At 70.8% G+C, this 41,032-nt stretch carries 35 protein-coding genes and 2 pseudogenes; 20 read left to right on the forward strand and 17 right to left on the reverse strand.

All coding sequences use genetic code 11. The features are described 5' to 3' along the window. From VK501_RS21770 to fgd, 4 genes are all read right to left on the reverse strand, one after another. On the reverse strand, window positions 1-2,340 hold a 2,340-nt coding region (locus tag VK501_RS21770; RefSeq protein WP_324341156.1), incomplete at its 3' end, for an arylsulfatase. 144 nt (window positions 2,341-2,484) lie between these two features. Beyond that, window positions 2,485-3,648 carry a calcium/proton exchanger gene (gene cax / locus VK501_RS21775; RefSeq protein WP_324341158.1) on the reverse strand — a complete coding sequence of 388 codons (1,164 nt, stop codon included), beginning with the start codon at window positions 3,646-3,648 and terminating at the stop codon, window positions 2,485-2,487. Further along, window positions 3,645-5,036 (reverse strand): aspartate ammonia-lyase, encoded by a 1,392-nt coding sequence (locus tag VK501_RS21780; RefSeq protein ID WP_324341160.1) that lies wholly within the window; start codon window positions 5,034-5,036, stop codon window positions 3,645-3,647. The genes cax and VK501_RS21780 overlap by 4 nt, the downstream gene beginning before the upstream one ends. Before the next feature lie 2 nt (window positions 5,037-5,038). Beyond that, window positions 5,039-6,037 (reverse strand): glucose-6-phosphate dehydrogenase (coenzyme-F420), encoded by a 999-nt coding sequence (gene fgd / locus VK501_RS21785; protein ID WP_324341162.1) that lies wholly within the window; start codon window positions 6,035-6,037, stop codon window positions 5,039-5,041. A 178-nt stretch (window positions 6,038-6,215) separates the two neighbouring features. On the opposite strand from fgd, the gene VK501_RS21790 reads away from it, so the two are divergent. The 15 genes from VK501_RS21790 (at window position 6,216) to VK501_RS21860 (ending at window position 22,421) form a co-directional block, all read left to right on the forward strand. Beyond that, complete coding sequence (locus tag VK501_RS21790) at window positions 6,216-7,088, forward strand: alpha/beta hydrolase (RefSeq protein WP_324341164.1); 873 nt, start codon at window positions 6,216-6,218, stop codon at window positions 7,086-7,088. After that, window positions 7,088-8,479 (forward strand): dihydroorotase family protein, encoded by a 1,392-nt coding sequence (locus tag VK501_RS21795; protein ID WP_324341166.1) that lies wholly within the window; start codon window positions 7,088-7,090, stop codon window positions 8,477-8,479. The genes VK501_RS21790 and VK501_RS21795 overlap by 1 nt, the downstream gene beginning before the upstream one ends. A 23-nt stretch (window positions 8,480-8,502) precedes the next feature. After that, window positions 8,503-9,510 (forward strand): LLM class flavin-dependent oxidoreductase, encoded by a 1,008-nt coding sequence (locus tag VK501_RS21800; protein ID WP_324341169.1) that lies wholly within the window; start codon window positions 8,503-8,505, stop codon window positions 9,508-9,510. Continuing rightward, on the forward strand, window positions 9,510-11,006 hold the full coding sequence (locus tag VK501_RS21805; protein WP_324341170.1) for an aldehyde dehydrogenase family protein: 1,497 nt from the start codon (window positions 9,510-9,512) through the stop codon (window positions 11,004-11,006). The genes VK501_RS21800 and VK501_RS21805 overlap by 1 nt, the downstream gene beginning before the upstream one ends. After that, window positions 11,006-12,724, forward strand: coding sequence for a thiamine pyrophosphate-binding protein (locus tag VK501_RS21810; RefSeq protein WP_324341172.1), 1,719 nt, complete (start codon window positions 11,006-11,008; stop codon window positions 12,722-12,724). The genes VK501_RS21805 and VK501_RS21810 overlap by 1 nt, the downstream gene beginning before the upstream one ends. 71 nt (window positions 12,725-12,795) lie before the next feature. After that, complete coding sequence (locus VK501_RS21815; RefSeq protein ID WP_324341174.1) at window positions 12,796-13,869, forward strand: hypothetical protein; 1,074 nt, start codon at window positions 12,796-12,798, stop codon at window positions 13,867-13,869. A gap of 6 nt (window positions 13,870-13,875) precedes the next feature. Beyond that, entirely contained in the window at window positions 13,876-14,676 is an 801-nt protein-coding gene (locus VK501_RS21820) for an ABC transporter ATP-binding protein (protein WP_324341176.1), read from the forward strand. Beyond that, a complete protein-coding gene (locus VK501_RS21825; RefSeq protein WP_324341178.1) occupies window positions 14,673-15,524 on the forward strand; it encodes an ABC transporter permease in 852 nt (283 codons plus the stop codon). The genes VK501_RS21820 and VK501_RS21825 overlap by 4 nt, the downstream gene beginning before the upstream one ends. 31 nt (window positions 15,525-15,555) lie before the next feature. Beyond that, window positions 15,556-16,281: an ABC transporter permease gene (locus VK501_RS21830; protein ID WP_324341180.1), complete on the forward strand. Its 726-nt coding sequence runs from the start codon at window positions 15,556-15,558 to the stop codon at window positions 16,279-16,281. Between the two features lie 2 nt (window positions 16,282-16,283). Further along, window positions 16,284-17,144 (forward strand): FAD binding domain-containing protein, encoded by an 861-nt coding sequence (locus VK501_RS21835; protein WP_324341182.1) that lies wholly within the window; start codon window positions 16,284-16,286, stop codon window positions 17,142-17,144. After that, a complete protein-coding gene (locus tag VK501_RS21840) occupies window positions 17,141-17,623 on the forward strand; it encodes a (2Fe-2S)-binding protein (protein ID WP_324341184.1) in 483 nt (160 codons plus the stop codon). Before VK501_RS21835 ends, VK501_RS21840 begins: the two co-directional genes overlap by 4 nt. After that, the gene (locus tag VK501_RS21845) at window positions 17,616-19,889 is read left to right on the forward strand and encodes a xanthine dehydrogenase family protein molybdopterin-binding subunit (protein ID WP_324341187.1); all 2,274 of its coding nucleotides are present in this window, start codon (window positions 17,616-17,618) and stop codon (window positions 19,887-19,889) included. Before VK501_RS21840 ends, VK501_RS21845 begins: the two co-directional genes overlap by 8 nt. Window positions 19,890-19,943: 54 nt before the next feature. Continuing rightward, on the forward strand, window positions 19,944-21,164 hold the full coding sequence (locus VK501_RS21850; protein WP_324341189.1) for an MFS transporter: 1,221 nt from the start codon (window positions 19,944-19,946) through the stop codon (window positions 21,162-21,164). Continuing rightward, window positions 21,145-21,618 (forward strand): CoxG family protein, encoded by a 474-nt coding sequence (locus tag VK501_RS21855; RefSeq protein ID WP_324341191.1) that lies wholly within the window; start codon window positions 21,145-21,147, stop codon window positions 21,616-21,618. Before VK501_RS21850 ends, VK501_RS21855 begins: the two co-directional genes overlap by 20 nt. 26 nt (window positions 21,619-21,644) lie before the next feature. Continuing rightward, window positions 21,645-22,421, forward strand: a complete 777-nt coding sequence (locus VK501_RS21860) for a GntR family transcriptional regulator (RefSeq protein ID WP_324341193.1) — start codon at window positions 21,645-21,647, stop codon at window positions 22,419-22,421. Window positions 22,422-22,489: 68 nt separating this feature from the next. Here VK501_RS21860 and VK501_RS21865 read toward each other — a convergent pair whose 3' ends face one another. Then, a complete protein-coding gene (locus VK501_RS21865) occupies window positions 22,490-23,155 on the reverse strand; it encodes an SDR family NAD(P)-dependent oxidoreductase (protein WP_414641197.1) in 666 nt (221 codons plus the stop codon). 233 nt (window positions 23,156-23,388) lie between these two features. Here VK501_RS21865 and VK501_RS21870 point away from each other — a divergent pair, with 233 nt between their 5' ends. Then, window positions 23,389-26,217, forward strand: coding sequence for a helix-turn-helix transcriptional regulator (locus VK501_RS21870; protein ID WP_324341197.1), 2,829 nt, complete (start codon window positions 23,389-23,391; stop codon window positions 26,215-26,217). A 17-nt stretch (window positions 26,218-26,234) separates the two neighbouring features. Here the strand turns inward: VK501_RS21870 and VK501_RS21875 are convergent, their stop codons facing one another. From VK501_RS21875 to VK501_RS21890, 5 genes and pseudogenes are all read right to left on the reverse strand, one after another. Then, on the reverse strand, window positions 26,235-26,669 hold the full coding sequence (locus VK501_RS21875; RefSeq protein ID WP_349261050.1) for a MarR family winged helix-turn-helix transcriptional regulator: 435 nt from the start codon (window positions 26,667-26,669) through the stop codon (window positions 26,235-26,237). A gap of 48 nt (window positions 26,670-26,717) precedes the next feature. Then, a pseudogene (locus VK501_RS28830) lies at window positions 26,718-26,900 on the reverse strand (ferredoxin); the annotation flags it as partial. A 12-nt stretch (window positions 26,901-26,912) separates the two neighbouring features. Next, on the reverse strand, window positions 26,913-28,124 hold the full coding sequence (locus tag VK501_RS21880) for a cytochrome P450 (protein ID WP_324341201.1): 1,212 nt from the start codon (window positions 28,122-28,124) through the stop codon (window positions 26,913-26,915). 118 nt (window positions 28,125-28,242) lie between these two features. Next, on the reverse strand, window positions 28,243-28,842 hold the full coding sequence (locus VK501_RS21885; RefSeq protein WP_324341203.1) for a hypothetical protein: 600 nt from the start codon (window positions 28,840-28,842) through the stop codon (window positions 28,243-28,245). A gap of 137 nt (window positions 28,843-28,979) precedes the next feature. Then, complete coding sequence (locus VK501_RS21890; RefSeq protein ID WP_324341205.1) at window positions 28,980-29,111, reverse strand: hypothetical protein; 132 nt, start codon at window positions 29,109-29,111, stop codon at window positions 28,980-28,982. Between the two features lie 7 nt (window positions 29,112-29,118). On the opposite strand from VK501_RS21890, the gene VK501_RS21895 reads away from it, so the two are divergent. Further along, complete coding sequence (locus VK501_RS21895) at window positions 29,119-30,879, forward strand: hypothetical protein (RefSeq protein ID WP_324341207.1); 1,761 nt, start codon at window positions 29,119-29,121, stop codon at window positions 30,877-30,879. Between the two features lie 335 nt (window positions 30,880-31,214). Here the strand turns inward: VK501_RS21895 and VK501_RS21900 are convergent, their stop codons facing one another. From VK501_RS21900 to VK501_RS21915, 4 genes are all read right to left on the reverse strand, one after another. After that, a complete protein-coding gene (locus VK501_RS21900) occupies window positions 31,215-31,493 on the reverse strand; it encodes a hypothetical protein (RefSeq protein ID WP_324341209.1) in 279 nt (92 codons plus the stop codon). A 372-nt stretch (window positions 31,494-31,865) separates the two neighbouring features. Then, a complete protein-coding gene (locus VK501_RS21905; RefSeq protein ID WP_324341211.1) occupies window positions 31,866-32,318 on the reverse strand; it encodes a MarR family winged helix-turn-helix transcriptional regulator in 453 nt (150 codons plus the stop codon). Between the two features lie 12 nt (window positions 32,319-32,330). After that, the gene (locus VK501_RS21910) at window positions 32,331-33,770 is read right to left on the reverse strand and encodes an MFS transporter (protein WP_324341213.1); all 1,440 of its coding nucleotides are present in this window, start codon (window positions 33,768-33,770) and stop codon (window positions 32,331-32,333) included. A 247-nt stretch (window positions 33,771-34,017) separates the two neighbouring features. After that, window positions 34,018-35,295: an NADH:flavin oxidoreductase/NADH oxidase family protein gene (locus tag VK501_RS21915; protein ID WP_324341215.1), complete on the reverse strand. Its 1,278-nt coding sequence runs from the start codon at window positions 35,293-35,295 to the stop codon at window positions 34,018-34,020. Window positions 35,296-35,380: 85 nt separating this feature from the next. Here VK501_RS21915 and VK501_RS21920 point away from each other — a divergent pair, with 85 nt between their 5' ends. Beyond that, window positions 35,381-35,977, forward strand: coding sequence for a TetR/AcrR family transcriptional regulator (locus tag VK501_RS21920; RefSeq protein ID WP_324341217.1), 597 nt, complete (start codon window positions 35,381-35,383; stop codon window positions 35,975-35,977). A 206-nt stretch (window positions 35,978-36,183) separates the two neighbouring features. After that, complete coding sequence (locus VK501_RS21925) at window positions 36,184-36,828, forward strand: DNA alkylation repair protein (RefSeq protein ID WP_349261051.1); 645 nt, start codon at window positions 36,184-36,186, stop codon at window positions 36,826-36,828. Window positions 36,829-37,324: 496 nt separating this feature from the next. Here VK501_RS21925 and VK501_RS21930 read toward each other — a convergent pair whose 3' ends face one another. The 3 genes and pseudogenes from VK501_RS21930 to VK501_RS21940 form a co-directional block, all read right to left on the reverse strand. Next, window positions 37,325-38,851: a hypothetical protein gene (locus VK501_RS21930; RefSeq protein ID WP_324341221.1), complete on the reverse strand. Its 1,527-nt coding sequence runs from the start codon at window positions 38,849-38,851 to the stop codon at window positions 37,325-37,327. A gap of 379 nt (window positions 38,852-39,230) precedes the next feature. Then, entirely contained in the window at window positions 39,231-39,614 is a 384-nt protein-coding gene (locus VK501_RS21935; RefSeq protein WP_324341223.1) for a hypothetical protein, read from the reverse strand. Window positions 39,615-39,734: 120 nt separating this feature from the next. Next, a pseudogene (locus VK501_RS21940) lies at window positions 39,735-39,920 on the reverse strand (IS256 family transposase); the annotation flags it as partial. A gap of 78 nt (window positions 39,921-39,998) precedes the next feature. Between VK501_RS21940 and VK501_RS21945 the strand changes: the two are divergent. Beyond that, window positions 39,999-40,562, forward strand: a complete 564-nt coding sequence (locus VK501_RS21945; RefSeq protein ID WP_324341225.1) for a dihydrofolate reductase family protein — start codon at window positions 39,999-40,001, stop codon at window positions 40,560-40,562. Window positions 40,563-41,032: the final 470 nt, after the last annotated feature.

Below are 41,032 nucleotides of genomic sequence, written 5' to 3' on the forward strand. Positions count from 1 at the left end.
GGCGACGGCCTCGCGCTCCAGGTCGACGTACGGATCGCCGCTGACGTCGATGGCCACGCGGTTGATCGTTCCGCCCGTGAACGCCCACGGCGCCTCGCCCGGGTAGTCGCCGGTGACGGGATCGCTGCTGTCGCGGCCGACGCACAGACCCTCGCCGCCGAGCGTGAACTTGCCTGGCTGGGTCTTGATGCGACCCTCGCCGACCTTCTCGTCGCCGTGGAACAGCGAGAGCGTGCCGACGGCGACGCCGGGCGGATCCTCGCCCTCCTTCTCGAAGGCGGCGGACAGGATCAGGCCTTCGCCGGTCGGCAGCTCCGCATCCGCGACGATCTTCTGCTCGAGGCTGCCGACGAAGCTGTAGACGTAGTGCAGGCGGTTGTCCTTGACGTAGAGGGCGTGGCCGCCGAACCGCGCGCCGTGGGCGAAGAGCACGCCTGCGGCTCCGGGCTCCGGGATGTCGACCACTGCCGCGACCGCGTAGGAGCGATTGAGGATGTTGACCGATTGGGACTCCGGCACGTCGGCGAGACCGGGGTAGTAGACATAGCGGTCGCGCGACTGCGACAGCATCGGTCGCGGCGTCGTCAGGAGCTCCAGGGGGGAGCGGTCATCGAGCGGGAACGCGTCGTTGGCGCCCGCCTCGGCGTACCAGAGGTTGATCATCTCCTGCAGGCGCTCGGGCTCCTCGGCGGCGAGGTCGTGCAGCTCGGAGCGATCGACGTCGACGTGGTAGAGCTCCCACGTGTCCTTGTTGAAGGCGTCCCAGCCGCTGAGCGTCGGGTGGGTGGTGACCGCCTTCCAGCCGTCGTGCCAGATGCCGCGCGAGCCGAGCATCGAGAAGAACTGCGTGTCGCGGGCGCTGGGCAGCGGCGCGCTGTCGAAGCTGTAGCGCATGCTCACGCCGTCGAAGCGGCTCTGCTGATGGCCGGCGATCGTCTCGGGCGGTTCGACGCCGAGCGCGTCGAGGATCGTGGGGACGATGTCGACCGCGTGGTGGTACTGCTCGCGGATCTCACCGTGTGCGCTGATGCCCTTCGGCCACGAGATGATGCACGGGTCCGAGCTGCCGCCGTTGAACTCGTAGCGCTTCCACATCTTGAACGGCGCGCTGAACGCCATCGCCCAGCCGTTGGGGTAGTGGTTGTAGGTCTTGGGGCTGCCGAGATCGTCGAGCATCGCGAGGTTCTCGGCGATGTCGTCGGGGATCCCGTTGGCGATCTTGTTCTCGTTGACCGACCCGTTCGGGCCGCCCTCGCCGCTGGCGCCGTTGTCGGACACCAGGATCACCATCGTGTTCTCGCGCTGGCCCGTCTCCTCCAGATAGTCCAGCAGCCGCCCGATCTGCGCATCGGTGTGTGCCAGGAAGCCGGCGTAGACCTCCGCCATCCGGCTGAACAGCCGCTGCTCCTCGGCCGACAGCGAGTCCCACGGACGCGTGTAGTCCACTTCCGGGAACGGCTTGCCGCCGGGGCCGGTGCGGGTCTCGGGCGTGCCGATCGGGTTCAGTGGCGGCAGCTCGGTGCCGGGCGGGACGATGCCCAGCTCCTTCTGGCGCGCGAGCGTCTGCTCGCGCAGTGCCTCGTAGCCCATGTCGAAGCGGCCCTTGAACCGGTCGCTCCACTCCTTCGGCGCATGGTGGGGCGCGTGGCAGGCCCCCGGCGCGTAGTAGAGGAAGAAGGGCTTGTCGGGCGCCAGCACCTTGGCGTCCTTGACGAACTCCAGCGCCTTGTCGGTGAGGTCCACGGTCAGGTGGTAGCCCTCCTCCGGCGAGCGCGGCGGGTCGACGGGGTGGCTGTCGTAGACCAGCTCGGGATACCACTGGTTGGTCTCGGCGCCCAGGAAGCCGTACCAGCGCTCGAAGCCGCGCCCGTTCGGCCAGTTGCGCCGCGTGGAGGCGAGGTTCATCTCGGCCTCGGGGCACAGATGCCACTTGCCGACCATGTACGTGTTCCACCCCTGGGCCTCGAGGATCTCCTGGATCTGGCCGTTCTCGGCCGGGATCACCCCGTTGGCGTTCGGGAACCCGCTGGCGCACTCGGTGATGCAGGCCATGCCGTTGCGCGTGTGGTTGCGCCCCGTCAGCAGGCACGACCGCGTCGGCGAGCACAGCGCCGTCGTGTGGAACTGCGTGTACCGCACGCCCTGGTCGACGACCCGGTCGATGTTCGGCGTCTCGATCGGACCGCCGTAGCAGCTCATGGCGGAGAACCCGACGTCGTCGAGCACGATGTACACGAGGCTCGATGCGCCGTCCGGCGCCTTGGGCGGCTCGAACGGCGACCAGTCCGGCACCGAGTCGCGGATGTCGGTGCTGATCTTGCCCTTGAACGGCTTGCTCATGACGTCACTCCTTGGGGTCCGCCGCGGTTCCCGGGGCGCACCGGGCGCACCGTGGGCGGTCGGACGCACGCTCCTCGATACCGCCGCACCGCGCATCACCCCGATCGGATGACCCTCCTCACACGCGCGCGGCCGAGTCCAGTCCTAGGCGAAGCCGAACGTCAGCGCCAGCACCACGTAGACCGCCAGCAGCTGCACGCCCTCGAACCAGGTCGACTCGCCGTTGGCGGTCACGTGCGCGGCGACCAGGACGGCGATGGCGGTCGCCCCGAGCTCGAAGCCGTTGAGCACGAAGGGCATCGGCGCCGGGCCGATCACGAACGACGCCAGCACCACGACGGGGACCGCGAACAGCGCGATCTGCGTGCTCGAGCCGATCGCGATGCCCACCGCGAGGTCCATCTTGCCCTTGCGCGCGACGGTCACCGCGACCCAGTGCTCGGCGGCGTTGCCGACGATCGCGACCACGATCATGGCGATGAAGAACTCGCTGAGCCCGATCGACTTGGCGGCGTCCGAGATCGAGCTCACCAGGATCTCGGAGAGCCCGGCCACCGTCAGCCCGGCGCCGGCCAGCACCAGCACCGCCGTCCGGACGCTCCACGAGCCGTCGTCGTCCTCGTCGTCCGTGGCGCCGGCGGCCGGCGGGTTGAAGAGGTCGCGGTGCGTCTTCAGGGAGAAGACGAGCCCGAGCCCGTAGGTGACCATGAGCACGAGGGCCACCGCGACGGACAGGTGCTGGACCGACGCGTCGAGGTGCACGCGCTCGGCGTGCACGCCCGGCAGGTGCGCCCCGCGGACGAGCTCGAAGATCGCGGGCATGACAAGGGCCGCGACGGCGAGGAGCAGCATCAGCGACTGCGCGGAGGTGGCGGTGCGGTCGAAGCGCTGCCGTTCGCGCCCGAGCCCGCCGACGAGCATCGCGCTGCCCAGAACGAGCAGGACGTTGCTCAGGATCGAGCCGATCAGCGAGGCCTTGACGACCTCCTGCAGGCCCGAGTTCAGCGCGAAGAGCGAGATGATGATCTCGGGTGCGTTGCCGAACGTGACGTTGATGAGGCCGCCGATCCCGGGCCCGGCCCGGTCGGCCAGCTCCTCGGTCGCGCGGCCGATCACCGCCGCGGTCGGCACCACGCCGGCGGCCGCGACGAAGAAGAGCAGCGCCGGCCCCGCGCCCAGCACGTCGAGGAGGACGGCGAGGGGGATCGCGGGCAGCAGGACCGACGACCACCCGACCGCGTCGACGACGGCGCGGGTGGGCCGCCGCCCGCTCGAGGTCGACGGGCCGCCGGCCGCCGTCGCGCTCACGCCACCGGCGGCGCGGCTGCGACGCCGAGGATCGACGCGAGCCCCGCGGCGTCCATGAGGCCGGAGGCGACGACGAGCGCGCCGACGTCCTCACCGGTGGACAGCGCGGTGCTGGCGAACTCCGTCGCGGCGTCGTAGCCGATGACCGGGGAGAGCGCGGTGACGACCGCGACGGTGCTGTTGACCCGGTGGCGGAGCGTCTCCTCGTTGGCCTCGATCCCGCGGACGCACCGCTCGGCGAGGGTGTCGCAACCCGCGGCCAGGTGGTCGAGGCTCTCGGCGATCGCCAGGTACAGGATCGGCTCGAAGGCGTTGAGCTGCAGCTGCCCCGCCTCGGCGGCCATCGTGACCGTGACGTCGTGGCCGATCACCTCGAAGGCGATCTGGTTGACGACCTCCGGGATCACCGGGTTGACCTTGCCCGGCATGATCGACGAGCCGGCCTGCACGGGCGGCAGGCGCAGGTCGCCGAACCCGGTGAACGGCCCGGACGACAGCAGCCGCAGGTCGTTGCAGGTCTTCGACAGCTTCACGGCGATCCGCTTGGCGACGCTGGAGAGCTGGACGAAGGCGCCCGCGTCCTGCGTGGCCTCGACGAGGTCGGGCGCCGCGACCAGCGCTCGTCCCGTGAGCGCGGCGAGCCGCTGCACGACGAGCGGCGGGTAGCCGGCGGGCGCCGTGATCGAGGTGCCGATCGCCGTCGCGCCCAGGTTGATCTCGAGCAGCAGGGCGCGGGCCTCCGCCAGCCGCACGATGTCCTCGCCGAGCATCACGCCGTACGCGCCGAGCTCCTGGCCGAGCGTCATCGGCACGGCGTCCTGCAGCTGCGTGCGGCCCAGCTTGACGACGCCGGCGAACTCGTGCGCCTTGTCGGCGAACGCGCCGCGGAGCCGCTGCATCGCGTCGGCCAGCCGCTCGGTGCGCGCGATCAGCGCCAGCCGGATCGCGGTGGGGTAGACGTCGTTGGTCGACTGCGACCGGTTGACGTGCTCGTTGGGGTGCAGCGTCGCGTAGTCGCCGCGGGGGCGCCCCAGCAGCTCCAGGGCACGGTTCGCGATGACCTCGTTGGCGTTCATGTTGGTCGACGTGCCGGCGCCGCCCTGGATCACGTCGACCATGAACTGGTCGTGCAGCGCACCCGCGCGGATCTCCTCGCACGCGGCGACGATCGCCTCGGCGAGCCCGGCGTCGAGCAGCCCGAGCTCGCGGTTGGCCTCCGCCGCGGCCTGCTTCACGCAGGCCAGCGACGTGACCAGATCGGCGTCGCCGCCGATCGTGCGGCGCGAGATCGGGAAGTTCTCGATCGCGCGGGCGGTGTGGATCCCCCAGTACGCCGGGTCGGGGACGTCGCGCTCGCCGAGGAGATCGTGCTCCGTGCGCGTGACCACCCTCAGCCGAACCTTGCGCGCAGCCTCGGGAGCACGTCCTTGGTGAAGAGACTGAGGAAGCGCTCCTGGTCCTCGCCGGGGCCATGGAACACCAGCTCCTCGAAGCCGAGCCCGACGTAGGGAGCGATGCGCTCGACGACCTCGTCGGGGTCGGTCGACACGATGAAGCGCGAGCTCGCGCGCTCGGGGTGCGCGTCGGCGAGCCGCTCGAGCTCGAGGGGATCCTCGGTGCTCATCTTCTCCTCGGCGGTGAGGGCGAGCGCGCCCCACCAGTGGCAGGCCTGCTCGGCGCGCTCGGCGTCGGTGTCGTAGGACACCTTGATCTCGATCATGTTCCTGATCTCCGAGACGTCGCGGCCGGCCGTCTCCGCTCCGGCGGCCACGTTCTCGAGCAGGCTCGTGTAGAGCTCCATCGGCTTGCCGCTGGTGCAGATGAAGCCGTCGGCGACCCGCCCGACGAGCTTGGCCGCCAGCGGCCCGCCCGCCGCGACGTAGATCGGGACCGGCGTCTCGGGCCGCTCGTAGATGGTCGCTCGCACCGTCCGGTAGTACTCGCCCTCGAAGTCGACGCGCTCCTCGGTCCACAGCCGGCGCATGAGCTCGATGGACTCGGCGAGGCGGAGGCGACGCTCCTTCGCCCCGGGCCATGCCGCGCCGGTGGCCGGCGTCTCGTTCATCGCCTCGCCGGTGCCGATGCCCAGGAACACCGAGCCGGCGCTCAGGTCCGCCACGGTGGCGAAGGCCTGAGCGACGATCGACGGGTGGTAGCGCATCGTCGGCGTCAGCACGCTCGTGCCGAGCAGGCTGCCGGGTCCCAGGCCCTGGGCCACCGCGCCGAGCCAGGTCAGCGCTCCGGGGGCATGCCCGCCGTTGTGGCGCCAGGGCTGGAAGTGGTCAGACACCGCGATGGTGTCGAGGCCGAGGCGCTCGCAATCCAGTGCCAGGTCCGCCAGTCGCCGGGCTCCGAACTGCTCCGCTGACGCCTTGTAGCCATACCTCACGTGACGAGCTCCCTCTGCGGTTTTACGCTTGACTTGGACATCGTATCCGATATTCTGAAGCCAAGAGGGCCGCGGATTTCTCCGGGCCGACCATCTCGGAGGAGTTCAGTTGCAGACGACGACCGTCCGTTTCTTCAGTGACGGCCATCAACTGGCAGGGCTGTGGCGTACGCCGGACGTGGTCGATCGGCCGCTTCGCGCGATCGTCCAGGGACCAGGATGGCTGGGCCTCAAGGACGCCAAGTTGTACGTGCGTTACCACGAGGCCCTCACCGAGGCCGGCTTCGGCGTCCTGGTGTTCGACTACCGCGGCTTCGGCGACTCCGAGGGTCCGCGCGAGCTCTCGCCGGCCGCGCAGCTGGCCGACCTGCGCAACGCCGTGACCTACCTGACCACGCGCGAGGACGTCGACGCCGACGCCATCGGCGTCTTCGGCACCGGCGGGACGGGCGGCGGCAACGCCGTGCTCCTCGCGCACGTCGACCCCCGCGTCCGCGTCGCCGTGAGCCAGGTGCCGGTGGCCGACGGGCGCGACTGGCTGCACCGCATGCGCTCCGAATCGGACTGGCTCGCCTTCCTCGGCGACCTCGATACGGACAGGCGCGCACGCGTAACTTCTGGTGAGGGCCGTCGCGTGCACCCGCGCGAGGAGATCATGGTGCCGACCGCCGAGCGGCGCACCACGACGATCAAGGCCGACGTGGACGACCGCATCCCCACGTCGGTCTCGCTGGCTGCCGCCGACGAGATCCTCGACTACCGCCCGCTCGACGCCGCCAAGCAGCTCGAGACGGCGCTCATGGTGATCGGCGTGGAGGGCGACGCGACGACGCCCACCGATCACGCCGTCGCGCTGTACGAGGCCGCCCTCGGCCCCAAGCGCCTGGTGATGCAGCGGCACACCACGCACTACGCGGCGTACGACGCGTACTGGACCTCGGTCACGCCGCTGATCGTCGAATGGTTTGAGCAGTTCGCTCGTGGCGCCGACGTCGTCGTGCGCTCCGCGAGCACCCAGAACGAAGTCATCGAATTGAGAGAGGAAGACTGATGTCCATCGACCTCAGGATCGCCGGCGGCGACGTCGTGACGCCCCAGGGGCGGCGCCCGGCGGACGTGCTGATCGACGACGGCAGGATCGCGGGAATCGTGGCACGTGGCCTCGAGATCTCCGACGTCGGCGAGACCATCGACGCGGCGGACCGCCTGGTCCTGCCCGGCATGGTCGACCCGCACGTGCACACGCGCGAGCCCGGGTTCGTCCACAAGGAGGACATCACCACCGCCACGCAGGCGGCCGCCGCGGGTGGCGTCACGACGATCTTCGGCATGCCGAACCTCGAGCCGCCGACGGCGAGCGCCCAGCTGCTCGACGAGGTGCTCGAGATGTACGCCGCCAAGTCGGTCGTGGACTACAACCACAACCCGGCCGCGACGGTGCCCAGCGAGATCGCCGCGATGGCCGAGCGCGGCATCCGCGCCTACAAGGTCTTCATGGTCGTCGACACGGGGCGCACCTACCCGCATCCCGCCGGCACGGGCATGCACGACCACGGCGACCTGCTGCGGATGATGGACACGATCCGCCCGACGGGCCTGCCGTTCATGATCCACCCGCACGACCAGGCGCTGATGGACTACATCGAGGGCGAGATCCTCGCCGGCGGCGACAACACCCCGGAGGGCTACGCCAAGGCGTACGCCGCGCGTGAGGGCGTCATCTGGGACACCGCCTGCGACGTCCTGCTGCGGCTCGCCGAGGCCGCCGACTGCCACGTGCACCTGATGCACATGCAGACGCGCCGGTCGATCGAGGCCGTCCGCCGCGCCAAGGCGCGCGGGGTCAAGGTCACCTGCGAGGTCAACCACTGGGCGCTGTTCCTCGGCACCTGGGAGCAGATCCAGGAGCGCGGCCCGTACGTTCTGTCCTACTGGGTTCCCGACGACGCTCGCGCAGCCGTCTGGGAGGGCCTCGCCGACGGCACCATCGACATGCTCTCCTCCGATCACGGGCCGCACACCCGTGAGGAGAAGGAGATCGGGTGGACCGAGATGTGGAAGGCCCACACCGGGACCCCGGGCATCCAGTACCAGCTGCCGCTGCTGCTAGACGCGGTCAAGCAGGGCAAGCTCTCGCTGGAGCGCGCCGTCGAGGTCACCGCGCAGGCCCCGGCCACCATCTTCGGGCTCGGCGAGTCGAAGGGCTCGCTGACCGTCGGCCACGACGCCGACGTCGTCGTGATCGATCCCGACAAGCGCTGGACGATCACCGACGACGCCGACCTCTCCCGCTGCGGCTGGACGCCGTACGACGGCCATGAGGCGAGCACCGCCGTCGAGACCACGCTCCTGCGCGGCTCGGTCATCTACGCCGACGGCAAGGTCCTCGGCAAGCCCGGCCAGGGGCAGATGGCGACCGGTCGGATTCCGGCCACCGTCTGAACAACAAAGGAGAACAAGAAACCATGGCCACCAAGTACGGGCTGCTGCTGCCCCATTTCGGCGAGTTCGCCGACCGCGACCTGCTGCTGGACGGATCGAAGCTGGCGGAGTCGCTGGGCTTCGACTCGGTCTGGGTCCGCGATCACCTCCTCTTCGAGCCGCACGGCGAGATGGAGAAGCCCAACCGCTCCTTCTACGAAGCGCTCACGACGCTCACCGCGATCGGCGCGGTGACCGACCGCATCGAGCTCGGCACCGGCTCGCTGATCCCGTTCCGGCATCCGCTCGAGGTCGCGCTGACCGTCGCCACGATGACCCAGCTCGTCGGCCCGCGCATCATCCTCGGGTTCGGCGCGGGCACGTTCGACCACGAGTTCGAGGCCGTCGGCATCGACACCAACATCAAGCGCTGGGACCTCGTCGAGTCGACCGCCCACATCCTCCGCAAGGTGTGGACCGAGAACAACGTCGACTACCAGGACGACTTCTTCTCGTTCAACGACGTCACGATCGAGCCCAAGCCCGTCGGCGGCTCGGTTCCCTACTGGTACTGCGGCGGCACGCCGGCCTCGGCGCGCCGCGCCGTGGAGTACTGCGACGGCTGGATGCCGGGACGGCTCTCGCTGCCCACCTTCCGAGCCCGCGTGAACAAGATGCGCGAGATGTCGCAGGAGAAGGGCCGCCCGATGCCGACCGTGGCCATCATCCCGCCGACGTCCGTCGAGGAGACCCGCGAGGCGGCGCTGCGTGAGGTCAACGTCGAGGGCCTGCTGACCTGGGCCAACAACGCCAAGTACTGGGTCAAGCCGCCGTCGGGTCGCTTCGAGACCTGGGAGGACCTGGAGGGCACGCTGATCGCCGGCGATCCCGACGACGTCGTCGCCGAGTGCCGCAAGTTCGAGGAGGCCGGGTGCGAGCACCTCGTCTTCGACTTCCGCTTCAAGTTCGATCGCTTCTTCGAGCAGATCGAGCTGCTGGGCAAGCACGTGCTGCCGCAGCTGCGCGGCGTGACCGCGGAGATCGGCGCCTGATGGAGACGGCGGGCCCCCGCATCCTCGAGATCGCGGCGGGCGCGAGCCCTGCGGACCCCCTGCCGCTGTTCGTCGGCGGCAGGTGGGAGGCGGCCGCGTCGGGCGCGACGCTCGACACCCGCGAGCCCGCGACGGGCAAGGTCCTCGCACGCGTCGCCGACGGCGGCGCCGAGGACCTGGCCCGCGCCGTGGCGCGCGGTCGGGAGGCCGCCGCTGCATGGGCGAGCATCCCTCCGGCTGAGCGCGGCGAGGCGATCGCCGCGCTGGGCGCGCGGCTGCGCGACGCCGCGGCCGAGTTCGGCGCGCTCGACGCCCGCGACACCGGGAGCCCGGTCGCGGCGATGACGGCCGACGCGATCAAGGGCGCGAAGGCGATGGCGCGGGCGGCCGGCCTGGCGACCGAGCTCAAGGGCGAGACCGTGCCCGCGACGGCCGGTCGGCTGCACTACTCGACGCTCGAGCCGTGGGGCGTGGTGGGACGCATCACCGCGTTCAACCACCCGATCCTGTTCAGCGCGGCGCGGCTCGCGCCGGCGCTGGTCGCCGGCAACGCCGTGATCCTCAAGCCGTCAGAGCTCGCGCCGCTCGCGCCGCTGGCGCTCGCCGAGCTCGCCGCCGACCTGCTCCCCGAAGGCCTGCTCAGCGTGCTGGTCGGCGGCCCCGCGCTCGGCCAGGCGATGGCGCGCGATCCGGAGCTCCGGCGGCTGTCGTTCACCGGCAGCCCCGGCACCGCGCTGGCCATCCAGGGCGGGGCCGCCGAGAGCGGCGTCATCAAGACCATGACCTTCGAGCTGGGCGGCAAGAACCCGATCGTCGTCTTCGGTGACGCCGACCTGGACGCCGCCGCGGGCGCCGTCGTCCGCGGCATGAACTTCACGCGCGTCCAGGGCCAGAGCTGCGGCTCGACGTCCCGCGCGTTCCTGCACAGCGACGTGCGGGAGGCCGTCATGGAGCGCGTCCTCGACGCCGTCGGCCGCATCCGCCTCGGCGATCCGCTGGACCCCGAGACCGAGATGGGCGCCCTGATCGACGATCGTGCGGTCCAGCGCTGCCGGCGCTTCGTGGACGACGCGGTCGCCGGCGGGGGGCGGGTCCTGGCCGGCGGCGCTGCGCCCACGGACCCGGACCTCCAGGACGGGAGCTTCTTCCTGCCCACCGTCCTCGACCGCGTCGACCACGACAGCCCGCTGGCGCAGCAGGAGGTCTTCGGGCCGGTCCTGAGCGTGTTCGAGTGGACGGACCCCGCCGAGGCGCTGCGCCTCGCCAACGACGTCCGCTTCGGGCTGACGGCGTCGGTGTGGACTTGCGACCTCGACGCCGCGTTCTCCATGGCCTCCCAGCTCGAGGCCGGCTTCATCTGGGTCAACGACGTGGAGCTGCGGTACGGCGGCGTGCCGTTCGGCGGCTGGAAGGACTCCGGCACGGGCCTGGAGGACGGCCTCGAGGAGCTCCTCTCGTTCACCCGTGCGCGCTTCGTGAACGTGAGGTTCGGCTGATGGCGCGGTACGGATCTGACCTCGTCGTCGACCTGCTGAAGGCGGGCGGGATCGAGTACGTGGCGCTGAACCCCGGCGCGACGTTCCGGGCGCTGCACGACTCGCTGGCGGCCCCGGGCGCGCCCGAGACGATCGTGGTGCTGCACGAGGAGATCGCCGTCGGCATCGCGCACGGCTACGCGAAGTCGTGCGGCCGGCCGATGGCCGTCTTCCTCCACGACCAGGTCGGGTTGCAGCACGCGTCGATGGCGCTGTTCAACGCGTGGGTCGACGCCGTGCCGATGGTCGTCGTCGGCGGCAGCGGTCCGCGCGACACGGCGCAGCGACGGCCGTGGATCGACTGGATCCACAGCGCCAACCCGGAGGCCGGGGTGGTGCGCGACATCGTCAAGTGGGACGCCGAGCCCGCGTCGGTCGAGGCGCTGCCCGACGTCATCGCGCGTGCCCTGCGCATCGCGATGACCCCGCCCATGGGCCCGGTCTACGTGGCCGTCGACATCATGATCCAGGAGGCCGATGCCACGTCGGTGGCCGTCCCCGGATCGTTCACGCCGCCGCCGGCGCCGGTGACCGCGCCGCGCCACGTCGTCGCCTCGGTGGCCGATGAGCTCGTCGCCGCGCAGTCGCCGGTGATCCTCGTCGATCGCGGGAGCGACGGGTGCGCCCCGGCGCTGCTGCGCCTCGCCGAGCAGCTCGCCGTGCCGGTGGTCGACCTCGGGGGACGGTCGTTTCCGGCCGAGCACTGGGCGGACCGCAGCTCGGCGGTCGCCGACGTCCTCGGCGAGGCCGACCTCGTCCTCGGCGTGGAGCTGCGGGACCTCACCTGGGGGCTGGGCGACGTCGATCTGCGCACGCGCGCACTGCACCGCCGGGTCGCCGCCGACGCGAAGGTCTTCTCGATCGGGCTCAACGAGCTGCGCCATCACGGCACCATGGAGCTCGAGGCCTTCGACCAGACCGCGACCCCGATCGTCGCCGACTCGGCGACGTTCCTGCAGGAGCTCGCCGAGGAGGTCGCCGGGCGCGACGCCGACGCCGGGCTCGTGCAGCGGCGTCGCGCGGCGCTCACGACGGCCCACGACGCCGAGCGCGCCGCGCATCGAGCGCGCGCGGCCGGCATGGCGGACGAGGCGCCGATCGCGCCGATCCACCTGGCCGCCGTCCTCGGGTCCGTGCTCGGCCACGACGGCTGGCAGCTGGCCAACGGGCTGCTCGGCCACTGGCCCCGGCGCCTGTGGCCGATGGTCGACGAGCGCTCCTTCCTGGGACGGTCGGGCGGCGAGGGCCTGGGCTACGGGATGCCGGCGTCGGTCGGCGCCGCGCTCGCTCAGCGCGACTCCGACGTCCTCGTGGTCAACGTCCAGGCCGACGGCGACCTGATGTACACGCCGCAGGCGTTGTGGACCGCCGCGCACCACAACTTGCCGCTGCTGACCGTGGTGCACAACAACCGCACCTACGGGCGCGACGAGGTCCACCAGCTCGAGATCGCGCATGCCCGCGGCCGCGCGACCGACGTCCCGCCACGCGGCATCAGACTGGAGGCGCCGAACATCGACTTCGCGCAGTTGGCGGAGTCGCAAGGCGTGCAGGGTATAGGTCCGGTCGAGGATCCAGGAGCGCTGTTCGAGGTCCTGGAGTCCGCCGCCGCGACCGTCCGTCGCGAGCGCCGACCGGTGCTCGTGGACGTCATCACCAATCGGGATCTCGCGCGATGAGCGCACTGGTGCGCCGTATGGGTCTACGGACGCGACACCCACTCACAGACCCTTCCTTGGAGGAGGAGATCATGGACAACATCAATCGACGTAGCTTCATTCGCAAGTCCGGAGCGGCGGTGGGAGCGCTGTCATTGCCGGCGCTGCTCGCGGCCTGCGGAAGCGATGCCAGCAGCAGCCCCAGCTCGACGACGAGCACCGGCTCGCCCAAGGTCACGACGCCCAAGATCGGCCTCTCGTCGACGCCCCTGGCGTCGTACGTGACCGTGATGTCGGGCCCGGTGATCGGAGGCGCGAAGTTCGGGCTGAACGCCACCAAGAAGGACTTCACCGTCTTCGACTCGTCGACCACCGTCACCCAGTCGGCGTTGTCGGGCAAGCTCGGGATGATCGGTCAGTCGACGATGGCCCAGCTGCTGCTCATCGACAAGGGACTGCCGTTCAAGATCTTCTGCCCGTACATCCTGGTCGACGACTTCGTGATCGCGGCGCGGGGGCTGACGGACATCTCGCAGCTCAAGGACGCCACGTTCGCCACCGACTCGCCGGGCGGCGCCGGCACGACGATCGCCGACGCGATCCTCGTGGCCACCAACGCGGGCTTCCTCGTGTCCGACATCAAGAAGAAGATCGTCGTCGAGTCCTCGGGTGAGCGCCAGAGCGCGCTGGCCAACGGCGACTGCCAGGCGACGATCATCCACCTGCCGCAGGCCAACCAGATCCCGACGTCGAAGGGCAAGATCAACCTGATCGGCAAGTTGTACGGCCAGGTGCCGGACTTCTTGAAGGAGTGCTACTCCGCCAAGACCGACTGGCTCGACGGCAACCTCGACACGGCCGCGGCCGTGTGCGCGGGGCTGATCTCCAACAGCCAGGCCATGTCCAAGGACGAAGCCGCTTGGACGAGCACGGTGAAGCAGTTCGTGGATTCGCCGCCGCCGGCCGCCGACCTCAAGCAGATCTTCCCGCTGATCGGCCAGTACGGGTTCTGGCCGGTGGATCCGGACGGTGGCCTGACCGACGCCCGGGTGCAGTTCATGCTCGACCTCGGGCACAAGGAAGGCTTGTTGAAGAAGAACCTGACGGTCGACGACGTCGTGGACCGCCGCCCGTTGCAGCGGGCGGCCAAGCTGCTGGCCGGGTAGCTCGCGATGTTCCTCGAGATCGACCGCGTCACGAAGATCTTCCGGCTGCAGCGCCGGCGGGCAGTCCAGGAGCTCCGCGCCCTGAGCGAGATCTCGGTGTCGGTTCAAGAAGGCAGCTTCGTCGCCATCTGCGGCCCGAGCGGGTGCGGCAAGTCGACGTTGCTGCGGCTGATCCACGGCCTCCAGCGGCCCGACGGCGGCGAGGTGCGCGTCGCGGGCAAGCGGGTGTCGGAGCCGACGCTCGACCGGGCGATGGTCTTCCAGCACCACAACCTGATGCCGTGGCGGACGGTCGTCCGCAACGTGGAGCTGGGTCTCGAGCGGAGTGGCCTCTCGCGCAATGCGCGGGAGGCCAAGGCCCTCGAGTGGCTGGCGAAGGTCGGTCTCGAGGAGTTCGCGGGGTACTACCCCGCGCAGCTCTCGGGCGGCATGCAGCAGCGCGTGGGCCTGGCCCGGGCGCTGACGGTCGACCCGGAGATGCTGTTGATGGACGAGCCGTTCGGCGCGCTCGACGCGCAGACGCGCGTCGTGCTGCAGGGCGAGCTCGAGCGCATCTGGGAGGCCGACTCCAAGACCGTCGTGTTCATCACGCACGACATCGAGGAGGCGATCTTCCTCGCCGACCGCGTCATCGTCATGTCCGCGCGGCCGGGCCGGATCATCGCCGACATCCCGGTGGGCGCCGCCCGGCCGCGTGGCGACGCGTGGCGGGCGGCTCCCGAGTTCGCGGCGCTCAAGGGCCAGATCTGGGCGCTGCTGCAGGGGACGGCCGAGATGCGGGAGCCCACTCAGGGGGCGGCGGCTTGACCGATCTCTCCGACATGACGAACCCGGTGCCCGCCGTCACGCCCGGGCCGCCCGCCGCGGCGACCGCGCCGGAGCGCAGCCTTCTGTCGGTGGCCGCAGACAACAAGTGGGTGCAGCGGCTGGTCGTGTGGGGCGCGCTGCTGGTGGTCTACGAGATCGCGGCGGTCGCGGCCGGACCGTTCTACCTGCCGACCATCGAGAAGATCCTCGGGGGGTTCGTCGACATCGCCCAGCAGGGCCGGATCCCGACCCTCCTCAGCTCGCTCGAGCACCTCGCGGCGGGCTTCGGCCTCGCCGTCGTGGTCGGCGTCCCCGTCGGCCTCGCCATGGGGCGGTCGCCGGTCGTGGACGCCGTCGTGGGGATGTACGTGCGTGGCCTGTTCGTGACGTCGCTGGCGGCGGTGCTCCCGCTGCTCATCATGCTGTTCGACGTCGGGTTCAGGTTCCGGCTCGTCGTCGTCTTCCTGTTCTCGGTGTTCTTCATCATCGTGAACACGGCGGCGGGTGCCCGAGCGGTCCCCGAGCAGCTGATCACGACCGCCCGCTCGTTCGGGGTCTCGCCGCTGCGGCGGTTCACGACGGTCGTGCTGCCCTCGTCGCTGCCCTACGTGATCGTCGGGCTGCGCCTGGGCATCGCCAACGCGTTCACCGGCATGGTCCTGGCCGAGCTGTGGGTGTCCACCGGCACCGGTGCGGTGTTGAAGGGGCTGGGCCAGAACCGCCAGCTGCCCGAGTTCTTCGCCTTCGTGCTGCTGATCACCGCGCTCGCCGCGCTGGCGACGTTCGGCCTCCGCGTGGCGGAGCGCCGGCTGATGCCCTGGGCCGAGGAGGTTCGCAATGTGGACTAGGTCGCGGCTGATGGGAATCGGTCTTCGCATCGTGTCGATCGCTGTGGTGCTCGCCGCCTGGCAGTGGTACGGCGACGACCCCAACAACTTCGCCACGCCACCGCCGTCCAAGGTGTTCCCGGCGCTCTGGGACGGGCTCACGTCCGGCAACACGCTGTCCGCGACGGGGACGACGCTGCTGGCCGTGGCCGTGGGCGTCGTGATCTCGGTCGTCTTCGGGGTCGCCATCGGCTTCGCCGTCGCCCTGTTCCCGTGGGCCAAGAACACGCTCGACCCGCTGATCGACGCCGCCTACGCGATGCCGGTCACGATGCTGATCCCGGTGATCGGCGTGTACACGGGCCTCGGCTTCCGCGGCCGCGTGTTCATCGTCATCAGCTACGTCCTGCTCGTCATCGTGATCTCGACGTCGACCGGCGTCCGGGACGTCCCGAGGGACCTGCTGGAGACCGGCAAGTCGTTCGGCCTGAAGGGCTGGGCGCTCTGGCGCGCCGTCATCCTGCCGTCGGCCAGCTCGCACATCGCCTCGGGTGTGGCCTCCGGCGTCGCGCGCGGCATGCGCGGCGCGGTCACCGCGGAGCTGCTGCTCATCGCCGCGGGGCTCGGGGGCGAGATCCTCAGATACCAGGCGCTGCTGGACACGCCGAACATGCTGGCGACGATCCTCTGGACCCTGATCCTGGGCTACATCCTCTACGCGGGCGCCCTGGCACTGGAACGGCGTGCGCTGCGCTGGCGAGCGGCGGAGCAGGGCTGACGATGATCGGCAGCGATTTCGTCCTGCACCGCCCGGACGCCCTGGAGGACGCCGTGCGCCTCCGGGCGGAGCTGGGGGAGGACGCCGTCCTCTATGCCGGCGGCACCGAGCTGCTGCTCGTGCTCAAGCTCGGCGTCATCGACGTCGAGCACCTCATCGACCTCAAGCGCTGCGGCCTCGGCGGGATCGAGCGTACGGCCGACGCCGTGCGGATCGGCTCCACCACCACGCACCGCGAGATCGAGCGCGACCCTGTGGTCGCCGCCCACGTGCCGGCGCTCTCGGCGCTCGCTCGCAACGTGGCCAACGTCCGCGTGCGCTCGGCCGGCACGCTTGGCGGCAACCTGGCGTTCGCCGAGCCGCACGCGGACCCTCCGGCGCTGCTGGCCGCCCTCGACGCCCGCGTCGAGCTGGCGGGACCGGCAGGCCGGCGGTCGCTGACGATCGAGGAGTTCCTCCTCGACGCCTTCGAGACCGCGCTGGAGCCCGACGAGATCATGACGGCGGTCACGATCCCGCTCGCCGAGGACGGCGTGCGGGCGACGTACCGCAAGATCGCCATCCTCGAGCGTCCCACCGTGGGCGTCGCCGTCGCCGGGCGGCTCGAGGGAGGCCGCTTCGCCGCGGCACCGGCCGTGGTCGTCGGCGCGGTCGACGAGCGGCCCATCCGCGTGGAGGCCGGGATGCTGGCGGGCGCCTCCCCCGACGACGAGGACGCGGTCGCCGCCCTCGCGGCCGCCGCGCGCGACGCCGTCGACCCCGTCGACGACCTCTCCGGCTCTGCGGACTACAAACGCCACCTCACCGAGGTCTTGACGCGACGGACCGTGCGGGAGCTCGCACGGTCGGAAGGAGCAGCGTGAGCACCGAGACGTCCACCACGATCACCACGCGCATCAACGGGCGCGAGCAGTCGTTGCGGGTCGACAACGCCGACCTCCTGCTCGACGTCCTGCGCGACATGGGGCTGCGCGGCGCCAAGGCGAGCTGCGAGATGGAGGTGTGCGGCGCGTGCACCGTCCAGCTGGACGGCCTGCCCGTGAGCGCGTGCACGACGCTCGCGGTCGAGCTCGACGGCCGCAGCGTCGAGACGATCGAGCACCTCGACGCCGGCGGCGAGATGCATCCGGTGCAGGAGGCCTTCCTCCGCCACTCGGCGCTGCAGTGCGGGTTCTGCACGCCCGGCATGGTGATGAGCGTCAAGGCGCTGCTCGAGGTCGATCCCGACCCCTCGCGCGAGGACGTCGTCCACTGGCTCGAGGGGTCGATCTGCCGGTGCACCGGCTACGCCACGATCATCGACGCGGCGCTCGACGCCGCGGAGGCGATGCGCGGTGTCTGAGCCCCTGAAGGTCGTCAACCACTCGGTGCCCCGCGTCGACGGGCCCGCCAAGGTCACCGGGCGGGCGCGCTTCACGGTCGACCTCTCGGTGCCCGGGATGGCGCACGGCGTGGCGGTGCGCTCAGACCACGCGCACGCGCGCATCGTGGCGATCGACGCCGAGGAGGCCCAGGAGATGCCGGGCGTGCTGGCGGTCGTGACGGCGGCGTCGGCGGCGCCGATCGACGTCCGCTTCGGCCACGTCGCGCGCGATCATCCGGCGCTGGCCGACGGCCGGGTCCTGTACCTGGGCGAGCCGGTCGCGCTCGTCGTGGCCCAGACGCGGCGCCAGGCCTTCAAGGCCGCCCGCGCGGTCCGCGTGTCCTACGAGGCGCTGCCGGCCGTCATGGACGCGCAGGAGGCACTGGCGTCCGATGCGCCGTTGCTGCATCCCGACCGCGTGGCGCCGCTCGGTGACGCCGGCCTGGACGCCGGGGCGGACTCGCTCAGCGGCAACCTGTGCGCCGAGTCCGCGGTCGGCTGGGGCGACGTCGACGGCGCCATGGCCGAGGCGGCGCTCGTGCTCGAGGACGAGTTCCGCTATCCGATGTTGTACGGGTACGCGATGGAGCCCTACAACGCGATCGCCTCCTTCGAGGAGGGGTCGCTCGTCGTGCACTCCACCGCTCAGCATCCGTACATGGTGCGCGACGACCTCGCCCGGATGTTCGACCTGCCGCTGGCACGCGTGCGGGTGATCGTGCCCTACGTCGGCGGCGGGTACGGCACCAAGTCCTACACCAAGGTCGAGCCTCTGGCCGCGCTGGGCGCCTGGGTCACCGGCGTGCCGGTGCGCGTCGCCCTCAACGTCGAGGAGGCGATGCTCACCACGCGGTCCGACGGTGTGCTCGTACGGATGCGCTCCGCGTTCGCCGCCGACGGCCGGGTGCTCGCCCGCGACGTCGAGGTGGTCATGGACTCCGGGGCCTACACCGACAACAGCCCGGTGGTCTGCGCCAAGCTGGCCAACCGCTGCTTCGGCCCCTACCGGCTCGACGCCGTGCGCGTGCGCGTGCGGTCCGTGTTCACCAACACCGTGCCGGCCAGCTCGCTGCGGGGCTTCGGCGCTCCGCAGGGCGCGTTCGCCGGCGAGCTGCAGATGGACGAGGCGGCCGACCGGCTCGGCCTCGACCCGGTGCAGCTGCGCCTGCGCAGCCTCGCGCGCCCCGGCGAGGAGATCCTGCCCGGCAAGCGCGGCATCGACGCCGACCTGCCGCAGGACCTGGAGATGCTCGCCGCGTCCCTGGGCTGGGGCGAGGCGCCGCAGCGCGGACGCGGCATCGGGTTCGGCATCACCGCGTCGGACGCGGGCGCCCACCCGACCTCGGTGGCGATGGTGCGCCTCCACGCAGACGGCTCCGCCTCGGCCGCGGTCGGTGCGACGGAGCTCGGTCAGGGCAGCCGCACCGTGCTCGCGCAGATCGTCGCCGAGTTCCTCGGCCTCCCGTTCGACCGCGTGGCGATCGTGGCGTCCGACACCGGCGCCACGCCCTACGAGCGGACGACGGGCGCCAGCCGCACGACCGCGCTGGTCGGGCGCTCCCTGCAGGACGCGTGCGAGGACGCCCGGCGGCGTGCGCGCCAGATGGCCGCGGAGCTCGCCGCGGTCGACGCGTCGGCCGTGGCCGACGTGCCCGGCGGCGTCACGGTCGACGGTGAGCCCTGGGACTTCGCCCGCGTGATCAAGGGCTGGTTCGGCGCCGGGGGCGAGATCGTCGGCCTGGGCGAGGTCCGCCGCGCCGGCGAGTTCCAGGCGATGCCGCCGTTCTGGGAGGTGGGCTGCAGCGGCGTGGTGCTCGACGTCGACGAGGAGACCGGGATCGTCGCGCTGCGCCAGCTCACGACCGTGGGCGACGTCGGGATCGCGATCAACCCTGCCCTGGTGCACGGGCAGGATCTCGGCGCCGCGACGATGGGGCTGGGCGCCGCCCTGAGCGAGGGCCTGGTGTACGAGGGCGAGGCGCTGTCGAACCCCAACGTCGTCGACTACCGCGTGCCGCGCACCACGGACGTGCCCGAGCGCATCGAGCTGCTGCTCGCCGAGCGCCGTGACGGCATCGGGCCGTTCGGCGCCAAGGGCTCGGGGGAGGGCGCGGGCAACCCGATCGGCAGCGCGGTCGCCGCGGCGGTCGCCCGGGCGGTCGGCGTCTTCCCACGCGAGCTCCCGTTGACCCCCGAGCGTGTGTGGCGGTTGGTCAACGAGGCCGCCTCCCGTGCGGCGCGCTGATGGCGCGCTGCTGAGGCGGCGCAGCACGCACCGCGGCATGGCGGCCGCCGGCTCGTGAAGGCGCGCCTGCGCATCGCGACGCTGGTCGCCGTGGGCACGATCTACGGCGTGCAGGGCATCGCGCCGGCGATCCCGGGCATCCAGGACCATCTGGGCCTGGGCGACAGCGCGCCGGGGCTCCTGACGGCGGCGTACATGCTCCCCGCCGTCCTCTTCGCACTGCCGTTCGGGTACCTCGCCGACGTGGTGGGTCGGCGCTGGGTCTTCGTCGTCAACGTCGTGATCTGGAGCATCGCCGGCGCGGCGCAGGCCTACGCCCAGTCGTTCGTCCTCCTGCTGATCCTGCGCTGCGTGCAGGGCATCGGGTTCGCCGCGCTGATGCCGCTGAGCGTGACCATCATCGGCGACGCGCTGCACGGTGTCGCGCAGATGCGCGCCCAGGCCTCCCGGCAGGTGATGATGACCGCCGGCGAGTTCGGGCTGCCGCTGGTCGGCGCGGCGCTGGCCGGCCTGTCGTGGAACGCCCCGCTGCTCGCGCAGGCGGCGCTGCTCCCGCTCGCGGTGGTCGGGGTCTTCGTGCTCGACGACCACCGCCACGTCGAGACGGGCCTGCGGGGCTACGGCGCCGCGCTGCGCGACGCGGTGTCGCTGGTGGGCATGCCCGCCCTGCTGACCGCCGGCTTCCTGCGGTTCTGGTGCAAGTTCGCGACCGTCAGCTACGTGCCGTACCTGCTGGTCCGCCACCATGGCGCCAGTCCGGTGCAGGCGGCGCTGGTCATCGGCGCCAGCTCGCTCGTCGCGGCGGTCGTCGCCACGCAGGTGGTCGGGCTGCTGCGCCGCTTCCGCGCATCGACGCTGCTGTCGGGCTCGGTCGTCGTCGTCGGCGTGACGATGATCGGCATGGCGCTGGCGCCGGGCTGGCAGCTCGCGCTGGCGATCGCCGTGGCCTTCGGCGCCGGCGACGGCGTGCTGATGGTCGCCCAGAACGCGGTCGTGACCGAGATCGCGCCGCCGGCGGTCCGCGCCGGGTTGATCGCCGCCAACGGCATGGTGCGCAACGCCGGCAAGCTGCTCGGACCCCTGGCGGTCGGCGCGCTGATCGTCTTCATCTCGCCCGCGCTCGCCGTCGCGTTCGTCGGCGTCGCCGCGCTCGCCACGCTGCCGCTCCTGCGACCGCTGGCGAGCCTGGACTCGTCGATGGCAGACATCGTCGTCGTGGGTTCCGGGGTACTGCCCACAAACGAAAGGAACGCTGATGCGTCAAGAGTTCGCTGAGGTCGTCGTCGTCGGAGCGCCCGTCGAGGAGGCGTGGCGGGTCGTCTCCGACATCACCACGGTGCTGAGCTGGATCTCGATCGTCGAGGACGTCGCGGTCCAGGAGCCGGGCGCGCGCTACTCCGCGGTGCTGAAGGACCGCCTGGGCCCGTTCAAGCTGCGCGCGGACCTCGGGATCTCCGTCTCCGCCGACGAGGCTGCGCGCCGGATCGAGGCCCGCGCGGACGGTGAGGACCGCCAGATCGGCTCGCGGCTGGCCGTCGACGTCCGCCTGGTGGTGCGCGAGGAGGAGGGCGGAGCGGTCATCGACGTGAGCGGCGCCTACGAGGTGACCGGGCGCCCGGCGTCGCTCGGCGCGGCCTCGATCCGCAAGAAGGCTCAGCGCATCCTTTCGGAGTTCTTCACGTCGGTCGGTTCGGGCCTGGACTCGCCCGCTGAATGGGCTCATCGTTAGAGCGGAATCGGATACAATCCAAGCCAATGGTCCAAGTCGATTCCGAGTCCGGTCGGCCCAGCAGCGATCTCTTCGGCGGGATCATCGATCGCCATGAGCGGCGCTTCCGCACCGTCGGCGACATGGTGTACCACGTGCTCCGGGAGGGGATCGTCCAGGGAGTCTTCCCGACGGGGGAGTACCTCCGTCAGGATTACCTGGCCGAGGCGATCGGCGTGTCCCGGATCCCGGTGCGCTCTGCGCTGATGCAGCTCGAGGTGGAAGGTCTGATCACCTTCCACCCGTACCGCGGCGCGATGGTCAACCAGATCACCGGCGACGAGATGGCCGAGATCTACGAGATGCGCGCGCTGCTGGAGGCCACGGCGATCCGCAAGGCCTTCGCGGCCATGACGCCGGAGCGGCTCGCCGAGCTCGAGCAGGCCGCGCGCAAGCTCAACGACGTCGAGGACGCTGCCGAGTTCCTGCGGGGACGCAACGACTTCTTCGCGTCCCTCTACGACGCCGAGCACCATCCGCGGCTCGTCGCGGTCATCGAGAAGCTGCGCGAGGACGCGGGCCGCTACTGGCTGCAGCGCCACCCCCGCGACGGCTACGTGCGCCCTCCCGGTCAGCGCGACCACCAGGAGGTCCTGCGGTTCCTGCGCGCGGGCGACGTCGAAGGCGCCGTCAGCTGGCTGGAGTCGCATCTCGCGCAGGTCGCCAGCGAGCTGGTGACGATCATGCAGGAGGAGGCGTCGGCCAGCTCGGCCGAGAAGGCCCAGAAGGCTCAGAAGGCCGAGAAGGCCCAGAAGGCTCAGTAGGCCGAGAAGGCCTAGCGGTCGGTTCGTTCGCCGGGAGGGTTGGTGGCGTACTCGATGAATGGTCCGGGCTAGATCGCTCTGCGGCCGCCGTCGGCAGCGACGGTGGTGCCGGTGATGTAGCTCGCTCGTGGGGAGGCGAGGAAGGCGACGACCTCGGCGATCTCCTCGGGTTGTGACGCGCGGTGCATCGGGGTGGTCTCTCCGAGCGCCGTGATGAACTCCGGGCCTGAAGGCGACGGGGTGTAGACGGGACCTGGGGCGATCGCGTTGACGCGCACCCCGCTGGCGCTGTACTCCGCGGCCCATGCGCGCGTCATCGCCTCGAGCGACGCCTTCGTCGCGCCGTAGGCCGCGCCGCCCACGAGCCCGACGCCGCCGGACATGCTGCTGACGCTGACGATGCTGCCGTGGCCACGGGCGGCCATTGCGGGAGCGATCGCGGCGACGAGGAAGAACGGCGCTCTGACGTTGCTGGCGAACATCTTGTCGAACGCCGCGACGTCGAACTCGGCGGTCGGGCCGAAGAGCGCGATCCCGGCGTTGTTGATCAGGATGTCGACGTCAGCGACCTCGTTCGCCAGCCACTGCACGTCGGCGACGTCGCCGAGGTCGGCAGCCACGAAGCTGGCCTCGCCGCCGGCGGCACTGATCTCCTCGACCGTCTGGGCGCCGCGGGCGGCGTCGCGGCCGTGAACAAGGACCTCGGCCCCGTCCCGGGCCAGCTGCAGCGCCACCGCGCGACCGATACCCGACGTCGCGCCGGTCACCAGCGCCCGTTGCCCCGTGAGACCGTTTTGGCTTGTCGTTGACATTGCTGCTCCTTGCCGTGGCCAGCGGACATTTCGCATGTCCGTCATTTCCGTGAAGGGTGGGCCGAGTCACTGGCCGGCGCATCGCACGCACGAGTGATGTCTTGCCGGGCGCCCGGGGGAGGCTGAGTCTGGTGGCGACTACGATGGAACGCGCTGTGGCGGTGCCGCCGGCGTTGAGTCCGAGGATCCGCGGCCGGGACGCGGAACTGGCCCTGTTGGGCGAGTCGCTCGATCGTGTGCGCTCGGGTTCGGGTGCGGTTCTGCTCGTCGAGGGAGCGGCGGGTATGGGGAAGAGCCGCCTGATCGGCGAGGGCGTGAGGATGGCGCGCCGCCTGTCCTTCCCGGTTGGCATCGGCGCGGCCGAGCCTTCGGAATCCGTGGCCGAGCTTGCGCCACTGCTCAGGGCGCTCTTCGACGGCCCACAACCGTTGCTGGACCGCGCCGGGCTGAGCCGCCTCCACGCAGCACCCGAGCAGCGCTACTGGCGGCTCCAGGATCTGGAGACTCTGCTGGAGCGCGCCGCGATGGATGGCCCGCTACTCATCTTCCTGGACGACCTGCAGTGGTCCGACAGCGGCACCGTCGCCGCGTTGCGCGCGCTGCCCCCGCGCCTGGGCTCACTTCCGATCGGATGGGTCCTGGCGACACGCCCGGATCAGGGCCCGGGCCAGCTTCGGAGCGCCGTCGAACATCTCGCCGACGAGGGTGCGCAAAGGCTCGTGCTCGAGCCGCTCAGCCAAGCTGCCGTGGCGCAGGTCGCGAGCGACGTGATGCAGGCGGAGCCCGATGAGACGCTCCTCCTCATGGCCCGCGAGGCCGGCGGCAACCCATTCCTCCTGGTCGAGTTGCTCGAGGGCCTGCGGCAGGAAGGGCTTGTCCGAGTCGACTCAGGACGTGCGACCCTGACCGCCCACAGGCTCCCCGACCGGGTCCGCGCGAGCATGCGTGAGCGCCTGGCCCGGATGTCGGATTCAGCGCGTCAGGTCGCCACGGTGGCCGGATCGCTGGGGCGGACGTTCTCCTTCTCCGAGCTGGCGACGATGCTCGGTGTTCCCCCGGCCTCGCTGCTGACGTCGGTCGAGCAGCTGATCGAGTCCGGGATCATGCGCGAGCGCGGAGAGCAGCTCTCGTTCCAGCACGATCTCATCCGTGAAGCGGTGCGCGATTCGTCTGCGCCCTCCGCCCGCCGGGCGATCGATCGACACGCCGCAGATGTGATGCTCGCTGCCGGGGCGCTGCCCGTCGACGTCGCGATGCAGCTGGGCAGCAGCGCCGCGCCCGGGGACGACGTCGCGATCGCGACGCTGCTCAAGGCCGCACAGGCGTTGGCGACGACCGATCCGGGAGCCAGCGCAGATCTCAGCCGGCGCGCTCTGGAGTTAGCCCCCAACAGGCATTCGCTGCGCGGTCCGCTCGTTGTCCAGGCCGCGATGTCCCTCCACGCGGCGGGACGGATCGATGAGGCCAGGAGCTTTGCCGACAACGCGCTCCGGGACGTTCTTCCGGTCGCGGAAGAGGCGGGGGTGCGCCTCGGGATCGCCGGCATGTGGCTGGTCTCCCCGGATGTGAGAGTGCACGCCGGCCGCGAGGCGTTGAGGCTGCCGCTGCTGTCCGCGGACCTGCGCGTCGCGCACATGGCGAAGTTGGCCTACAACCTCCTGGCTGGGGGACGGACCGACGAGGCGCGGGCCGCGTTGTCGGAGGCCGTGGCTGCCGGCGGGCGCCTGGACCCGGTTGCCCGGTTCCCGCTCGCGCTGAGCGAAGGGGGGCTCGACTACGTCAGCGGACGCCTCACGCGCGCACTCGAGCGGTTCGAGACGATTCTTCGCGACGGCATCGCGGATGCACATGGACTCGACGAGCTCCTGACCCGGTTGTGGCGCGCGAACGCCCTCGTCGCCCTGGATCGGGCAGACGACGCCCTCGACGCCGCCGACGGCATCATCGCCGACGCGCTGGAGCGAGGGTTCGCCTACTTCCTCCACGTCGCCGAGATCACGCGTGGGCAGCTGCTCCTGCAGATGGGCCGGCTCGACGACGCCGCCCTCATGCTGGACGGTCGGTTCGAACCGCACCAAGCCCCGGTCGCGACCCCGATGGACGCCGCCGGGGTCGTGGCGTTCGGGCGGCTGGCGCTCCACACCGGCGACGGCCGGCACGTTCGCCAGACGAACGAGATCGCTCAGACGATGCTGAACGAGAGCACTCCGGGCGTCCGCCGTCACGCCGCGTGGCTGTTGAGCCTCCAAGCCACGGCCGACGGCGACCCTCGACGCGCCCACCAGTGGTTGGTTGCGATGGGTGAGCAGGAGCGCAAGCACCTGCTCTCGAGGCTGTGGCCGGACGTAGCCGACGAGGCGCAGATGGTACGGATGGCCGTCGCCGTCGGGGATCGCGAGCTCGCCGAGAGCGGGGCCGCCGACGCGAGCCGGCGCGCGGAGCTTTCCCCCGACGTCCCCTCCCTCGCTGCGACCGCGGCGCACGCCGGCGGGCTGCTCAACCTCGACGTGGAGGAGCTGTCGCACGCCGTGAGCCTGTTCCAGCGCAGCCCGCGGTCGATGGCGCTGGCCTCGGCATGGGAGGACCTCGGCCTCGCCCACCAGCGGAAGGGGACCGCAGACGATGGGATCGACGCGCTCACCGAGGCGCTCGTCCTCTTTGCGCGGGCCGGGGCGACGCGCGATGCGGCGAGGCTCCGCGGCCGCCTGCGAGCGCTCGGGATTCGGCGCCGGGTGGCGACAGCTGAGAAGCCGTCTACGGGATGGGCGGCGATGACAACGTCAGAGCTGGCCGTCGCTGAACTCGTAACCAGCGGCCTCACCAATCGCGAGGTCGCCGACCGGCTCTTCGTCTCGCCGCACACTGTGAACACGCATCTGCGCCGCGTGTTCGCAAAGCTCGCGGTCAACTCCCGGGTTGACCTCACGAGGCTAGCCACAGAGCGCAACACCGAGCGCGCCCCCGACATCGCTCGGGGCAGCTGACTTCTCAGAAGACGCGCTCACTTGCTCGTCCCGCGCTGAAGGACGGTGACGAGGTGCGCCAGCGTCTCGGTCGCGGCGGCGAGCGCCTCGACCTGTTCGTCGGGCATCTCGGCCAGGTAGGCGCTGAGCGCCGCGCGTGCCTGCGCGCGGTAGTCCTCGAGCGCGACGCTCCCGGCCGGGGTCAGCGTCACCAGGACCACGCGCCCGTCGCCGGCATGGCGCTCGCGGCTGACCAGACCCTGCTGCTCGAGGCGCTGGACCAGCAGCGTCATCGTGGGCTGCTTGAGCCGCTCGAGCTCCGCCAGCTCGGTGACCCGCCGCGGGCCGCCGCTGAGGGTGTTCAGCAGACCCACTTCCGTGCGCGACAGCTCGCCGCCGAGCTGGCCGGCGAGCAGCCGCGTGAGCAAGGACACGCGCGTCAGCAGCTGGCTCGAGACGTGGGCGATCCGCACCGAGCGCTCTGATCGACCACTACGTGTCGAGGCACGAGCGCTTGTCCTGATGCTGATGGCCTGCGCCGGGCAGAGCGTCGCGGCGCGGCGGACGGCGTCGTTCAGCTCGGGCGGCGGGCTGGCGTCCAGCAGCAGGACGGTCCCGTCCTCGTCCTGGTCGAACACGGCGCCGGCAGCGCGCACGCACTGGCCCGAGGCCACGCACTTGGTCTGGTCGACGATCACGCGCATGAGGTTCTCCCCTCAGAAGGTGACGGGGAGCTCGTACACCCCGTAGACGTTGGAGTCGTGCTTCAACGGGATCCGGTCGAGCGGTGCGGCCAGGCGCAGGCCGGGGATGCGCCGGTAGAGCGTCCCGTAGACGACCTGGAGCTCCACGCGCGCCAGCGGCTGGCCCAGGCACGCGTGCACGCCGAAGCCGAAGGCGAGGTGACCGTGCGCGTCGCGGTGGACGTCGAGCCGGTCGGCGCCGGGGAACGCGTCCGGGTCGCGGTTGGCCGCGTCGCCGGCCAGGACGATCCCGTCGCCGGCGTGGATCGTCTGGCCGTCGATCTCGATGTCCTGCAGGGCGACGCGGCGGCGTCCCGAGTGCGTGATCGTGAGGTAGCGCAGCAGCTCCTCGACCGCGCCGGCGATCAGCGCGGGGTCGTCGGTGTCGCGCAGGGCAGCGAGCTGGTCGGGGTGCTCGAGGAGCGCGAGCGTGCCGAGCGCGATCATGTTGGCGGTCGTCTCATGGCCGGCGACCACCAGCAACATGGCCATCAGCGCCGCGTCGTGCCGCGACAACTCGCCGGTGGCGACGTGCTCGGCGGCCAGCTTGGACAGGAGGTCGTCGGCGGGCTCGGCGAGCTTGTCGGCGATGATCCCGTCGAGGTACTCGGTCAGCTCGTCCTGGGCCGCGATCGCGCGCTCGACCGTCTGGTCGCGACTGACGAGGACCCGGGCGCGGCGCTGGAAGAAGTCGTGATCGGCGTAGGGGACGCCGAGCAGGTGGCAGATGACCAGCGACGGCACCGGCAGCGCGAACGCCGCGACCAGGTCGACCGGCCGCGGGCCGGCCAGCAGCGCGTCGATGCGCTCGTCCACGATCCGCTGGATCGCCGGGCGCAGCGCGTCGACCCGCCGGATCGTGAACGTCCCCGTCACCATCCGCCGGAGCCGGGCGTGGTCGGGATCGTCCATGTTGATGAAGCTGGACCCCCGCGTCCGGCGGGCCTGTGCGGCCGCGCTGGCGTGCGGATACCCCGCACGCCGGGCGTCGGCGCTGACCCGCGGATCGGCGAGGAGCGCGCGCACATCCGCATGCCGCGTGATCAGCCACGGGGTGCTGCCGTCCCAGAGCCGGATCCGCGAGGCCGGGGCGAGCGCGCGCAGTGCCGGCGGCGGGTCGAACGGGCATCCGGACGCCCTCTCCATCGGGTACTCCGGAACCGCTGCTGCTGGGGTGGTGGCCATGGTTCGTCTCCTGTCTGTCTTGCATCACGAACCTATATACGTGGCCAATGGAAATCGGCTGGACGACGGGACAGCTGATGCGCGACGTTGGCCGCGTCCAGTCGCCTGATGACGAGCGTCAGGCCAGCGTCCGCACCACTCGCACCGAGGTGCGCCCGGTCGCCTGCACGAGCAGGATCGATGGCTCCTCGGAGAGCACCCGGACCTTGCAGACGAAGTCGGCGAAGAGCATGGCGTTCTCGGTGTCGCGGTAGGACCCGACGCCATAGCAGAGGACGCCGAAGAGCTGCTTGCCGCGGGCCCAGGCCGATTGCCCCACCAGGGTGGTGAGATCGATGCTGCGCAGACGCGGGCGTCCGGCCGGGATCGCGCCGATGGGCACGTCACCCGACAGCTGCCCGCTCTCCACCTTTGCCACGCGCACCGACTCGGGGCCCGTGGTGTTGACGAGCACGACGCCGCGGGACTCGCCGCCGTTGCTGCTCTTGACCGTGCAGCGATAGGACGCGTAGAGCTTGCGCTTGATGATGTCACGCCGGGATGGGCCAACGCCCGTGCACGCTCCCTCCACGGCGTTCCTCTTCGCCCACGGCGAGACGTTGAGGCTGACGTCCGCGACGCCGCGGGCGATGTAGTGGCGCTGGGCGGCGGAGGCCGCAGCAGGCGTGCCGACGGCCGCAAGCGCGACCGTGAGCCCCGCGGCGTTTGAGAGCTTCATGGTCGGCACCGTAGTCCCATCGGGAACGTCGAGCGGCTCGACTCGGTGCGCTGGAGCGGGACCAACGGGGCGTTGGGCGCGAACCTGGTGTCCAACGGAGGCGTTGGCGGATGCGGCCCGCCGGGCGATCCTCCGGATCAGTGGGGCGCGGCCGCGTCGGTGGGCGCGCCCTCACCGGTCGGCGACGGGTCGGCGGGAACCTGGACGCCGCGGGGGCGTCGCTCGGTCGAGATCGCCTCGACGCGCCCCGACATCTGCACCAGCGACACGGGCCCGGTGCCCGTGCGGACGCGCTACACGTTCTTCGACGTCGGGGCTAGCGCCAGCAGGGTCCGGGTGGAGCGGCGCTTCGGCTTCTCTGCCGCCTCCATGGACTACACGTCGACCAACCTGCGCGCGTACGTGCCCCATCTGCCGGCGTCGTTCAGCCAGATCCTGCACCCGAGCGCGGCGGGCACGGCGCCGCCCATGACCCGCCAGCCGTGCTCGGGGTGCTCGACGATCGACTGGGACGGGACGTGGTTCGCGGTCAACGACCCCGTCGGGAACTCCGGCGTGGTCGTGCTGCGCGACCCGGCCTCGTCGCTGCCGGCGCGCCTGAGCCTTGACGAAGACTCCCACGGCGGGGTCGCCGCGGCGGCCGACCTGGCCAAGCCGGCAGGCGGCTGGAAGGCGCCCGTGACCGAGACGGAGTGGCTGTGCTTCTACGACGCCGGCACGTGGCCGCTCGGCCAGCGTGCGTCCGGCACGCTGCCTGCGGGCTGCACGATCCAGGCCGTGCCGATCAGCACCGTCGCGCCCACCATCGGCGGCACGGCGAGGGTCGGCGGCGAGCTCGTCGCCACCGGCGGCTCGTTCGACTACGCCACCGACGCGCGCTCGTTCCAGTGGCTGCGGTGCTCCGGTGCGGCCTGCGCGACGATCGCCGGGGCGACGGCGGACCGCTACACGGCGAGGGCGGGTGACGAGGGGGCGACGCTGCGGGTCGACGTGACCGCCACCGCACCGGGCGGAGAGACAGACACCGCGTCGGCGACCAGCGGCGTCGTGGCCCCGGGTCCGCCCACGATCACGGCGGTGCCGACGATCAGCGGCGAGGTCCGCCAGGACGAGGTCGTCACCGCCTCCACCGGGACGTGGTCAGGCGCGCCGACCTCGTTCGCGTACCAGTGGTTGGACTGCTCGGTGACCGACGCGACGAACTGCTCGCCCGTCGCGGGCGCGACCGCTCCGACCTACCGCCTGGCGCGCGACGACGCCGGGTCGGCGATGCGCGTGCGGGTGACGGCGACCAACGGTGTGGGTTCGTCGGTGCCCGCGGACTCGGCGCCGACGGGGGCCGTGCTGCCCATGGTGATCCGTGCCGCCCTGCAGCCGAGTCCGGCCACTTCGTGCACGGGACTGCGCGTCGCGCTCGACGCCGGCGGCTCCAAGACGCCCGACGGGCCGATCGTCCGCTACCGGTTCGAGTCCCAGGAGCTTCCCATCGGGGTCATCTTTGGCGCCCTGCTCGGCGGGTCGACGTACGTCGAGGACTACTTCAAGACCGCTCCGAGGACGGTCCTCTACGACGGCTCCAATCCCGCGCCGGCCATCACGTTCAACTGGAACCGGCAGCTGGCGGCGGCCGAGGTCAAGCTCCTCGCGTCCTCCAAGCTGAAGGTCGGCGACTACGTGCGCGACGGGGTGCGCATCACGGTCACGGTGACCGACAAGGCCGGCAGGAGCGCGACCAAGCTCGGCTTCGTGACGTTCGCCCAGACGTACTCGTCCCAATCCCGCGCGGGCTGCCCCAGGTCGTTGATCGAGCGGGTTCGGTCGTTCGCGGGCATCGCGCTGCACCCCACGGCGACCACGACCACGGTCACCACGGAGATCCCGTGCAAGGGCCTGGTCAACTGCGCGCTGTCGTACAAGATCTCCGCGCTCGTCCCCCGGACGGCCATCGGGCGGCGAAGGCGAAGCAGACCACGATCGCCACGAGCGGGCTCGTCGCGATTCCCGCCGGTCAGAAGAAGAAGGTCAAGACGAAACTGACCAGCGCCGGTCGCAGGCTCCTGCGCAAGCGCACCAAGGCCACCCTCGCGATCACCAGCGTGACGCCGAGCGGCAAGCGCGTGACCCAGAAGCTCAAGGTGACGCTGGGCGGCAAGAAGCGGTAGCGCGTCGTCGGGCGGGACCGCGAGCACGGCGCCGCACCTCGCCTTCGGTCCCCGGGGGTTGGGTCACGTGGTCCACCAATCGGCGACCGCCGGGCGGCCTTCGCCTCGGCGGCGCTACGTCCGCGATCAGGACGAGGGGGCGACCAGGCGCTGGGAGACGATCGCGGCAGGCGTTCGAGTGCACATCACATCTCTCCGTGGCCGCGCCGCTTACGGCGAGCCGATGACGTTGCCGCTGCCGACCGGGGGGTCGCTGGACACCACGACTGCAGTCCCGCCGTTGAAGACGTCTCCGACGACGGTCGGTCCGATGGCCACCTGTGGTGTCAACCCGCCGAAGCCAGCGGCCGGCCACGAGAAGGCCGGAAGGCTCGGAACGGGCACCAGGGCGGGGGCGCCGCTCGCGCCGGCCGCCGGGATGAGAACGCCGGCCGCGGCCACCACCGTCACCACCGTCACCGGCGCAAGGCGCTTCAGACTCAACCTCATCGACTTGGTCCTCCCTTTTCCGGACGGGCCGGTCAGGGCTCGCCCGCAGTGTGGCGCGGCGCCGGTGCGGCACGCAGCGCAGGCTGAACAGCGCCCAAGTGTGGGAGCCGCACCCGGCTCGTTGACCTGTCCCCGGGACCTGTTGCCGCTGGCCGCAGTGCCCGCGAGCGGGGTGCGAGCGTGCCCAGGGCCGGCGCTTACCGGGTCGAGCCGGTGAGCAAGATCCAGTCGCGCATCGCGGGCTGGGCCTCGGTCGTCGGCGTGCACGCGGTAGGCGGCAAGCTGATCGAGATCAAGACCGGCCCGTCGGCCTCCGGGATCAGCGTGTTCGTTGCTGGCTCGCGGTTGCCGGCGCTGGTCCCCTGTCGCGGTCTATTTCTGCGGCGCGATCCTCGTAAGCACGCGCCGGAGAGCGTTGAGATCGTCTGCGCCGAGCGCGCTGAGGGCCTCGGGTGGTGTGCCGAGAATCTCGTTGGCGCGCTTGGCGAGGTTCTTGCCCTTGCGTGTGGCCTCGACCATCTTGGCTCGCCGGTCCGTCGGATGAGGCTGCCGGCGAACGAGCCCCTGCCGCTCGAGGTCATCAACCAGCACCGTGGCGTTGGGACGGTCGATTTCGAGGGCCGCGGCCAGCTCGCCCATCGACATCGGCTGGTCGGCAACGCGCCGCACCGCTCGTGTGCGCGAGAAGCTCAGCCCGACAGCTTCAGCAACCTGCCGCCGCCGCTGGTGGTCGAGGACCAGATCAGACATCAGCGTCCAGACCTCGCGTGAGAGGTCTGACGCCGTGTCTTGGCGCGAGCCGTTGTCCTTGCGGTCCTCGGTCATGTCGCCTCCAGCCTAAGCGGCGAGGGCCTCGGGATTGAGCTCGACCGCAGTGCGCCGTGCCGACTTGGTGGCCCGGCTGCCCGTCGCCAGCAGCCCGAGTACGAGCACGATCGCGCCCGAGGTCGTAAGGGTCCACCACGCGGGATGGGTGGCCGACGAGAGTCCGGCGCCGTTGGAACCCGCGGCGCTGGAGGCCACGATCGCGCCGACGATCGCCACGCCGATGGCCTGGCCGAACTGTCGTGATGTGGTGGCGATGGCCGCAGCGACGCCGGCCTGCTCGCGGGGCATGCCGGATACGGCAGCGTTGGTGATGGGCGCGTTGACGAAGCCGAAGCCGATTCCGAAGAGCACGTAGGCGGCGATGAGCCAGGCGAACGGGGTGTCTGGTCCGATGTCGACGAGCATGGAACAGGACACCAACAAGGCGATGCCGGCGATGACGAGCGGCTTGCGCGGCCCGCTGCGGCCGACCATGCGACCCGAGATCGGCGACAGGATGACCGTCATCAGGGCGATGGGCACGATGGTGATGCCGGCCTCGACCGGGGACAGTCCGCGTGCGTCCTGCAGGTAGAGCGTGTTGAGGAAGAGGAAGCCGCCGAAGGAGGCGAAGGCGGCCACCGAGAGCGCGATCGAGGACGAGAACGGGATCGAGCGGAAGAAGCGGAGGTCGATGAGCGGCTCCTTCCGGCGCGGCTCGTAGCGCAGCAGGCCCAGCAGTGCGATGGCGGCGGCGCCGAGGGCCACCAGGATCATCGACGAGGTCCAGCCGGCGTTTGGCGCCTCGATGATCCCGTAGGTGACCGAGGCGAGAAGGACGATGACCAGAACCTGGCCGACCGGGTCGAACCGACGCGGCTTCGGTGCCTTGGACTCAGGAACGAAGCGGAGGGTCAGCATGATGGCGGCCAGGCCGAGTGGGATGTTCATCAGGAAGATCCACTGCCAGCCGACCGAGGAGACGAGCGCGCCGCCGAGGACGGGCCCGAGCGCCATCGAAGCCCCGAAGACGGCCCCCCAGACTCCGACTGCTTGAGCTCGCTCGCGCGAGTCGGTGAAGGTGTTGGTGATGATCGACATGGCGACTGGATTGAGCATCGAGGCGCCGACGCCCTGAAGGACTCGGAAGACGACAAGGAGCTCGACGGTTGGCGCAAGGCTGCACAGCAGCGATGCCACCGAGAACACGCTGAGGCCGAGGACGAGCGTCCGCCTGCGCCCCAGCCGGTCGGCCATCGAGCCGGAGAACAGCAACAGGCTGGCCATGACGACGGTGTAGGCGCTGACGGTCCACTGCAACCAGGAGAGGCTTGCGTCCATCTGCTCGCCGATCGACGGCAGGGCGACGTTCACGGCGGTGATGTCAAGCCCGACCATGAAGAGGGTCATCGAGCAGATCCGCAGGACGTTGATGCGGCTCTTGCGACTGAGCTGGGAGCTGGCAGCCATCGGTGGCTCCTCGCGATTCGATCCTTGCGCATTCATAATAGTTATGAATCTATCACGACCTGATGGAACCGCAAGCCAGGATCGAACGAGCCGATCGGGACTCCCTGTGCGGGACGGCGCCGCACAAGGAGGCGTTCATGATCGCCCTCCTGGTCCGTGGGGCTTGGCCGGGCGGAAGGGCTGAGGCCGCCTGGTCAGCGCTCGCTTGCCGATGATGGCGACGCGGACGTGCGGACAGATCTGGGATTCATCGCCGTGTCTCCGAGGTCGGGAGCCTGTGATCGAGGTGCGGGCGCTTCTGCAGCCACTCGCGGTAGCGGCGCAGCGCACGCCGTTGCGCGCGCTGGTCGCACACCAGGGCGTGGACCGGGTGGGTTCTGCCGGTGGGGTTCTTGCCCCGCGTGATGCGGCGCATCTGGTGGCGGACGAGCGCCATGGATGCCGCTGAGGCCAGCGTCTTGTCCGACCAGGTGACCGGCTTCAGCCGCACGGCTGCCTCGAGCCCGTTCCGCCAGCGGTTCGCAAGATCCGGCGTCGCCGCGATCGCGGTGCCCATGCCGACAAGCGCGACGCCGCTCGCGAGCACCGCCTCGGCGGTCTCGCGGCGGACGATCCCGCCGGTCAGCATCAGCGGCAACGGGCTCGTCCTGGCCAGGTCGCCGGCGAGCTCCAGGAAGTACGCCTCGCGCGCCGCGCTGCGACCGTCCGTGGGGCGGCCGGCCATCGCCGGGCTCTCGTAGCTGCCGCCGGAGAGCTCGACGAGGTCGACGTCGAGCGGGTCGAGCATCGCGATCACGCGCGCCGCGTCGTCGACGTCGAACCCGCCGCGCTGGAAGTCGGCGGAGTTGAGCTTGACCGCGACGGCGAACGATGACGAGACGACCGTGCGGATCGCGCGGACGACGTCGAGCAGGAGCCGTGCGCGATTCTCCAACGATCCGCCCCACTCATCGCTGCGGTTGTTCACCAGCGGCGAGAGGAACTGCGAGAGCAGGTAGCCGTGCGCGGCGTGGACCTCGACACCGTCGAACCCCGCCTGCTCGGCCAGCTGCGCGGTCGTTGCGAACCGCTCCACGGTCGCGCGGATCTGCTCCTCAGTCATCGCCACCGGCCGGCCGAACCGCTTGCTGTGCCTTCCCAGGTCGACCGCTACCGCCGATGGCCCCCACACCACCCCCGGCATCGCGGCCTGCACCTGCCGGCCGGGGTGGCTGATCTGCATCCAAATCGCGGCGCCGTCCGCCTTCCCGGCCTGCGCCCAGCGGGAGAACTGTTCGAGCGGCGCGTGCTCGTCGAGCACGACCCCGCGCGGCCCGGTCAACGCCTCGGCGTGCACCATGACGTTGCCGGTGATCAGCAGGCCCGCGCCGCCGGCGCCCCAGCGGCGGTAGAGCGAGATCAGTCGCTCGGCGGGGAGTTGAGAGCTCCCGGCCATGCCTTCCTCCATCGCCGCCTTGGCGATCCGGTTGTGCAGGGCGCCCCCCGATGGCAGCACCAATGGGGAGAACAGCTCGGTCGACGTCAAGAGCACCCGCCTCACACTCGCTTACGAAGTTAACGGTGCTCACATTAGACGCACGGAGTGAACGCTGTCAACATCTATGTGAGCGATGTCCACGGCGAAGGCGACCTACCACCACGGAGATCTCCGGGCGGCATTGCTCCGCGCGGCCAAGGAGCTGCTCGAAGAGGGCGGCGAGACGGCGCTGTCGCTGCGCGCGGTGGCGCGCCGTGCCGGCGTGTCGCCGGCCGCGCCCTATCGCCACTACGCGGACCGCGAGGCGCTCGTCTCAGCGGTCGCGGCGGTCGGTTACCAGGAGCTGGCTGGACGCCTGGCGGCGGTGCACCCTGCGCCCGCGACGGCCGAGCAGCTCGCGGGGGTCGCCGTCGCCTACGTGCGGTTCGCCCTCGAGCGGCCCGCCCTGTTCCGGATCATGTTCGGCGAGCCGTGCGACCGCGACAACGACGAGCGCGTCGTCGCCACCGCCGCGGTCTCGCTCTACGTGCGGGGGATCGTCGAGCGAGCGTTCCCCCAGGCCGACGCCGACGCACTGGCCACAGCCGTCTGGGCGCTGGTCCACGGGCTGGCGTTCCTGCACCTCGACGGCAAGCTCGATGCCAGCAGCCCGGAGGTGGTCGCCGACCGGGTCGCCTCGGCCATCCAAGCGGTCCTGGCGGCGACCGATCCCGGCGTTCGAGGTCGTTGACGTAGGAGGAGTCGTCGGAGCCGAGGTGCGGCGCGTCGTTTCGGGCAAGGCAGGGGATTCGCCGTTCTCGGCACCGGAGCTCCTGACGACGGAAGGCCCCCTACGAGGAAAGCACGGTCAAGCAGGTGATCAGCAAGCGCATAGGCTGAATCCCACACGCTATGGACAGGAGGCTGAAGGTGGCCGAGACGACGTTGGTCGAGGTGATGACCGAGCTGGCCGCGCTCGAGGACCCGAAGACACGCGCGGTGAACGAGAAACACGGTGACGATCACGGTGTGAACCTCAGCAAGCTGCGCGCGCTCGCGAAGCGGCTGAAGACGCAGCAGGAACTCGCGCGCCAGCTCTGGGAGACGGATGACACCGCGGCGAGACTGCTGGCGATCCTGATCTGCCGCCCGAAGGCGTTCGAGCGTGACGAGTTGGACGTCATGTTGCGCGAGGCGCGCACCCCCAAGGTGCACGACTGGCTGGTGAACTACGTGGTGAAGAAGGACCCGCACTCCGAAGAGCTGCGCATGGCCTGGTCCGCCGATCCGGATCCAGTGGTCGCGAGTGCCGGCTGGGCGCTGACCACCGAACGCGTGGCGAAGAAGCCCGAGGGCCTCGACCTTGCAGGACTGCTCGACGTCATCGAGGCGGCGATGAGAGACGCCCCGGATCGCCTGCAGTGGGCGATGAATCACTGCCTGGCTCAGATCGGGATCGAGCACGCCGAGCATCGCGCCCGTGCAATCGACATCGGTGAGCGCCTGGAGGTGCTCAAGGACTACCCGACTCCCCCGAACTGCACGTCTCCGTTCGCACCCATCTGGATCACCGAGATGGTGCGCCGACAGCACGATACGTAGGAAGGTTCGCGCTCACGCTCGTGCCGCTACTTTCTCAGAAGCGCGGCACCCGATACGAACCGGCCGTGAGGGGCCTGGAGTCCAGTGACTTCCGTCGGAGACGAGGGCAGGCGACAAGAAGCGCCAGGCCGTGGAGTGCGGCATCAACCGGCTCGCGCCAAGACGCTCGGCCTCCGCCATCCTCGACGTCGCGGTCGACCACGAGATCCTGAGGGCGAACCCGGCCCGAGGTCGTCGCCGGCGGCTCAAGGCGGTCCGGCCTCGACGGCCGTTCCTCGAAGCCGACGAGGTGCAGTCGCTCCTCGCGGCGGCCGAGCAGCTCGACCGCGACAGAGTGCGACCGAGCGCGAAGGCGATGTGGGTCAAGCGACAACCAGCAGGAGATGCCTCCATGGACGCTGCGGCCGCTATCCGTCCGACGATGACGACGTGGTCATCGCAGCCTCGCGTCGGCCCTAGCCGCTGCGGGCCGACGCGGAGTCGCGGATCGGCGAGTTCATGGGAGGTGCTGCCCGTCCAGCCGGCAGAGCCAGCCTCGAACGGCGAGCACCCAGGCCCGGACGGTCTGGGCGGGTGTCTGCGCCGAGCGCGGAAGCAGCGCGACTCGGCGGTAGGTGCCGAAGAAGTCGGTAAAGACGAGAGCCTCGTCGACGCCGCCGGAGCCGTCGGCCTTGATCTGGCGCAGTGGCGCCGCCGAGCCGTCGGCCCGCACGCCGTAGGCCGTGAAGTCGCCGCGGGGCGGCAGGCCTCGCGCGGCGAAGTCCAGGAGGTCGAGGCCGTCGCCCGCCCGCACGGTGACCGTCGCCGCCCCGACGGCGCCGCGGATCGGTACGTCGAACGTCTGGACGCGGTGATGCAGCCCTTGGCGACCCAGCCCACTGCGCCCGTCTCCATGCGGCACGGCCCCGGCGACGTACACGAGCGCCTGCGGGTCCTGGCCGACGTGCAGCGTGGCGATGATCGTGTCGGTCGCGGTGTCGATGACGTCGACGCCGTCGGACTTCTGCAGTGCGATGTAGATCCGCGAGTTGTCCGGGCTCGGCCAGATGCCGTGCGGCGCCGTGCCGCTGTTGTGGATGCGCTTGACGAGTCGGGGATGAGCGCCGCCGCGGCGGTAGACCAGCGTCTGGTTCAGGCCCCCGACCGTCACGTAGGCGTACAGGCCGTCGGGCTTGGAGACAAAGTTGGGGTGGTTGGTGCGTGGCCCGGTGCTCAGCACCGCCATTGTCCGGAAGCGGCGCGCGTCGACGACCGAGGTCTTGCCGTCGAACGGATGACCGAGCCACAGCTCCCGCCCATCGGGTGAGATCGCCTCATCGGAGGACCGGGGAGCGACTCCGCGGATGCGGTGGATGACTCGGCGGTCTCGCACGCGGATGACCGTGACCTCGGAGGCGCGGACGTGGTTGACATAGGCCAACCGGCCGCCGGGGCTGAACACGACCTTCGACGGGCCGTCGGCGGTGGGGATCCTCGCGAGGAGGCGCCCAGTCCGGACGCTCAGGACCGACACGTGGGACTCCCCGCGTACGGCGACCCACAGCGTCCGGCCGTCGCGGGACACGAAGCCCTCGTGCGGGGCGCGGCCGACGTAACTGGTCGCGCGCGCGAGGCGGTTATCAGCGGTGCGGACCAGTTGCGCCGCGCCGGACGTGATGCTGATGACGTCCAGCAGCCGGCCGTTCGGCGAGAAACCCAACCCGTGCACGTTGACCTGGCTGCGGTCCAGCGGTCCGAGGACCTGGTCCAGCCGCGGCTGGCCGAGTGCCTTCGTCCCCAGCACCCGGTTGGTGGAGGGGTCGATCACCGACACCGTATTGGAGGTCTGGTCGGCGGTGTACACGCGATCGCGCGACGAGATCGGCTGCGCGTGCGCACTCAGCAGCGCCGGCGCCTGGACGATCGGGGCAGCGTGGACCGGGGACGACCCCGCCAGCGACGCCACCGCTCCGGCCAGGCCGATCGCGCCGGCCCGCGCGCGACGCGGACGCGGGAGAGGACGCAGATGCGGGCGCCGTTGCACGGCGAGACGGTCGCGGCGACGGCCGACCTCGGTGATTGCGATGACCGATGGCTCTGGCCCGATGGCCGATCACCCGAGCCGTTGGCGGCTCGACAGGTTGCTCGAGGTTCGCGAGTACGCCGGCGTGAGCTGCTCGCTCGGGCGAGGGCCGGGATCGCCGATACGCCTCTCGCATGACCCGAGTTTCGGCCAAAGCAGGGGATTTGCTGTTCTCGGCGCCGGACCCTGAACGACGGAAGGCCCCGCCAAGCAGGGCCTTCCAGGATGGGCGCGGCGGGTTTCGAACCTGCGACCTCTCGCGTGTGAAGGGAGGGCAAACGGCTGCGCTCCGCTGCGTTCTGCCGCTCAAGCCCGGAACGAAGCGGATTCCGAGTTCGTCTCACACTGGCCTGCTGCGCTCTGCTGCGGTCGGTCGTTTCCAAACCTGTTTCCAAGATCGGGCCGGCATGGGTCGCGACTCGACCGCACCGATCCAGCGGCGGACTTCGCCGGTGGGTCCGCCCAGCGCCACCCGCAGAACCGTCTGGCCGGTGACCCAGTTGTTGCCGGCCATGCCGTCGAGCTGGATGACCGCAGCAACAACGCGGTAGTCAGGCAGGGGGTCACCGCCCTCGTAGCCGTCCAGCTCGCGCGCTGCCCAATCGCGCAAGGTCTCGGAGCCGCTGCGCCCGCCCAGCGCTACGCACTTGCGCAGCGCGGTCGCTACGGAGGCGTTCTCATCGAGCGCATCGCGTTCGATCTGATCAAGCAGGCTGTCGGCCACCATCACATTCTGGCGTGCTGACCGGCGCACGACCCTGGCAGCCTCAGTCAAGTCGCGTTTGGTGGTGTAGCTCGGTTTCGTGATCCGTGAGCGGTTCGTGGTCCGAGCACGCGCGGGTCGTCAGGCGGCGAGCTGCACCGGCACCGTCTCCGGAGTGGTCGCGGTCCGCGTCAGGACCAAGCGCATCGAGGTCTCCGAGAGGTACCGGCGGCCGACCGACCATTCCTCGTGTTGCTCGAGCAGCACCATGCCGGCGAGGCGGAGCAGCGCCGCGTCGTTGGGGTAGATCCCGACGCAACCGGCCCTCGGTGTGGCCTGACCGATGATTTTTCCGCGCTCTGCTGGTCTGTACGCCGAGATACCGACTCACGAAAGGCTGACGCTATGCGGAAACTGACCTTTGGCATGAACCTGACCCTGGACGGTTACATCGCCGCCCCCGGCGACGACCTCGGCTGGAGCGTGCCGTGCGATGAGCTGTTCCAGTGGTGGTCCGACCGGGTGGCGGCGACGGGCCTGGCGCTGTATGGGCGCAAACTGTGGGAGACGATGAGCTCCCACTGGCCGACCGCCGACCGGCAGCCTGGCGCCACACCGGCGCAGATCGAGTTCGCCCGCCGCTGGCGGGACATGCCGAAGGTGGTGTTTTCCTCGGCGACCAGCGCGGTCGACTGGAACGCCCGACTGGTCACAGACGACGCTGTTCCAGAGATCGCCCGGCTCAAGACTGAGGATGGCGGTCCCATGGACATCGCCGGTGCCACCCTCGCCGCGGCGGCCATGCGGGCCGGGCTGATCGACGAGTACGCGATCGTCACCCACCCGGTCCTGGTGGGCGGCGGCACGCCGTTCTTCACGGCCCTGGACAACTGGGTGAACCTGAACCTGGTGGAGACCCGGACGTTTCCCGACGGCGTGCTCCTGACCAGGTACGAGACCAGGCGCTGAATACCCGACCTCGGATCGGCGCGGGCTCGGGCCACCCAAGGATCTCGTGGCCGTTAGGGGATCGCCTTACGGGACACCGCTGCCGCTCTTCCACCGGATGTGGGCGTCCCGGAACGCTCCCCGAAGGTTGTCGCTCGGGGACGACCAACGGAAGCGCCAGTTGGCCGGACCCGTGGAGCCCGGTGCATAGGCACCATGTCGGCGCGTGCGAACTCCCGATCGACGCGAGCCCGAGCACCGTCGCTGCCGCAATGAGGCAGAAGCAGGAGCGCGATCAAGCCGCAAGGTCGCTGCCGCAATGGACGAGCAGCGGTAGCGGGCGCCGGACAGACGCATTGCCCGGCGCCTACGACCACGCCGGGCCGCCACTCACCAACTCGGCGCTCAGCCAACTCCGGCAGCTTCAAGCGCTTCCGGCCACGAGGCGAAGTACTCGATCCGGACCATTCTCTCGCCGCGGAATGTGACGA

Source organism: Baekduia sp. (assembly GCF_035318805.1).
Classification (GTDB): Bacteria; Actinomycetota; Thermoleophilia; order Solirubrobacterales; family Solirubrobacteraceae; genus Baekduia.

What these genes read in the sequence shown, in the direction of transcription:
- VK501_RS21885 (WP_324341203.1), bottom strand. Translation starts at nt 28,842, where the DNA reads ATGAAGCTCTCAAACGCCGCGGGGCTCACGGTCGCGCTTGCGGCCGTC.
- VK501_RS21815 (WP_324341174.1), top strand. Translation starts at nt 12,796, where the DNA reads ATGGACAACATCAATCGACGTAGCTTCATTCGCAAGTCCGGAGCGGCG.
- VK501_RS21800 (WP_324341169.1), top strand. Translation starts at nt 8,503, where the DNA reads ATGGCCACCAAGTACGGGCTGCTGCTGCCCCATTTCGGCGAGTTCGCC.
- VK501_RS21880 (WP_324341201.1), bottom strand. Translation starts at nt 28,124, where the DNA reads ATGGCCACCACCCCAGCAGCAGCGGTTCCGGAGTACCCGATGGAGAGG.
- VK501_RS21900 (WP_324341209.1), bottom strand. Translation starts at nt 31,493, where the DNA reads ATGAGGTTGAGTCTGAAGCGCCTTGCGCCGGTGACGGTGGTGACGGTG.
- VK501_RS21835 (WP_324341182.1), top strand. Translation starts at nt 16,284, where the DNA reads ATGATCGGCAGCGATTTCGTCCTGCACCGCCCGGACGCCCTGGAGGAC.
- VK501_RS21860 (WP_324341193.1), top strand. Translation starts at nt 21,645, where the DNA reads ATGGTCCAAGTCGATTCCGAGTCCGGTCGGCCCAGCAGCGATCTCTTC.
- VK501_RS21910 (WP_324341213.1), bottom strand. Translation starts at nt 33,770, where the DNA reads ATGGCTGCCAGCTCCCAGCTCAGTCGCAAGAGCCGCATCAACGTCCTG.
- VK501_RS21920 (WP_324341217.1), top strand. Translation starts at nt 35,381, where the DNA reads ATGTCCACGGCGAAGGCGACCTACCACCACGGAGATCTCCGGGCGGCA.
- VK501_RS21820 (WP_324341176.1), top strand. Translation starts at nt 13,876, where the DNA reads ATGTTCCTCGAGATCGACCGCGTCACGAAGATCTTCCGGCTGCAGCGC.
- VK501_RS21805 (WP_324341170.1), top strand. Translation starts at nt 9,510, where the DNA reads ATGGAGACGGCGGGCCCCCGCATCCTCGAGATCGCGGCGGGCGCGAGC.
- VK501_RS21795 (WP_324341166.1), top strand. Translation starts at nt 7,088, where the DNA reads ATGTCCATCGACCTCAGGATCGCCGGCGGCGACGTCGTGACGCCCCAG.
- VK501_RS21925 (WP_349261051.1), top strand. Translation starts at nt 36,184, where the DNA reads ATGACCGAGCTGGCCGCGCTCGAGGACCCGAAGACACGCGCGGTGAAC.
- VK501_RS21810 (WP_324341172.1), top strand. Translation starts at nt 11,006, where the DNA reads ATGGCGCGGTACGGATCTGACCTCGTCGTCGACCTGCTGAAGGCGGGC.
- VK501_RS21945 (WP_324341225.1), top strand. Translation starts at nt 39,999, where the DNA reads ATGCGGAAACTGACCTTTGGCATGAACCTGACCCTGGACGGTTACATC.
- VK501_RS21905 (WP_324341211.1), bottom strand. Translation starts at nt 32,318, where the DNA reads ATGACCGAGGACCGCAAGGACAACGGCTCGCGCCAAGACACGGCGTCA.
- VK501_RS21855 (WP_324341191.1), top strand. Translation starts at nt 21,145, where the DNA reads ATGCGTCAAGAGTTCGCTGAGGTCGTCGTCGTCGGAGCGCCCGTCGAG.